We start from the raw sequence: 57671 nt of genomic DNA, 5'->3' as shown, positions 1-57671 counted from the left end.
GCAAGAAACAGCACGCCGGCGCCGGCGCCGGTGTTGAACAACCAGAACAGGATCGAAAGCCGAGCGAATTCCGACGCAGTCCAGGCCTGATAGCGGCCGAATCCGGTATGCCCGTTCAACTGGGCCACGACCGCAGGCGCATCCCCGGGATGGCGTAGCCGCGCGACAAGGTACGTCGGCCCACCGCTCTCGCTGGACGACGGGTCCAGCAGGCGCGCGGTCTGCACCGAGGTCACGATATTGGCGCCGCCCAGGGCCCGCAGGCCGCGGGCCGTACCGACCACGCGCACCAGGTGGCCATTCACGCTGGCGGTATCGCCCACCTGCACGCCCAATTTCTGTAAATCGGCGGGGTCCACGACGACCGACTCCGGATAAGCCAGCCGGGCCCGTACCGCCGGTGTCAAAACGCGAGAAAACATCATCGCCCCGGGCCGGGTGGAAACGCCCGAAACAAAGACCGAGACGCCACCGGTATCGTGTCCGCCGCGCCAGTCGCCATCAAGCAGATAAAACGGTTCGACGGACTTGATCTGCGGATTCATCTCCAGCAATGACGCAATATCCGAGGCAATCGGGCGCCCCTGGTCGACACTCTGGGTGCCCGGGTAGCCGACCCAGATATCGGCGTCCGAATCGGAGACATAAACCGCCGCGCCGCCGAAGATACCGAGCACCAGCGCCGCCTGCAGCAACTGCAGCAGCGTGGCGAAACCCACGGCCAGCATCGCCGGCAGGAAGCGTCGCCATTCGTGGCGCAGGGTCTTGCGTGCCAGTGAGACCATCGCTCAGCCTGCGCTCTTGATCGAACGATTGCTGGCCCCGCCGAGCGCCTTGTAGAGTGCGACGTAGGCCGTATCGTGCGCCGCCCGCGCGTGGATCAGGCGCAGCCGTGCCTGGTTGTAGCTGAATTCGGCCGCAAGATGCTGATCCGGGCTGTCGAGCCCCAGTCGGGCACGGGTCCGGGCCCGGGCGACCGCTGTTTTCTCGCGCTGGACAACCTGCTTTCGGGTCTTAAGCCGGCCCTGCGTGCTATGCAACGCGTCCAGTTTCGTCTCGACATCGGCCACGCCCTGCAGGACCGCTTCGCGATAGGCCAGCGAGGCCGCCTTGAGCAGATGCCCCTTCGCGTTGGCGCGGGCCTTGCGCAGGCCCCAGTCGAACAGCGGGATACTGACCGTCGGGCCGAACGAGCCGATTCCATTGATGCCGCTGGCGTGATAGCTGGCCAGGTCGGTCGACGCGACCAGCGACGCACCGAGGCCGATACTCGGATAGCGATTGGCCTTGGCCAGCCCCAGCTGGCCGGCGGCGCGAATGACCCGGGCCCGGGCCTGGGCGATACCGGGCCGCGTATTCAGCAGATCGGCGGGCACCGAAACGGGCTCGTAGCCGCGTAGCGTCGGCAACGTGGCGTGACGCAACCACGCCGGCCTGGGCTCATCGCGCCCGGTCAGGGTGGCCAATTGCTGCGCCGCGGCCACGGCGGCATGCCGCGCGCTCTGTTGTTGTGTTTGCAGATCGGATTTCTTCAGCAACGGCGCGGTCAGTACCGCAGGCGATGCCAGCCCGAGATGCACGCGCACCCGCGCCAGCCGGATACGTTTTTGCTGTAGATCGATCATCTGCTTGAGGATCGCGCTGTTGTGCTGCGCCGCACTCAGGTTGATCCAGTCGCGCGCGACCTCGGCCACCATCGACACACGCACCTCGCGCAGCTTGTCGGCCGCTTCGTCGAGATGGCCCTGGGCGACGTTGTGCGCGGCCTGGGCACGACCGAAAAACGGCAGCTCCCAGTGGGCATCGAAGCCCATCAGAAAATAGGAGGCGCGGGCATCCGGATCGACCGGGTCGTCGGTGTTGATGCTCAATGCCGGTTTGTACGGCGCATCGCTGCGCAGATACAGAGCACGAGCGGCGCGCACGCGCTCCAGCGCCGAGGCGAGATTCAGGTTGGCCTTCAGGGACTCGTCGACCACCTGATTCAGCGCGGGGTCGTGTAACGCCTGCCACCATTGATGATAATCGGGTTCCGGCGTCCCGGCCTGCCTGGCGGCATGGGCCCAATGCGCCGGCAACGAGACATCCGGCTTGGGCACCGGCGTGGATACGCAGCCGGCCAGCAACAGCGTCGCCGCCAGGCCAGCGCACCAATGACCGGAGCGTGCTATCGACCCCATCATCCAAACATTCCTTAATGTCATGAGCGCCGGCCGTGGCGTTCGTTCGTCGCCGCGGAGGCGCCGGCTGACGCCAGTCGCGGCAAACAGAGTCGCACGCTGAGCCCGCCCAGTGAAGAGCGTTCAAAACGAACGGTCCCGCGGTGCTTCATGACGATGTGGCGAACGATAGCCAGCCCCAGACCGGTCCCGCTGCGCTGATTGTTCGGCGCGCGGAAAAAGCGCTCGCCGAGCCGCGGCAATACTTCGGCATCGACACCGGGTCCGCTGTCGTCGATCTGCACGCACAGCGCGTCCACATCCGGGGTCAGCGTCAGGGTTACCGTGCCTTGCGGCGGCGTGTAGCGCAGTGCGTTGTCGATCAGATTATCCAACGCCTCCTGCAGCGCAACGGCGTCGCCATTGACCCAGGCCGCCTTGTCGGTGGTTTCGAAACCGAAGTCGATCTGGCTTTCGATCGCCTCCGGAACGCGCTGCCCGGCCAGTTCCGGCAGCAGCTTGCGCAGATCGACCGGCGCCATCTGCATCGGGCGCGCCTCGGCCCGGGTCAGCGCCAACAGCTGACCGGAGGTCCGGGCGGTACGCCCGGTCAGTTGTTGTATGTGTTCCAGCGCCTTCAGCGCGCGCGGGTCGTCGGCGTAGCGCATCGCCCGCTCCACCTGAAGCCGCAACCCGGCCAGGGGCGTGCGCAGCTGATGCGCCGCATCCGCGATGAACCGCTCATGCAGCGCCATGATGTCGCGCAAGCGGGCGAACAACGCATCGATCGTGTGCGTGAGCGGCAATAGCTCCACCGGCACATCATCATCCTCGATCGGCGACAGATCGTGTTCGCGACGACTGAGCCGTCGTGTCAGCGGATCGATGACACGCAGACCGAATCGAACCCCGAGCCACACCAGGAGCAGCAAGGCGCTGATCAGGGCCACCTGCAGGGAGATATTGAGCAGCAGGATCTGACGCGCGACCTGGCGGCGCCCGCGGAAGGTCTGCGCCAGGGTGATATCGAGGACCCGATTCTTGTGCCCGGGATCGACGATGGCCAGCGTGGCGGCCCGTAACGCCGTGTGCTTGATATGAGTATCGTACAGCCGTGGCGGCTGACCGGGCTCCGGCACGGGCGCCACCGGCGGCAATATGCGGCTGCCGGCGATCAGGCCCTGCTGCGGGCTGCGAATGGCGAAATAGTTGTGGCCGTCGGGATCGAACTGCAAAAGAAAGCGCGCCTGGGGCGATATCTGGCCATTGAGTGAACGCGTCTGAAGCATCGTCGCCAATATCTGGGCATCATCCGCGAGACTCTCGTCGTGCACCCGGTTGGCATAGGACAAGGCCACGAAGTAGGTGATGACGGCATCAGCCGTCAGAATGATCAGCATCGGAACCAGCAGAAACAGTAACAGACGACGGCGCAGACTCGGGCGCCGCGTAGCCGCGGGTGCCGACGAACTCATCCGGACGCTTCATCGACTGTCAGCATGTAGCCGAGCCCGCGCACCGTACGCACCGATGCCCCCGATTTTTCCAGCTTGCGCCGCAGGCGATGCACGGCGATATCCAACCCGTTATCGGTCAACTCCTCGTTCCAGTCACATATGGCTTCGATCAGCTGTGATCGGCTGATCAGGCGCTCCGGCCGGGCGGCCAGGGCCGACAGCAACCCGAACTCGCGCGCCGTAAGCTCGAGCTCGCGAGCCCCGACCCAGCCCCGCCGGCCCGCGATATCCAGGCGCAATCGCCCCAATTGCACTTCCGGCCGGCCATGCGTGACCTGGCGGCGCAGCAGCGCGCGCACCCGGGCCGCGAATTCGACGTAAGCGAATGGCTTGACCAGATAGTCGTCGGCACCGAGATCGAGGATACGTATCCGTTCCTCCATGTTGTCCCGCGCGGTGACGATGAATACCGCCAGCGGGTTCTGATCCTGGCGCAACTCATGCAGTAATCGATCGCCATTCAGGTAGGGAAGCCCCAGATCCAGAACCAGCAAATCGTGCGTCTTTTCCTGCAGCGCCAGCCGGGCCTCACGCCCGTCCGACAAGTGATCCACCGCATGACCGCTGTCGCGCAAGCCGGCACACAAGCCCTCGGCAATCGCGGGATCATCTTCTACCACGAGGATACGCATCGGCGACGGGCAGCCTTGTTTTCTTGATTGTTCGGGGACATGGGTGGGACTGCGAGCCGCCGACTAAGTTCAATCCATGCGCACCATCAACGAACGATCCGGTTTACGCACCGACCGCCAGCGCGCCTCTCGGCCGATAAGCAATGGCGCCGCGAAGCCCGGCCTCACGCCGGCCGCGCCTCGGCCACTCCGCTCGCCGTTACCGGTTCGCCCTGATGCGAACGCACACGCATCATGACAGCCCCGGCTTTACGATAAACAAACGCCGCGTCTGCGCTGCCGGCAACAGCGCGCGGGATCCAGCCTGGGGGCGTACTCGCCGCCGTCCCTGCGGCGTGGCGAGACCCGCTATACCTGGCGCACGCGCCGTCACGCCACATGTGACGAATCCAGGCCCAGCGGATCGGCGTTATTGCCGGCGGACACCGCGCCGGCGACCGGGCGCGGCTTGATCACCGCATAAACCAGCCCGGTGACCAGCGAACCGGCGGCGATAGCGCCGAGATAGAGGAGCGCGTGGGTCACGGCGTTCGGGATCAGCAACACGAACAACCCGCCGTGCGGCGCCATCAGCTTGCAGCCGAAGTACATGCTCATGCCGCCCGCGACCGCGCCGCCCGTCACGCAGCAGGGAATTACGCGCAGCGGATCGCGGGCCGCGAACGGAATCGCGCCCTCGGTGATGAAGCACAGGCCCAGCACCACCGCGGCCTTGCCGCCCTCGCGCTCGGCGGTATCGAACTTAGGCCGGGCCACCACACTGGCCAGGCCGAGGCCCAGCGGCGGCACCATCCCGCCGGCCATGATGGCGGCCATCGGCAGATAGGTGTGCGTGGACAGCAGACCGACGCCGAACGTATAGGCGGCCTTGTTGATCGGCCCGCCCATGTCGAAACACATCATGCCGCCCAGCAACAGGCCCAGCAGCACGGCGTTGGTGGCGTCCATCGAGTTGAGGAAGTGCGTCAGCGCACCGAGAATGGCGGCCACTGGCGTGCCGATGACGTAGATCATCACCAGCCCGGTCACCAGGCTCGACAACAACGGGATGATGAGAATCGGCTTGAGCGACTGGATGCTCGCCGGCAACGGCACGAACCGCTTGACCGCGAGCGCCGCATAGCCGGCGATGAAGCCGGCGATGATGCCGCCGATGAAGCCGGCGCCGAGATCGGTCGCCAGCCAGCCGCCGATCAGGCCCGGGGTCAGCCCCGGCCGGTCGGCGATCGAATATGCGATATAGCCGGCCAGCACCGGCACCATGAGCTTGAAGGCCGAGCCGGCGCCGATCTGCATGAGCGCGGCCGCGAAGCTGCCTTTCTGGTCCGCGGCATGAATGCCGAACACGAACGACAGGGCAATGCACAGCCCACCGGCCACCACCATCGGCAGCATGAACGACACGCCGGTCAGCAGATGCTTGTAGACCCCGCGTTCCTTGAAACTGGCCTTGGGCTTGCTGGCCGAGGCGCCGTATTCGGTTCCCCCCGCCGACTCGACCGCCGCTTCGGCGAGCGCGGCCTCGATCGTTGCGTTGGCGCGCTTGAGTGCAGCACCCGTGGACGCCCGATAGATCCGCTTGCCGGCGAAGCGCGAATCGTCGACCTCGATGTCGCAAGCCAGCAGCACGATATCGGCGGCCGCGATCTCTTCGTCGGTCAGCGCATCCTGGGCCCCGACCGAGCCCTGGGTTTCGATGCGCACCTCGTGGCCCATCGCGCGCCCGGCCTGGGTCAGCGCCTCCGCCGCCATGAAGGTGTGCGCCACACCCGTCGGGCAGGCGGTTACGCCGACGATGCGCGCGCGCTCGGCAGGTGCCGCCTCGGCATCGGGGGCCGCCACCGCGGCCGGCTCGTCGGCCGGGTCGTAGGGCTGCGCCGCCTCGGGCGCGCGCTCGATCACGCGATCCGGATCGGCCAGCGCATCGGCCATCTCGGCCCGATACAACGCCCGGCCGGCATAACGCACCAGATCAACCGGCCCACTCGCAGCCACGATGATCAGCTCGCCGGCGCCGTCGTCCTCGCTGTCGAAGACCGGCGTGTGGCCCTGGCGCTGCGCCGCGCGGGCCAGTCGCTGGGCCGCCAGCCAGGATGTGGTGCGGCCGCCGGGGCAGGCTGTGATGATGGTTATTTTCATGCTTCACTCCTCAGCAACGGTCTTCGCCCCATCGGCTCGGACACGTCGTCTGGCAACTGCTCTAGTCCACCGGCGCGTCGATCGTGACGGCATCGACCGTCACCGCGCCGCGCAATGTCTCGAAACCCGGCGTATCCGAACGGCCGACCCCGATCCGCGTCACGGCATCGGCCGACAAGGCCACCGCAAACGCGAGTGTGTCGGCATCCGACCAGCCCGAAAGCCGCCCGTGCAGGAGCCCGGCGACCAGCGTGTCGCCGGCCCCGACCGTGCTCTCGACCCCAACCGCGGGCGCGGTGGCCACCAGCACATCGCGGCTCGTGAGCCACACAACCCCGTCGGCACCGCGCGAGATCGCCACTTCGGCCACACCGCGGCCCTGCAATTCACGCCCCGCGGCGATCAAGTCGGCCGTGTCGGCCAGATCGCGGTCCACGCAGGCCGCCAGCTCAGCGGCGTTGGGCTTGATCAGCGCCGGCGCGAGCGCCAGTCCGGCCGTCAGGGCGGCACCACTGGCATCCAGCCATAACGGGACCCCGGCCTCGAGCAGCGGATCGAGCGCGGCATGCAGCATCGCCGGGGTCAGACCCGGCGGCAGACTGCCGGCGATCACCACCGCGTCGAGCGGCCCGGAGGCCTGGGCCGCGATCACTTCGGCCAGGCGCGTGGCGTCGGCCGCCGCGACGGGCGCGCCGGGCGCATTGACGTCGGTGACGCGACCATCGGCCTCGGCGAGCTTGGCGTTGGTACGGGTTTCGCCGGGCACGCGCACGAAGCCATCGGTGACGCCCCAGTCCGCGAATGCGGCCCCGAAAACGCCCGCGTTATCGGCGCCGAGAAAGCCGGTCACGGTCACGTCATGCCCCTGGGCGGCGAGCACCCGCGCGACGTTGTTGCCCTTGCCCGCCGGGCTCGTGCGGCAAGTCCGCGCGCGGTTGACCTCGCCCGGCACGAGCCGCGCCAGGCCGATCGACAGATCCAGCGCCGGGTTTGGCGTGATCGCCAGAACGCGCGCCATTACGATTGGGCCTCGACTGCCTCGCGCACCTCGGCGGCGGTCGCCAGTGCCAGCAGTGCTTCGGCGCGGGTGGACGCCTGGCTCTGCGACAGCCGGCGAATGCGCGCCTTGACCAGCGGGATCTGGCGCGCGTTGACCGACAGCTCGTTCACGCCCAGGCCCACCAGCACACCGACCGCCTGGGCATCGCTGGCCAGTTCGCCGCACACGCCCACCCAGCAACCGTGCGCCTCGGCGGCGGCAACGGTCATCAGAATCAGCCGCAGCACGGCCGGATGCAGGCCATCGGCCTGGCCCGACAACCGCGGGTGACCACGGTCGATGGCCAGGGTGTACTGGGTGAGGTCGTTGGTGCCGATGGAGAAGAAATCCACATGCGGCGCCAGTGTTTCGGCCAACAGCGCGCACGACGGCACCTCCACCATCACGCCGAGCTGTACATCGGTGTCATTGAACTCGGCGAGCACGCGGTCGTAGATGGCCTTGGCCGCATGGAACTCGGCCACATCCTTGACCATCGGGAACATGATGCGCAGCGGCCGGCCTTCCGAGGCGGCGATCAGCGCGCGCATCTGGGTTTCGAGAATCTGCGGCCGGTTGAGCGCCAACCGAATGCCGCGCAGGCCCAGGAACGGGTTGTCCTCCGGCGGCACCGGCCAGTAGTCCAGCGGTTTGTCGCCGCCGACATCCAGCGTGCGCGCCACCAGCGGCCGGTCCGGCCCGAGCGCGTCGAAGGCACGCTTGTATTCGGTGATCTGGGTGTCCAGATCGGGCGCGGCCGGATGCGCCATGAAGATGAACTCGGTGCGCAGCAGCCCCACCCCCTCCGCGCCGCGCTCGACCGCGTCGGTCGCGTGCGAGGTATTGCCGAGATTGGCCGCGACGTCGATGCGGACGCCATCGGTGGTGACCGCCGGCTCGAAGCGGGCGGTGTACGCCTCGGCTTCCAGCTCGGCACGATCGGCGATCGCCCGCTCGGTACGCTGGCGTCGCTCGGGCGAGGGCTGCGGCACCACGCGGCCGCGTTCGCCATCGATGATCAGGTCGATGCCGTCGGCCAGCGACAGCACCCCCTCGCCGGCCCCCACCACCGCCGGAATCCCCAGACTGCGCGCCAGAATAGCGCTGTGCGAGGTGGCCCCGCCCTTGGCCGTGACCAGGCCGCGCACGCGCTCGGTATCGAGCTGGGCCACATCCGACGGGCCGATATCCTCGGCCACCAGAATATACGGATGCTCGGGCGGTTCGGGCATGGCCACGCCGCACAGCCGGCCCAGAACGCGCCGGCCGACATCGCGCAGATCGGCCGCGCGCTCGGCCAGGATACGGTCGGCGAGCGCGGCCTGGGCGCGCGCCGAGGCATCGATGGCCTGCCACCAGCCGGCCTCGGCGGATGCACCCTCGTTGATCGCCTCGACCGCGGCCTCGCGCAATTCCGGATCGCGCAGCATTTCCTCGTGCATGGACAGGATTTCCGCCATGTCGCCGCCATCGGCGGCCTGGATCAACTCGGTGAGCTGACCGTAAGCCTCGCGGATGGCGGTATCCAGGCGCTTGCGCTCGCTGATGGAATCGTCCGACGTATCGGCATAGTCGAATTCGGGCAGCCGCAGCACGAATACCGGCGCGATCGCCATGCCGGGCGAGGCGGCGACGGCATCCAGCGCCGTATCCGCCGCCGGTGCCGGTGCATAGACCTGCGGCTCGGTCTTGTTGCGCGACGGGCGGGCTTCGCTGGTGTCCTCCAGCGGCAGCACATCCTCGCCGAGCCCCGAACGCACGGCGTTGCCGATCGCCTCGAGCGCGGCGGCCGCGCCCTCGCCTTCGGCCGAAAACACCAGCATCTGGCCGCGCCGGGCGCCCAGCCCGATCACCTTGGTCAGGCTGGCGGCCGATACCGCATCGGCGCCGCCCGACTCCAGGCGCACACGGATCGGCAGGCGTTGCTCGCGGGCGATCTGCACCAGATTCTTGGCCGGGCGGGCGTGCAGCCCATGGGCGTTGCGCACGCGCACGCGCAGCACCTCGGCACCGGCGGATTCGCCGGCCAGCCGGCCGATCAACTGGGCGGTATCGAGCTGGGCCAGGCGCGGCGCCTCGCCCGATTCCAGTACGCCGAGCATACGATCGAGCAGCCCGCGCGTGGCTTCATCCGCGGCCTGATCCTCGCCGGCCATGCGCGCAAGCACGAACACGGCCGCGGCGTCGGTCACTTCCGCCGGTGTCGCCACCCCCAGCGCCGGCTGGGTGACCTCGGCATTGCCTTCCACCAGCCACAGCTTGTGTCCCAGCGATACCGGCGGCTGGCCCATGATCTGGCCGATGAATGCAGCCCCGGCGACACCCGCTTCATATAGCCGCGTGGCGGCCACGGCGGCCAGGCCCTCGCGCGAGGCCACCGGCACGCGGGCGGCCACCGTGGCCCGGTCCAGACGGGCCTCGACCGGGGCGCGCGATAGCAGGGCGATGACCTCGTCGGCATTGCCGGCCGCGGCCAGCCCTTCGGCCACGCCGGGCGCATCCAGCACATGCGTGAGTCGGCGCAGGATATCCAGGTGTTCGTCGTTGGCGGCCGCGATGGTGATGATCAGCGATACGCGATTGCCATCGTGCCATTCCAGGCCGTCCGGATACTGCAACAAGCGCAGCCCGGTGGTCTTCACATAGCCGCGCGAGGCCGGCGTACCGTGCGGAATGGCGATGCCGTTGCCGAGATAGGTCGAGCCCTCCCGCTCGCGCTGGAACAGCGACTGGCCGTACGCGGGATCGACCAGGCCGGCGCGGGTGAGCGCGGAGCCGGCCTGGGTGAGCGCATCGCGCCAATCGTCGGCGGACTGGTCGAGCAGGACGGCATCGGGCGTGAGTTCGAGCATGACAACTCCGGGAACGGATCGAACCGCGGTAATACAGCGGGCGGCGGCCCGCCCGTGGTATGCGGCTATCGGCGCATGGCTGAATCGTGTCAGCGCCATTACAGTCGTATGCTGAGATGGCTCGAACGAGGAATCAAGTGAAATACCCGCGCTTCAGACAAAAGTCTGACACGCCAGGAGGGCCACGACCATGACCGCCCGCACCCTTGCCGACATCGCCCGACTCGCCGGCGTGTCCCGGACCACGGCCAGCTACGTGATCAACGGCCAGGCCGAGGCCCGGCGCATCAGCCGCGCCACCGTGGCGCGCGTCCAGGCCGTGGTCGCCGCCCACGATTTCCAGGTCGACGCCCGGGCCGTCGCGCTGCGCCGGGGCGAGACGCGCACCCTCGGGCTGGTGGTGCCGGATCTGGAAAATGCCAGTTACGCGCGCCTGGCCAAACGCATCGAACGCGGCGCGCGCGCTGCCGGCTACCAGGTGATCATCGTCGACTCCGACGACGAGGCGGCCACCGAACGCCGCCTGGTCGAGTCGTTGCGCGCCCGCCGCTGCGACGGGTTGATCGTGGCCTCCTGTCTCGACCGCGACGACCCGTTCTACGATGGCGTGGCCGGCGGCCTGCCGGTGATCGGCCTGGACCGCCCACTCGACGAAACACGCTTTCGCAGCGTGGCGTCGAGCAACACGGAGGCCGCGCGCCGCCTCACCGCCTCGGTTCTGACCCGCGAAACACACACCATCCTGTGGCTGGATGCCGTGCCCGGCCTGTCGATCACCGAGCGCCGGCGCGCCGGGTTCATGGCGGCCGTGGCCGCGCACGAAGGCGACTGCCAGGCCGCCGTGCGTACCGCCGCGGCCTTCGATCGCGCCAGCGGTGCACGGCTGCTCACCGACTGGCTCAGCGAACACCCCATGCCCGATGCGCTGATCACAGCCGCCTATCCGCTACTCGACGGCGCGCTCGACGTGCTGCTGGCCGACGCCGGCGACACGCCGGCCCTGCCACGGGCCGGCACCTTCGGCGATGACCGCGTGCTCGATTTCCTGCCCATGGCGGTCAATTCGCTGCCGCAACAACACGACAAGATCGCGCAGATGACACTCGAACGCATGTGGGCGGCACTCGCCGGCGAGTGCACGCCGGGACGAGACCGTATTCATCGTCTGTTGAAGCAACGACGCCGCAAAGTGCCACCAGGCGAAACAAAAGTTCCAAAATAAGTGAGACTTTAGTCTTACTTGCCGCGTGCGGCGATGGGCATGATCGCCCAACGCCGATATTTTATACGCCGTTTTTGTCCCTTCCCTTCCCTATTTCAAGGAGATTCGATATGGCCGGTGCACCTGGTTCCGTCTCGTCGACATCGCAATCGACGCCCGACGCTGTCGCCCACGCCGACATCGTGCCGATGGTCTGGCTTTCCTGCGGCCTGGCGGCGCTCGCCGGCCTGCTGTTCGGCATGGACATCGGCGTCATTTCCGGCGCCCTGCCCTTCATCAAGAAGGATTTCAACCTGTCCTCTGCCATGGAGGGCTGGATCGTGTCGTCGATGATGGTCGGCGCCGCCATCGGCGCCCTGTCCGCCGGTACGATCTCCAAGACCATGGGCCGCAAGCGCGCGCTGCTGGCCTCTGCGCTGCTGTTCATCATCGGCGCGCTGGTGTGCGTGGTCGCGCCCGGGCCGACGCTGCTGTGGATCGGCCGTATCCTGCTCGGCCTGGCCGTCGGCGTGGCCTCGTTCACCGCCCCGCTGTATCTGTCGGAGGTCACGCCCGAGCGCATTCGCGGCACGACCATCTCCTTCTACCAGTTGATGGTCACGGTCGGTATCCTCGCGGCGTTCGTCTCCAACGCGGCGTTTTCGTATATCGAGAGCTGGCGCTGGATGTTCGGCGTGCTGGTGATCCCGGCCGTGCTGCTGTTCTTCGGCGCGCTGAGCGTACCCAACAGCCCGCGCTGGCTGGCCGCCAAGGACCGCTTCGACGAAGCGCGCGACGTGCTGTCCAGGCTGCGCGGCACGACCGAGGAAGTCGACTACGAAATGGGCGAGATCCAGGACGCGATCGAGCAGGAGCGCGGCGCGCAGGGCTTCCAGATGTTCCGCCGCAACCCGAACTTCCGTCGTTCGGTGTTCCTCGGCGTGGCCCTGCAGCTGGTGCAGCAGTTCACCGGCATGAACGTGATCATGTACTACGCCCCACAGATCTTTCAGACCGCGGGTTTCGAAGGCACTTCGGCCAGCCTGTGGGCAACCGTGGTCACTGGCCTGACCAACGTCCTGGCCACCTTCATCGCCATCGCGCTGATCGACCGTGCCGGGCGCAAGCCGATTCTCTACGCCGGTTTCGCCATGATGGCGATTACCATGGCGCTGCTGAGCACGATCATCCACATCGGCCCGAGCACCACCTTCCTGCAGTACACCGCCATGGCCATGGTGCTGCTGTTCGTGGTCGGCTTTGCCATGTCGGCCGGCCCGCTGATCTGGACGCTGTGCGCCGAAATCCAACCGCTGCAGGGCCGCGACTTCGGCATCGGCGCCTCTACCGGCGCCAACTGGATCGGCAACTTCTGCATCGGCTTCTTCTTCCCGATCATGTTCAACGGCATTGGCGGCACCTGGACCTTCGGCCTGCTGGCCGCGGTCAACGCGCTGTTCATCCTGTTCACGCTGAAGTACGTGCCCGAGACCAAGGGCATCTCGCTGGAGAAGATCGAAACGAACCTGTTGTCGGGCAAGGCGCTCAGCAAGATCGGCGTCTGATCGACGGGGCGAGCGCACGGCGACGCGGCGTATTCGTCGCGTCGCCGCCCGCCTGCTAAAATCGGGTGTATATACCGCTTACCGACCGGCCGCTGGCCGGTCGTTTTGTTTGCGAAACATGAACAGGGTCGGCCGCCACGGTGATCGGCCACAGCACGGGGTTCGACCATGAGCAACGCCTGGGATCGCGCCTACGACAATCGCGCCGCGGTAGCCGACGCCGGCGACTGGCTGCGCCACTGGCAGGCCGACGCCGCGGCCTTTCGCGCGCTGCGCGGCGCCGATCAACCGCTGGAGCGCACCTACGGCGTCGGCGAGCGTGAAGTCTTCGACCTGTTCGGGCCGGCGGGCGAAGCGGCGGGCACGCTGATCTTCGTCCATGGCGGCTACTGGCGGGCGTTGTCGCGCCGCGACAATCACCAGTTCGCCGCCGGCGCACTCGCCCGCGGCTGGCGGGTCGCCTTCATCGAATACCCGCTGTGCCCGGACGTCACGCTGGAGTCGGCAGCGGATGCCGTGATTGCCGGCATTCAGGCGGTTGCCGACGAAGTGAACGGCCCGCTCGTACTGGCCGGGCATTCAGCCGGCGGCCATCTCGTCACCCATGCCGTGACCACCCACAGCGGCCTGCTGGCCTCGGCCCGAAAACGCATCCGCCGCGTCATCTCCATCTCCGGGCTGCACGACCTGCGCCCCATCGCCGCCACCACCGATATCAACGGCACGCTGGGCCTGTCCGAACAGCGCGCGACGGTCGCCTCGCCCGCGCTGCAGTCGCCCGACCTGCCCGGCGATCTGATCTGCGTGGTGGGCGGCGACGAACTGCCCGAACTCAAGCGCCAGACCCACCTGCTCGCCAATATATGGACCGGCCTGGGCGTGGCCACCCAAGCCGTGGAACTGGCCGGTGAGCATCATTTTTCCGTGCTGGAAGCCCTGCGCTCGCCCGCGACGGCGTTGACGCGCTGGAGCACGCTCGAAGACTGAGTCGACCCGCATTCGCCGGCTTGGGCGCGGCCGCCCGGGTTCCCCCGAGGGCCGCTGGCTCACTCGATGAATCGCGATAACGCGAAGGGGGCCAGATCGATCGGCTCACCCTCGTCCCGCAGCACGCCAGCCACGGCCTCACCGATACCGGCCGAGTGCTTGAAACCATGGCCCGAGCAGGCCGAGATCACGAATACGCGATCCATGTCCGGGTGCCAGTCGAGGATGAAACCGCGGTCCGGCGTCGTGGTGTACAAACAGGCTGCCGCACGAATCGCGGGCGCACGGGCGCCAGCGATCCGGCCGTTGACGTGATGATCGAACATCGCCGCCGATTCGTCGGCGCCGACGTTCCGCTCCAGCATATCCGCGCTTGTGTGGGAGGCATACTGCTCGGTCGCGACCTTGATGCTGGCTTCGCCCGGCAGCGGCGGAAAGGAATAGAAATAGTCGGTATCACCCGAGCCATGCATCCAGATCGAGACCGGCCACTCGTCGGGCGCCACGGCGCCTTCGGCCAGCGAAAACCAGTGCAGCACCTGCCGACTCACCGTAAGCAGCCGGTCGAACGGCGCGCCCAGCAACGGGGCCGTCCAGGCCCCGGCACTGACCACTGCCCGCCCGGCCCGGATCACATCGTTTTCGGTTTCGATCGCCACGGCATCACCGCTCTGGCGTATGGCCTGCACTACCATATCGGTGCACACCATCGCGCCATTCTGGCGCGCGAGTTCGAGCTGGGCCGCGATGGCACGCTCCGGCCGCACGTACCCCCCGCCGGGTTCGAAATAAGCCCGCTCGCGACCACCTAACCCGACGTACTGGGGGAAACGCGCGGCGATCTCATCGGCCCCCAGCAGCTCGTGCTCGATGCCATACGCCCGGGCCGCCTCGATCGTGGTTTCCAGAAATCCCGTCTTGCCGTGGTGGGTGTTCGGCATGTCGCTGGGCGCCATGATCAACGTGCCGCAGGGATTGAAGATCGTCTCACCGGTGGCGGCTTCCAATTCGCGCCAGAGCGCATGCGAGCGCAGCACGAACGGGACATAATCCGGGCCTTCACCAATCGCCTGCCGGGTGATACGCGTATCGCCATGGCTCGAGCCCCGGGTATGCGGCGGCATGAAACGATCGATACCGATCGCGCGTACGCCAGCCTTGGCCAACTGGTGCAGCGTGGCACTGCCCATGGCGCCGAGACCGACGACTGCCACATCATATTCCGCCATCGTCTAGATCCTTTGAGTCTGCGCGCGAGTTCGGTGGTCGTTACTGGCGGAAGCGCGCCTCGAGTTTTCGGGACGCCAGCGCGATCGGGTAGCAATAGATCAGGAACAGCAGCATGAGGATGCCGTAGAGCGGAATCGCATAATTTTCGCCCAGCAGTTCCAGCACGCGGCGTACCGCGGTCAGCCCTTCGTCCACGCCCACCAGATTGGTCAGCGCCGTGCCCATGGTGATGATGGCGTAAAGATTCATCCAGGGCGGAATCATGCGGCGCAAGGCCTGCGGCAGGATAATGCGATACATCGCCTGGCGGCGTGTGTAGCCCAGCGATGCCGCGGCTTCCCACTGTGTGCTCGGAATCGATTGCACGCCGCCCCGCACGATTTCCGAGACGTTCGCCGCCGCCGGCAGGGACAGGCCGATGATCGCCTTGGCCACACTGGGAAAGACGAAACTGAAACCGAACAGCTCCAGCCGGTATGGAAACAGATACAGGATCGCGTACAACACCACCAACCAGGGCGAGTTGCGAAAGAACTGGGTGATCAGCCACATCGGGGCCGACACCGCACGCCAGCGCGAGACCTGGCCAAGACCGACGAATGTACCCAGCACCGTACCGATGATCATACAGGCGATACTGATGCCGACGTTGGCTGCAAAACCGCCCTCGATCGGCCACCACTGCTGGTTGTCGGTCAGGAGATAAGGCACGCGGTGCCAGATGGTCGCCCAGTAATCCAGCGTCGTTTGCGTCACTATCACGACCACTGCGATCGCCGTGAGTATCGCGATCACGCCCGCGGTATAAAGAACCGGCGTGTGTTGCGTATTAGCTTGCGTCGCCATAGCCGGGGATTCTCAGTCGCCGTTCCAGCAGACGCATGCCGCCGAGGAAGATGGCAATGATCACGATATAGACGGCCCAGATGAACATCATCACTTCCAGCGTGCGGAAGTTATCGGAATAGATCTGACCGGCGTAGTAGAGCAACTCGGGGGTCGCGATTGCCGAAGCTTCGGCGGTCGTCTTGATCAGATTGATGAGGTTGTTGTTCAGCGCCGGCATGGCGATGCGAAACGCCAGCGGCAGCGTAATCGCCAGATAGCGCTTGCGGCGCGAATATCCAAGGCTTTCAGCGGCTTCATCGAGGGTGTCCGGCACGGCTTCGATACCGGAACGGAATATTTCCACGTTGAAGGCGCCGGCAAACAGACTGAGGGCGAACACCGAGGTGCCGAACGGCCCCAGCAGCGGCCGCATGCCGCCTGTGGCGGGATCGAACACATGCGGCTGCAACCCGGCCAATACGAAAAAGAAGAAGAACAGCTGCACCAGGGGCGGCGTGTTGCGGAAAATCTGCACGTACACCGCCACGGCCTGACGTACGAGCCCGAAGCGCGAACCCTGTAGCCACGCACCGACAACGCCGATGATCATCGACGCCACGATGCACGACACCGACAACAGCAGGGTGTTCTCGAGCCCCTGCAGTAGCCATTGCTGGTACAGGGGATTCTCGAGCCAGGTAAACGACAATCCGAAGATCATGAAAAACCCGTCGAGGACGCGCCGGCACCGAGGCCGGCGCTTGTTCTGGAGCTGTGCACGACGCCTGTCGTGGCCAGAGACGTGATTAGTGGCGGCTGATCAACTGCCCCGGGCTTGCTGCATCGCATTCTTGACGTAGGCGGTATGCGGAATACCCCATTTGGTCTGCAGCGCATAAATATAGCCGGAGCCCTCCATCTCTTTCACGATGCCGTCGACCTCTTTCTTGAGCGAGTCCTCGCCCTTGCGGATGCCGATCCCCCATGGGGTTTCCAGAATAGCCGGCGTAGCGATATGCCAGTTCTTGCCCCAGGCGGGGTCGAGCAGCTTGCCGACCAGCGCCGAATCGTCATAGGCAAAACCGATGCAGCGATGATCCTTGAGCGCCTTGTAGACTTCGGCGGTCGACGGATAATTGACCATCTGAATACCGCGTTTGCTGAGCTCGGTGTTGTAGAACGAGCCCTGGATGCCGCAGACCTTCTTGCCCTTGGCGTCGGCCCAGGAATGGATGTTCGCCTGCTTGCGCGTCATCAGCGCGGTGCCGGAGGCGTAGTAGTCGCGCGAGAAATCGATCACCTTCTGGCGTTTTGGCGTGTCGGACATCGTGGCCAGGGTGAGATCGATCCGGCCCTGGCGCAGATATTCGATGCGATTGGAGGCCGTGACCGGCACCAGTTGCACGTCATCCGGGCTACCCAGCATCTTGAGCGCCAGGTAATGGGCGATGTCGATCTCCAGGCCCACGTTGTGGCCGTTCGCATCCACATAGCCGAACGGCTTGTAATCGGCCTTCACACCCACAATGAGCTTTCCGCGCGATTTGATGTCGCCCAGCGTATCGGCCTGCGCCGCCGTGAACACCCCAACGGCCAGGCTGGCCACCATAGCGGCCTGAACCAGCAAGCGAAACTTGCGTAAACGAGTCTGAATCGGCTTGTGCATCGGATAATCCCCCTTCATGGACTGGACGAAGCGCGACTTCGCGCCATTTGTAAAATTCGTTCTGTGGCTCGTTACAGGACCTGGGAAAGAAAGGCCTGCGTACGTTTTTCCCGTGGGTTGCTCAACAACTCGGCCGGCGGGCCGTGCTCGACAATCACGCCGCCGTCGGTGAAATAAACATGGTTGGCCACTTCCCGGGCAAAGCCCATCTCATGGGTGACCAAAATGCAGGTCATGCCTTCGGCGGCCAGCTCGCGAATGGTCTCCAGCACGCCCTTGACCGTTTCCGGATCCAGTGCGGCGGTCACTTCGTCGAACAGCATGACTTCCGGACGCATTGCCAACGCCCGCGCGATTGCCACACGCTGTTGCTGGCCACCCGATAACTCGCCGGGATAATGTTTCTCGCGCCCATCGAGCCCTACCTTCTTCAGCAAGGCACGAGCCCGCGCCTCGACCTCCGACCGGTCTTCCCCCAGCACCTGAATCGGCGCCATCATGATGTTTTCCAGCGCCGTCTTGTGCGGGAACAGGTTGTACTGCTGGAACACGATGGACACCACTTTGCGCAGCGCGATCTTGTTCTTGTCGCTGCGCAACCGATCGACATCGAAATCGCCGACCCGGATACGGCCCTGGTCGATCGGAATCAACCCGTTGATGCAACGCAAGGCGGTCGACTTGCCCGACCCGGACGGCCCGATGATGCACACCACCTCGCCACGCTCGACGTCGAGCGAAATCCCCTTGAGCACCTCGGTACGCGCGAACGATTTATGTACATCGCGGAAACTGACAATCGGCTGACCTGCGTCAGTCGTCATTATATTCAACCCCCAAAAGGCTATGCGGTCCGGCGCGCCGACCTATGAACATTCTTTCACGCATCGTGCTGGGTGCGACCTCCATACCGCTATCAGCAAAAGGTCGCGGAACCGCTCAATAACAAAAGAGCAGCAAGTTCCGTGCCCAAAGATCGCGAATCGAGCCACCATGAACCGTAGCCGCCGGTCGCCGCTTCAGCGGTCAACGCAGCGGCTCGGTGGGGCAAAAAACGCCCCGTATGAATCCGCGGCAAACGCCACTGTCGTGTTCCGCCCCCCCCCGGGGCACCGGCCAAGCCACTAGCTCGGCGGGAGCTGCCGCTTCCCGTCGTCGCCCGAGTCCAAATCCGGGTGAAAAGCAACCGGAGTGCTACCCCGGCACGGGGCAAATCCTGAGCGTTGAGAAGCGGCGCCCCACCTTCTGCGCATCGAGCTCTTTTTCGCCTGTGTTTGCCGGCAAGGGCGCCACTCGGCCGCGGAGCCAAGCGGCTGTATTGGCATCAAGACTGGCGTGCAATATTGGGGCTACGGCTCGGGCGCGGCACGGGCGTCAGGCCGCCACGTCCTCGGCCGGCGGTTCCTTGGCGCCGGTCATGATCGCGACGGCATCGGACGGCGACATGGTCCTCGGGTCGACCACCGCGACGCGCCGTCCCAGACGGTGGATGTGGACCCGGTCGGCCACCTCGAATACATGCGGCATGTTGTGCGAGATCAGCACAATCGGCAGGCCGCGTTTCTTCACGTCGCGGATCAACTCGAGCACCAGGCCGGACTCCTTCACGCCGAGCGCCGCGGTCGGCTCGTCCATGATGATGACCTTGGCGGCAAAGGCCGCCGCGCGCGCCACGGCCACGCCCTGGCGCTGGCCGCCCGACAGTGTTTCGACCGCCTGGCTGATGTTCTGGATCGTCAGCAAGCCCAGTTCCGACAGTTTTTCCCGCGCGAAGTCTTCCATCGCCGGCCGGTCCAGCATCCGGAACAGCGACCCGAGAATACCCTTCCGGCGTATTTCCCGGCCGAGAAACATGTTATCCGTGATCGACAGTGCCGGCGACAACGCGAGCGTCTGGTACACGGTCTCGATACCGGCATCGCGCGCGTTCATGGGCGAAGCGAACTGCACCGGCGTGCCGTTGAGCCGTATCTCGCCGGCATCGGGCACCACCGCCCCGGATATGGCCTTGATCAAAGTCGATTTGCCCGCGCCATTGTCACCGATCACACCCAGAACCTCGCCCGGGTAGAGATCGAAATCGGCATTATCAAGCGCCGTGACCCGGCCATAGCGTTTGGTCAGTCCCCGGCCGGAGAGGATGGGTTGGGTGTCTGTATTCATGCCGAAATCTTCCTGATCCACTGGTCGGTGGTTACCGCGATGATGATCAGCGCGCCGACGGCCAGCTGGGTCCATTGCGGGTCCGTGCCGAGCAGGCGAAGACCGAGCGAAAACACGCCCACGATCAACGCGCCGAACAAGGTGCCGATAATCGAGCCGCGCCCGCCGAACAGCGACGTGCCGCCAATCACCACCGCCGTGATGGCCTCGATGTTTTCCATCTGCCCGGCCTGCGGCGATATGGCCCCGATGCGTCCGATCAGCGTCCAGCCGGCGAGGCCGCAGATCACACCGGCCACCACATACACCGAGACCAGAACACGGCCGGTGCGGATGCCGGCCAGAAGCGCGGCGTCCTTGTCGTCGCCGACCGCGTAGACATGGCGCCCCCAGGCCGTGTGATTCAGCGCAAACCACAGCGCCAGTGCCAGCGCTACCATCAGCACCACGCCATAGGTGAACACCGCGTTGCCAATCCGGAAGGAGTTGCCCAGCAAATGCAGGATCGGCGCCACCCGGTCGATATCCTGACTGCGTACCGTTTCGTTACCCGAATAGATGTAGGTCGTCGCGCCATAGACCGACCAGGCGCCGAGGGTGACGATAAACGGCGGCAACTTCACGACTGATACCAGCAGGCCGCTCAACAGGCCGCAGATGCCGCCCACACCCAACCCGGCGAGCACGGCGACGAACCCGGGCACGCCGTAATGCATGGCGAACTGGCCCATCACCACCGAGCTCAGCACCATGATGGCGCCCACCGACAGATCGATGCCGGCCGTCAGGATGATCAGCGTCTCGCCGGCGCCCACGATACCGGTGATCGCCACCTGTTGGAGAATCAACGTCAGCGCGAAGGCCGAATAGAACCTCGAGCCGACCGCTATCGAGAAGAAGATAACCGACAGGATCACGACGATGATCGGCACGGCCGCCGGATTGCCATGCAGAAAATGCTGCACCCGGCGCAACGGCCCCTGGTGTTGTTCTCCGGATGCAGGCGCTTCGGTGGCGTTGTTCATGCGAATCTCCACGAAACCAACAAGACAGGCCTGTCATACCGCCGTCCGGTCGGCGACGGCATGAAATCAGTGCCGACAGGATTGGCCGGCAGACCGGGGTCGACCGGCATGGCTGGCAACGCGCCCACCACCACCGATCGACCGGCGGGCCGGTCTACTGGAGCTTGCCCCAGCATGTCTTCATGCCGGATTTCGTGCTGTACGACTTGACGCCCTTGACCGGGTCATCGGTGATCAGATGAACGCCGGTATTGGTGAAGTCGAGCCCGGCACTGGTGCTGGGCTTCTTGCCGCTATCCACATAGGTCTTGACGGCCTTGATGCCTCGCTTGGCCATCCGCAGCGGGAACTGCTGGGCGTCGGCTGCGATCACGCCCTGCTGGACATCCTGGACACCGTTGCAACTGCCATCGATGGCCACGATCGTGACCCGGTTCTGCATCCCGACCGACTTCAATGCCTGGTAGGCGCCCTCGGCCGCCGGCTCGTTGATGGCATAGACCAGGTTGATGTCCGGACTCTTCTGCAGCAGATTCTCCATCGCCTTGCGTCCGCCATCCTGGGCGCCGCCGGTGACCGCATGCCCGACGATGCGCGGATCGTTTTCATCACCCCATTTGTTCGGGTTCTTGATGTCGATACCGAAACCCTTCATGAAACCCTGATCACGCTGGACACCGACCGACGGCTGGCTCGTGGCAAGATCCAGAAAAGCGATATGGGCCTTGGTCTTGCCGAGGTGCTTCTTCGCCCACTCGCCGTCGAGCTTGCCGGCCTCGAAGTTGTCGGTCGCAAACGTGGCGTCGGCCGCACTGGCCGGCTGCAGCGTCGTATCGAGCGCAATCACCATGATCCCGGCCTTGCGCGCTTTTTGTACCGTGGGAACAATCGCACTGGGCGCCGAGGCCGTGATCAAAATGCCGTCGACCCCATCGGCCATGCAGTCTTCGATCGCGCTCACCTGAGACTGATTATCGCCGTCGTACTTGCCCGCGTAGGTCTTGAGGTGGACGCCGAGTTTCTTCGCCTCCTTGAGCGCGCCTTTTCTCATGGTGACAAAATAGGGGTTGCTATCGGTCTTGGTAATCAAACAGGCGCTGACGTCCTTGGCGAAGGCCGGCGCGCTCATCAACGCACCGCCGACAACGAGAGATACCAAAATGCATTTAGACCACGATATTTTCATGCCCATCCTCCAGCAATAGCCCGCCGCAGCGTTATTCCGCCTTGAGCGGCATCTGTTTAATTTTAATTTTCGGAAAATCTACGCATTAAGCCTGCATAAGCCACTGCATTTAATTGTATTTGACGCCCATCCACGAACAATCCGCCATTAGTCTGACCTTCGAAAAACTTATAAAACGGATGATTTTCAGAAAACGTTGCCCGGACAGCTTGCGACTGATGGATCCGCGATATCCAGCTCTCAAGTGGCATCGAAAGGGCGCGGACATACAATAATTCGAGTCATGACGACTCGTCCTGCCGGAATAACCCTTCGAACCGGATAATCGCCCGTTACCGGCAATCGCCTCGCTCATCCCGCGATCCCGGCCGCAACATCCAGGGCTCAGCAGCGGAATCCACGAATCTGGCACGGCACGACCGCGAACTCGCGGCATTCAGTAACGATCGATCAGCTGGCGCATATCGATGCCGCGGGCACGCACGTACAACCGGATATCGGCACGGTAAGCCTCGACGAAACGATCGAGCGAAGAGCCATCGAAGAAATCGGCGACGGCCGGAAAGTGATCGTAACCATTCAGATCGCGGGCGGTTGCCCGTGCCGGACAATCAATTGCGTGTGCGCCGGGCGCGGCATATGCCGTTTTCTTTGAAGACGCGACGTGGAAGCCGTCCGTGACCATGCCCTGCTCCCGGAGGAAAGCGAGCGTGTCAGACAAGTTGTCCACACAGCCATAGAAATCGAAGCGATGACGCCCCAGAAAATGACTCTGGCTGCGATAATGCTTGTTGCGCTGCTTATCCGGCTTGGCCAGCACATAATCAAGAAATTGCTCAAAAGTGATCGTGCGCCGATTGATATCCCGGTTGTGGAACCGGCTGATGCCGCGATAAAAACGAGGGTGCGGCGCGTCGGGTGGGTTGCCCGTGCTTTTTTTGACGACACGATCCAGAAACCCGCTGACGATACGGGCCATGGGGTCCCGAATGACAACGAATGTCTTGTAATGGCGGGCACGATGAATCGTTCTCCGGGTAACCGGAATGTCTCTGATCCCTGTGCGCAACCGGTACCCGCGCGGGGATTCCGCCGACGCGTCGAACCCTGCCCCCAGCGGGTGGTTGGCGGTGAAAAGCGCGCGCATGTAGCTGCTCGCGTTTTTTGGAATTCTCAGGAAAACGAGGCGATGTTCATGGGACACCCAGAAACGCACGTCGCGCCTGGGTCTGCGGTCCAGAGCTGCCAAAAGTTGTGCTTTCACGAACCGGCCATATCGAAATCCGATGCATGCTGCAAATAAAACGACATGACGCCGGCTCCGGAACGCCCCCTGAAGATAACGACCATAACGATAAACTAACGAGAATCCGTGACTTTTTGTTTACCGCCAACAATAATCGGGCCGTGACGGGCCGGGTCTAACGTTCGTCATTTTTCCGTTCGGCCGCTGGCGACTGTTGCCGTTTCGTCGGCGTCCGCGCCAAGCGCCAACCGGCGTCGCGCCAGCCCCGGGCGTCGCCGCGGCGGACCGGATCGGCAGAGCACGCCGCTAGCGCCCGGGCTTTCAATTCATTCCCGGCGTCGCCATACACCGCCATACGCACGACGCCAACGCCGCGGCGATGATCGACCCAATCCGCGGCGCCTCTTTTCAATCAGGAGCAACGCCATGAAAGCTATCGCCACCCGCGGCGCAACCGATATCAACGCCCCCGGCGCCTTCGAGACGATCGATCGCCCCATCGCGGAACCGACCGGCCTGGATCTGCGGGTTCGGATCGATGCCCTGGCCGTGAACCCGGTCGACACCAAGGTCCGTGCCGGCGCGCTGGGCGATCTCGGCGAGCCGGCCATTCTCGGCTGGGACGCCGTCGGCAAGGTCGAGGCCACCGGCGACGAGGCGTCGGGTTTCGAGGTGGGCGACCGGGTCTATTACGCCGGACAGGTCGACCGGCCGGGTTGCGATGCCGAGCAGCAACTCGTCGACAGTCGGCTGGTCGCCCATGCGCCACAGCGCCTGAGCAACGAACAGGCCGCCGCCATGCCACTGACTGCGCTGACCGCCTGGGAAGGGTTGTTCGATAAGCTCGGGCTGCGCGCGGACCCCGGCGCGCACAGCGAACAAACGCTGCTCGTGATCAACGGTGCCGGCGGCGTGGGCTCCAGCGTGATCCAGCTTGCCCGGCAACTCACCGGCATCAGTGTGATCGCAACCGCGTCGCGCGTGGCATCGGCCGACTGGTGCCGCACGCTGGGCGCCCACGAGGTCATCGACCACCACGAACTGGTTCCGGCCCTGCGCGCCGCCGGCCACGACACGGTCGACTACATCTTCAACTGCCATGATATCGGCGTGCACTGGCAGAACATGGTCGAAGCCATCCGCCCGCTGGGCCGGATCGTCGCCATCGCCGAAACCGAGCAGGCAGTCGATATCAATGCGCTGCAATCCAAGGCCGCCAGCTTCTGCTGGGAGTTCATGTTCGCCCGCGCGCTGCACGGGTATCACCCGGAACGTCACGGCGAAATCCTGGCCGAGCTCGCCGGGCTGCTCGACTCGGGCCGCATCCGCAGCACGCTCGGTGCCGTGATCGGGCCATTGAATGTAGACAATCTCACCGAAGCCCATCGACGCCTCGAACAAGGCCATACCGTGGGCAAGCTCGTGCTGACCGCCATGGCATAAGTGTTGCCCTCGCCGGCCCGTGCCGCGCTCGGGCCGGCACTGCGCGCCACGACGGCAGATCAACCGCATGGCCCGGCCCCGGCGCGGGTTGCAAACCGAATCTGCACGGCGCACCCCTCGCCGCAGGCAAGCGGTTATTAACCCGGCACAAAAATAGATGATTTTTCGGGTTAATAGCGCGCGTATGCGACCGCATGCTCGCCGCGGCCATCGGCCGCGAAGCCTTTGAAAACAAAAGACGGACAGGCGCCGGCTTTTATTTTTGAAGGCGTTAAAAACAGCTGATGAAGTCAGCTGTTTTGATGCCGGATTAATAATCCGCCAACGGCAGACGGAACGAGACAATCAACCCCGGCGCATTATCCTCGAGTCTCAGGACGGCATCGTGGAGATCGACCACCGCCGCGGCCATACTCAAACCCAGACCACTGCCGGGTGTGGTACGGCTCGCTTCGAGCCGGTAGAACCGCTGTGTCACCTTATCGATGGCCTCGGAAGGAATACCGGGCCCGTTGTCGGCAATACAGACCACAGCACTGCCCTGGCTCGTTCGCAGCCGGATATCGATATGGGAGCCGGGCGGCGTATGCGTGATCGCGTTTTCGATCAGATTCGCCAGCGCTTGTGTCACCAGTTCGCGGTCGCCGCGGACGGCCACAGCCGGCTCGATTTCGGCGGCAAGGACATGGCCCGTCTCTTCGGCCACCACGGTGTAGGTCTCTGCGAGCGTATCCGCCAGCGCCGACAGGTCAAAACGCGTGAAGCGTGCGCGCCGGCTGCCGGACTCGATCTGCGCAATACGCAGCAACGCGGAAAACGTCTCGAGAATCTGATCGGTTTGCACAATGGCCCGATCGACGGCGCGCTGGTAATCATCCACCGAATGGGCCTGCACGCGGGCCGTATCCAGCCCCTGACGCAACCGGCCGAGCGGCGTGCGCAGGTCATGCGCGATATCGCTGCTCACCTGGCGCATGCTGTGCATCAGGCGTTCGATCTGATCGAGCATCCGGTTGAGATGCCGTGCCAGATGGTCGAATTCGTCGCCGCGCCCACTGTCGGGCACGCGTTGCGACAGATCGCCGTCGCTGATCCGGCTTGCGACCCGATTGATATTCTCGACGCGGCGCAGCGCCGCCCGCCCCATCAGCGCCCCGCCGGCGGCGCCGAGCAGCAACACGACAAGCAACCCCCAGAGCACGGCATACACCAGGCGCGCCCGTAGTGCGGCCAATTGCCGGGCATCCCGAGCCACCACCAGGACGGCCCCATCGGGCAGCCGGGTGCCATGGCGAATGATGGGCACACGCCCGCTGTCCGGCCGGTCGCGGGCGGCGGAAACGTTATGGATCGGGCGATACGCGTCAGACCAGCCGACAGCCGCCGCTGTTGCGGGAAGATCGCCGGCAAGGCGCGCCCCGTGCGCGACCAGAACATAATGATTGTCGCTGTTCCCCGATTCGAGACGATCGTTGATCGCGTTTTTCAGCTCGGCCAGCCCACCGGCGTCGTATTCCCGGGTAAGGCTATGTGTTTCGTGGGCGATGGTCGCGTGTATCTGGCTTTTCATGTAGCCCGCCGTCTGCCAATACACCACGGCAAACAGGATGACGGCGCTGAAGGTGAACAACCCGGCGTAGGCCAGGCCGTTACGGAAAGCCCGGCTGCGAAACAGGTTAGGCAGCGGCATGGATCGAGTAACCGGCGCCCCGCACCGTGTGCAGCAAGGGTGTTTCAAAACCGCGATCGATCTTGGCGCGCAGGCGGCTGATATGCGTTTCGACAACGCTCGTCCTGGGCTCGAAGTGGAAGTCCCACACGTGTTCGAGCAGCATGGTTCGAGTGACCACCTCGCCGGCGTGGCGCATGAGATATTCGAGCAGGCGGAACTCCCGCGGCTGAAGCTCGATGGCCTGGTTGCCCCGCCACACGCGTCTTTTGACGATATCCATGGTCAGATCGGCAACCTGCAGTATCGTTGCCTCGCTCTGCAAAGGTGGGCGCCGAGCCAGCGCCTGTACCCGCGCGGCCAATTCAGCAAAGGCAAAGGGCTTGGTGAGGTAATCGTCGCCGCCGGCCTCCAGCCCCTCGACTCGATCATCGATACCGCCCATCGTGGTCAGAAACAGCACTGGCGTCTTCAAACCCGCATCGCGCATGGTTTTCACGATGGCCAGACCATCCAGCCGGGGCAGCATGCGATCCACAATCAGCAACGCATAGCCGCTTTCTTCCGTCGCGAAAAACAGGCCTTCGGCGCCATCGCGCGCGATATCGACGGTGTGCCCCAGTTCGCGCAAACCGCGCGCTACATAGTCGGCGGTCTCCGGATCATCTTCAATCAGCAGAATCTTGCGCACGCCGTGGCCTACTCGTTTTCCGTCGGACTGAGGGCGGCAGACGGGGCACGCCCGCCTGCCGACCGCTGGCCCTATCCTAATCGTCTGCGCCGTTTCGGTCCTGATCGTGGTCTTCGGTTTCGCCGGCGTGCGAATTCGACGACTGCTCGTGCTCGCTCCGGGCCTCCTGTGCCTCGGTATGCGCACTTTCGCTACTGTTTTCGAGCACCTTGCCGGAAACGGCATCGATGCCGACCTCGCGAATCCCGTGCCTGGTCTGTACATCGAACGAGTAACGCAAGCCCGAACCGCCGCCTTCCTTTTCCAGCTCGGCGCTCTTGATCGTTCCATGCACCTGGTTCAGCGCCTCGGACCGGGCTTGCTGCATGGTTAACTTGGCGCCATCCGGCGTGCCGGTGCCTGCGTAGGCGGCAGTCGAAATGCCGCCGACGACGGCCAGCGCGGTCATTGCAATCGTAAAAGCTTTAAAACGCATCGTTTTCTCCTGAAGAACATAACAATCCTCGGGACTCGTCGTGGGCCCGAAACCCGCCCTGCGGGTGATCTACAGACTCGCAGGCCCGGGCTTGCGGGGCGTTTGCCGCAACTTTACGAAACCGTAAGAACACGCTCGCGCGCCGCGCATCGCGCGGCCCGGCTCTCGAAGCGCCGGCCGCCCGCCACGCGTATCATCGCTCGGGCAAGCGCCCCAAGCTGGACCCCCTGTCATGAAAGCCGTCGTATTCGAATCGTTCCAGGCGCCGCCGCAGATTCAGCAGGTGCCGACCCCGGAGCCCGAGCCGCATGGCGTGGTTGTCCAGGTTGAGGCCTCCGGGCTCTGCCGCAGCGACTGGCACGCCTGGATGGGCCACGACCCCGACATCACGCTGCCCCATGTCCCGGGCCACGAGCTGGCCGGCACGGTCGTGGCCATGGGCAAGGACGTGTCACGCTGGCAGGCCGGCGACCGGATCACCGTCCCTTTCGTGGGCGGCTGCGGGGCCTGCGACGAGTGCCGGGCGGGCCAGCAACAAGTCTGCCATGATCAATTCCAGCCGGGCTTCACCCACTGGGGCTCATACGCCGAATACACCAGCCTCCACCACGCCGATCTCAACCTGGTCGCCCTCCCCGACGACATGGACTTCGCCACGGCAGCCAGCCTCGGATGCCGCTTCGCCACGGCCTTTCGTGCCGTGGTCGATCAGGGCCGCGTATCCGGCGGCCAATGGGTCACCGTGCATGGCTGCGGCGGCGTCGGCCTGTCCGCGCTCATGATCGCCAACGCGCTCGGCGCGAACGTTGTTGCCGTGGATATCGCCGACGACAAGCTGGAGCTCGCCCGATCCCTCGGCGCCGTAGCAACCATCAACGCCAGCGAATGCGTTGACGTGGTCGACGCGATCACCGGGATCACGCAGGGCGGCGCTCATGTCTCGCTCGACGCCCTCGGGCATCCGGCCACTTGCTTCAATTCCATCATGAGCCTTCGCCGCCGCGGCCGGCACGTCCAGATTGGACTGATGCTGGGCGAACACAGTCGACCGCCCGTCCCCATGGACAGAATCGTGGCGCAGGAAATCGAGCTGCTTGGCAGTCATGGCATGCAGGCACATCGTTACAGCGCCATGCTCGACATGGTAGGCCGCGGCAAGCTCGCGCCGGGCCGGATCATCGGTCAGCGGATTGCGCTGGAAGACGCCTGCGACGCGCTGATGAACATGAACGACTTTGCCGGCGTGGGCGCGACGGTCATTACATCATTCTGATCGTCCGGCCCGTATGGGCCAAACCCGGGATGCCCATCGAAAAACGGACGCTCTCGCGAGCAACCTCAATGCATGGCCATGCATAGCCACGAGCTCGGCCCCGGGATGTCGCGCTCAAGCCGACACCCGGAACAGTTTTTCCGTCCGGCCGCGCACCAGGTCGATCGAATCGCCCATGGCGCGCGCATCGTCGACGAATCGATGCATACTTCGATTACGACCCTCGGCCTTGCAGTGATATAGGCACTCATCGGCACAGGCGATCAGCGTATCCAGCCCCATCACCAGACCGGAAGCCGCTGTGGCTACGCCGATACTGACGGTCACCGTTGCGGCCGTCTCGGATTTTTCGTGCGGCAGGCCCACGAGTTGCAACATCGAGCGCATGGCTTCGGCCAAGCCGACCGCATCCTCGCCACTGACGTTCACCAGCACGACCAGAAATTCTTCACCACCGAAGCGGATAATCACATCGGTATCGCGGCGAAAGGTATCGCGCAGAACATTGGCGATTTCGATCAGGCACGCATCGCCGGCCGGGTGACCATAATAGTCGTTATACGCTTTGAAATGGTCGACATCGATCATCATTGCCGAAATCGAGGCGTGAAGCCGGTGACCCAGTGGCAACAGCGTTTCGAGACGTTGCTCGAGCAGGCGGCGGTTGCCAAGCCCGGTCAACGGATCGTTGAGCGTTTGCTGCAACAGGTCCTCGTGATGCTGCTCCAGCGTCGCGACGAGGCGATCGATACTGGCTCGAATCCCTTCGATGTCGCTGCGGCGCTCGCATGGGATTTGCGGCGCATCCGCGAGCGAGCGTTCACTTACCTCAGCCACATGATCAGCCAGCTGGCGCAATGGTCGAGCGATACATTGCACAAGCACCACCAGCGCGGTGATGAACGTGACGCCCAGCAACACGATCGCAATTGCATGTCGATTTTGAACGTCGATATTCCGGATCAGCGCCCACGGCCAACCGCGCGCCGGCCGCAGTAACTGCCAGACGCCGCACTCGGCCAACACGAACAGGCCGAGCAGACCCAGAAAAAGCCGCCGCGGGGAGCGGCCCGTGCCCCATGTATGTTGTCGCTCCATCCCCCGCCCCTTTCTCAGGCCGGCGTCGCGCCCCGTCAGGAATTCCGGATGACGCGGTCCGTTCCGGGATTATCGGCCGATGCGGGCCGAGCTTGAACGCAGGCGCGCCGCATTCGCCGGCAACCGCGCGGCCCCCATCGCACGCACCGCCATCACGCGCGAGCACACCGAAGCCCGGCCCAAGGCGAGCTCACGCATCGGCCACCCAGCAACGACGCGCGCCCGTGCTCCGCCTCGTCCGAAGCGAACGATGAACCACGCTCTTCGCCTTTTGCACGACAGCCGCGACAATCCGCGCAGACGCCGATCCACGTGACCCCGAGCGCTCGCATACTGATGAACAGGGCCGATTGCGCGCCGACCGGGGCGCGACGGTGATCACGGCATTGCAATCGTCCGGCCCGGATGGGCCGACAGCCGGCATGAATGGCAAAAGACCCTCAGCCTTCGGCAACGCTGCATCGCCGCCGAAGCGCCGGCAATCCGCTCAGGAATGATCGCGCGGCCTGGGCGGGAAGAACCCGGTAATGCTGCGGGCAATGACCAGCACGATGAGCAACAGGGCGAGTACCAGCAGATGCGAAGTATCGAAGGTCTTGCCGTACAGCGTAACGAGCATATCGCGCAAAATGAACACGGCCGTTACGTCGATCAACATCGACAGTCGAATGCGCCGCACCTTCACATACTGAACGAATGTACTGAACAGCTCGATGATCACGAATACGTCGAGCACGCTCGATACCAGATCGCGAAAGTCGGCGGCATCGAGCTCGGCTGTCTTCATGGTCGGCAACAGCCGGAACAGCCCCGCCGTCACATCGAAAAAGGCAAACCCCAATGTCACCAGCATGACCAATACCAGGCCGATGACCACCACATCGATGGCGACATCGTAGACACGCATGATCACGTCTTTCACGGCATCCTCGAACGTTGGCCGATTTCGCGCGGCAAGCGTACACCCGCCGCTCGACGCGAACCACAACGATGCCAACCGCCCGCCCAACTCACCCAACGGCAAAACCGGCGGCCACGCCCAGGCAGGCGATGAGCTCAGGCCGGCCTCGGCTTACACGATAGGCCGCTCAAACGTCATCGCACGCCGCCGGATCCGAGCGCGGCGGTAGCCGGTAGACCCGATGCTTCGGGGCCATCGTCCCGCAGAGCGGCGGCGCCTATGGACACGCACGGCCGGCTATGGGTCGTTGCCGCCCCTGATCCGGCCGCGCCGCGATCGCCGTTTCTACCGTCCGGACCTATCGGCTGTGGGCTTGCCGACCGGGCTGCGAACAGCTCGGCAATCGCGAACGCCCACTTTGCCTATGGCCACGCGCTTCGCACCGGCTTGGTGCCCTGCCATTCAGCACGCACCGAACGGAAGCATAAACCAACCCATACCCGGCTATGCATCAGGCGTGCAACATTTTTTTTGCTTTATTTTCATTGGCTAACGCACCAATGGCATGGCGTTTGCTTATTTTACCAACGCGGTACGGGCGTTCTGCTCGTCAAGCCAACCCGACACGACATCTTCTGCATCTGCGAGCGTGAGCTATGACTACAGAATCCGGACCTGGTCTGCGCCGAGCATTGGGGTCCTGGCACCTTTGGGGCATTGGGGTCGGGCTGGTCATTTCCGGCGAATATTTTGGCTGGAACTACGGCTGGGGCGAAGCCGGCACGATCGGCTTTCTGATCGCCACCCTGTTGATCACGGCGCTGTACACCACCTTCGTGTTCAGCTTTGCCGAGCTGAGTACAGCGATTCCACACGCGGGCGGCCCGTTTGCCTTTGCGCACCGGGCCCTGGGGCCGTTCGGCGGCCTGATCGCCGGTTACGCCACGCTGGTTGAATTTGTCTTCGCGCCGCCGGCCATCGCCTATGCCCTGGGCGGCTACGTCCATTTCCTGTTTCCGCAGATTCCGGTAATGACCGTCGCCATTGGCGCATATCTCGTTTTCGTGGGCATCAACCTGTTGGGCGTGAAGCAAGCTGCCATCTTCGAACTGTTCGTGACCATCGTGGCGATCTGCGAGCTCATGATCTTCATGGGCGTGGTGGGTCCGCATTTTTCCGCTGATAACTTCATGAGGGATCCGATGCCGAACGGCATCGGCGGCATTTTCGCGGCCATTCCGTTCGCCATCTGGTTCTACCTCGCCATTGAAGGCGTGGCCATGGCCGCCGAAGAGGCCCGCGAACCGAAACGCACCATTCCGCGCGGCTTCATCGCGGCCATCGCCACTCTGGTTGCGCTCGCGCTCGGGGTCATGTTCATTGCCGGCGGCGTGGGCGACTGGCATCAACTGAGCGACAAGGACTATCCGCTGCCCGAGGCCATGGCGATGGCGGTCGGCAAGGACAGCGGCTGGGTCCATATGCTGGTCGGCATCGGCTTGTTCGGCCTGATCGCCTCGTTCCACGGCATCATCATCGGCTACTCGCGCCAGATGTTCGCCCTGGCACGCGCCGGCTATCTGCCGAAGGCGCTGGCCCGGATTCATCCGAAATACCAGACGCCGCACTGGGCACTGATCACCGGCGGGGCTATCGGCATCATTGCCCTATTTTCAGGCAAGACCAATCAGTTGATCACCATGGCCGCCATCGGCGCGGTGGTCATGTACATCGTGAGCATGATCAGTCTGTTCGTCCTGCGGGTGAAGGCGCCGGAACTGCATCGTCCATACAAAGTGCCGTTCTACCCGATCTTCCCCGCGGTCGCTCTCGGCCTCGGCATCCTGAGCCTGGCTGCCATGGTGTATTACAACCTGGCCATCGCGGCTATATTCCTCGTGCTGTTCGCTGTCGCGCTGGTCTATTACCTGGCGACCCGGCGCCAGCGTCAGGGTCAGGGCCTCGAGGTATCCCCGGAGGTCCCGGCCATGGAAGCGGCCCTGGCTCGTGGAGACGTGGACTGACGCCATGGCTTACAGACATGTGATCGACGGGGTCGCGTATCGCTTCGAGGATCTTCGCTGCCTCATGGCGAAAGCCTCGCCGGCCCGTTCCGGGGATATACTGTCAGGTTTGGCGGCCGAATCGGCTGTCGAGCGGGTGGCCGCACAACTGGCCTTGAGCGAGGTTCCGCTCAAGGCTTTTCTCAATGAGGCGCTGATCCCTTACGAGAAAGACGAAGTCACCCGACTGATCATGGACGAGCATGACACGGCGGCCTTCGCGCCGGTCAGCCACTTGACGGTCGGGGCGTTTCGCAACTGGCTGCTGTCCTACGAAGTCGACGCCCCGGCGCTGCGCGCATTGGCCCCGGGCCTGACCCCGGAAATGGTTGCCGCAGTCTCCAAGATCATGGGGCTGCAGGATCTGATCCTGGTCGCCAACAAGTGCGAGGTGATCACTCGCTTTCGCAATACCATCGGGCTGTCGGGGCGGTTATCCACCCGTCTTCAGCCGAATCATCCGACCGACGATGCGCGCGGCGTGGCGGCAAGCACCCTCGACGGCCTGCTCAACGGCAGTGGTGACGCGGTCATCGGCATCAACCCCGCCAGCGACCACCTGCCCACGATGACGCGGTTGCTGCAATTGATCGACGATATTCGCGAGCGTTACGCCATTCCCACCCAATCCTGCGTGTTGACCCATGTCACGACGCAAATCCAGGCGATCGAGCAGGGCGTGCCGATCGATCTGGTGTTCCAGTCCATCGCCGGCACCGAGGCCGCCAACGCGGGCTTCGGCATCACCCTCGGCATTCTGCAAGAAGCGCTGGAAGCCGGCCGCTCACTCAACCGCGGCACGGTGGGCGACAACCTCATGTACTTCGAGACCGGCCAGGGCAGTGCGTTGTCCGCCGACGCGCACCACGACGTGGATCAGCAGACCTGCGAAGCACGAGCCTATGCCGTGGCTCGCAAGTTTGAGCCGCTGCTGGTAAACACCGTGGTCGGCTTCATCGGGCCAGAGTACCTGTACGACGGCAAGCAGATCACCCGCGCCGGACTGGAAGACCACTTCTGCGGCAAGTTGCTCGGACTGCCCATGGGCTGTGACGTCTGCTACACCAACCACGCCGAGGCGGACCAGGACGACATGGACGGCCTGCTGACCCTGCTCGGCACCGCCGGCTGCACTTACATCATGGGTATTCCAGGTGCCGACGACATCATGCTCAACTACCAGAGCACGACCTTTCAGGACGCGCTTTACCTGCGCCAGTTGCTGAACAAGCCGCCGGCACCCGAGTTCGCGCAATGGCTCGATACCATGGAGATATTCGACCCCGCACAACGACTTCGCCACGTCGCACAGGCCCATCCCATGCTGAGTCATCCGATGACCGCCAGCGAATGAGCAACGGCATGACAAATCAACCGATAACCGCTCGGCGCGACCCCTGGGTTTTTCTAAAGCAGTTCACCGATGCGCGCATCGCTCTGGGGCACGCCGGCGGCAGCCTGCCCACCGATGCAGTACTGGAATTCCGCTTGGCGCATGCGCGCGCACGCGACGCCGTGCACCGTCCACTGCATGCCGAAGCACTTTGTGCCCGAATCGCCGAACTGGGCCTGCCGTTTCACCGGGTCCACAGCCGGGCAACGGACCGCGCCGTTTATCTTCAGCGCCCCGATCTTGGCCGGCAACTGAATGAAAATGACCGCACAGCCCTGCACAGTACCCGGACCTCATCCGTCGGCGCACGTGCCGACGTCGCCTTCGTGGTCGGCGACGGTCTATCCGCGCTGGCCGTCGAACACCACGCCGCCGACCTGCTCGCTGTGGTGGTGCCAACACTCCGGCAACAAGGCCTGAACATCGCTCCGGTTGTGATTGCCGAACAGGCGCGCGTCGCACTGGGCGATCAGGTCGGCGCAGCGCTCAACGCCGAACTCCTCGTCATGCTGATCGGAGAGCGCCCCGGGCTCAGCTCACCCGACAGCTTGGGGATTTACCTGACCTGGGCGCCGAAACACGGCCGCATGGACTCCGAACGCAACTGCATCAGCAACGTTCGCCCGGACGGGCTCAGCATTGCCGCTGCCGCACACAACCTGCTTTATCTGATCACCGCCGCGCGCGACAAACGCCTGACCGGCGTGAGGCTGAAAAACGATGCCAGCCCGCTGTCCGGGAACAGCGGGCCCGCCGCACACCTGCCCGCCCCCTGACGGCAAGACCTGTCGATGGGGCGTGCTGCCGGACAGCCCCCATGGCCAGCCGAGATCGGTTGGCTTTTTGCGACGCTTGCTCTTCGTGTAGCGGCGGAATAGCGCCATCGTCCCCGACGAGCCGGTCGATCTCTCTCGGTTTCCCGGTCGCCGAACCGGTCGCTTCGATTTCCACCACACCACGTCCGAGTGTTTTCCAATCCAGAGAGGGTCCCGAGCAGTGCCGGTGAAGGCCTCAGTCAGACAGCCGGCATTTGCGCATTACCAATGGATTCGAACAGCTAGTCTTGCGCAGTATCCAACGGGCGAACGGCGACATTGTCACGCATCGCGCACATGCGATCGGCGTCAGATCCGGTCTTGCTGCGCCCGCACGGAACAATATCTCATGCCGGCCTCCATTCTCCGGTGCGGTTGGGACTTGAATCCACCTCTTAACTTAGCGCCATTCGTAGCGCCATTCGTGTCTGACCCCTTTATTTCCTCCGGCCCGAACGGCTCGATGAACGGCAGCATTTACGTGCCGGAACGCCAGGCGAGCCATCCCCACGCCATCCAGCCGCGCCAGCATGACCGCGGCAAATATCGTCGTTATCGCCGTCGCGAGCGCCGCCGAGGCGCCGGCTCCGGCCGACACTATGGCCACGAATACCGCTCGCGTGGAAGCTATCGGCTCGACGGCAACACGGGCAGAATACAGCCCAACACCGAGCGCCCACTCGACGCCGGGCGCGTCAGTCCGAACCGACGCCGATTACAGAATCGCTTCGGCGACTGACGCCAGCTATAGAACGCGTTGATCCGGTGCGGCTCGGATCGACAGGCGATGTATGACAACGCGCGGTATATCGTCTTCGAGGTAGCCGGCAATGCTTAGACAGGACCTCCTGCCGGACCACGGCCCATCCCCCTTCAGAGTTTGCGAAAGGTTTTGCAAATCATCGTCTCAGGCGAACAATACCGGCACGGCGAGGGTTTCTGATCTATCAGATAAACGTGGTCTGTCCCCTATTTCCCCGACCGGCATGGCGCATCTCGCACGTCGCAGCGACGATCCGGCCCTGCAGGCCGCCTGCGAGCGCCTCTGGCAGAGCATGGCGTCCCGCCAGATGTACGTCACCGGCGGTATCGGCGCCCAGGCGCACGAAGAAGCCTTCACGGTCGATTACGACCTCCCCAACGACACGGTCTACGCCGAGACCTGTGCCGCGATCGGCCTGATCTTCTTCGCCCGCCAGATGCTGCTCACCGCGCCCGACCGCGAATACGCCGACGCCATGGAGCGCTCCCTGTACAACAACGTGCTGGCCGGCATCGCGCTGGACGGCCAGCACTTCTTCTACGTCAATCCGATCGAGGTGGTGCCCGAGGCGATCGCCGCCGATCCGAAGTACCGCCACGTCAAACCCGTACGACAGCGCTGGTTCACCTGTGCCTGCTGCCCGCCCAACATCGCCCGTCTATTGTCTTCGATCGACGAATACGTCCACACAGTGCAGGACGACACGGTCTATATCCATCTCTACATCGGCGGCGAATACACCCTGCTGCTCGGCGGCACCGAACTGCGTCTGCGCCAGCAATCCGAACTGCCCTGGGATGGCCGCGTCTCGATCGTGATCGACTCGACGACGTCGGCGACCGTGGCCCTGCGAATCCCGGCCTGGGCAGCCGGCTTCGAGATCCGTGTCAACGGCGAAACACAGACAGCAACACCGGACGGCAACGGCTACGTCGCACTGGCTCGCGACTGGCGGGCCGGCGACACCATCGAACTCGCCCTCGACATGCCGGCCCGACGCGTCCATCCGAACCCGGCTGTACGCCACGATGCCGGCCAGGTCGCCCTCCAGCGCGGCCCGCTGGTTTATTGTCTCGAACAGGCCGACAACGGCCCTGGCCTGCATCGACTCCTGCTGCCCTGTAACGCCGACATCGAGACCAAACCTGGCGAAGACATCCTGCGCGGCATGACCCTGCTGACCGCCGATACCCGGCGCGAGAAAACCGCCGCGCCCGACGCTTCCCTTTATCGCTACGACCGACCCGCGCAATGGCACCCGCACCAAGCCGTGTTCGTGCCCTACTTCGCCTGGGCCAACCGCGGCGAAGGCGAAATGCGGGTCTGGGTACGCAGCGACGCGTGATCAGACTCGACAAACCCGCAGACCAGCGCAGGCCGTGCAGGGCTGTCCTGCGGCGGGCCCGGTCGAACGATCAATGAGCTATCGGCCAAAACGCGGGCGTCGCGCGAACACCAATAGGGTCAGGTCTGAACACCAATAGGGTCAGGTCTTGCGTTTTGCGCAAAATGCAAGACCTGACCCCCTGCGATTGTACATGCAGCGATTTGTTATACATCGTCCAGCCGGGCCAACAGGCGAAACACTATGTCGTCGGTTACTTGATCTTCGAGCGGCTTGTCAGGATCCCTTGTGAATTTTATGCCTACGATGTCCTGAGAAATTCCGGGGAATGCGGTGTCATCCAAATAAATTGGAATAACAGCCTCATCGGCCACTCGCGGGGAAAAACACTCTCGTTCAAAGGTCGGCCAAATTTTTTCGCGATGGGCTTTATCTAAAACACAAACGACCAATCTTGATCGCTGTCTAAAAATATCCTCAAAAGTCTTGGTCCATGCCTTGCCCAAATAATTATTTTCGAACAACTCATCAAAGAATACTGAGCAATCCATGACTTCAAGTTGCGAGGATATCTGCTTCGTAAGTTCTCGGTTCTCTCCTGCAAAGGACAGCGAGAAGTCGAATTCATAATCCTTGTCAGTGTGCTTGAATCCGCACTCTTGGCGCAGGGCTTCCCAATCCAGATGCTTCAAGTAATAGAACAGCGCGGGATCTTCGATTGCAAAGTTCTTTGTGTCAGAGTTGTAGTAAAAATAGCGTCCGCAAATTGGCTTGGAATCCAACAGGACGGAAAGCCGCTTCTCCTTAACGTTGTTTATGCTCCCTTTTACTTCTGGTGCGGAGTTTGCAAGCATTTGCAAATCTACAATAGAACTTTCTTGACGGGACACCTCCCGCAGCAACTTAAAGTACGGATCGTTTGATGACCGGAATCGCTTGCCTCGGCAAAACTCCGTGACAGCCTCGTTGTATGTGTGGTGCAGCCTATCGCGGACTCTTTCTCTGATAACCGACACATCGAAATGAACCGTCTTCTTTTCGTTGGCTGATTCGGTGACGTCTTCCAACAAGCAGATCATTTGGCAAAGGAGCTGCGTAACCCAGTAGTCACCACGCGATTCTCCGAAGATCTCCTGCTTCCCCTCGATCTCTATGTGTAGCTTCTCTTCGCCTCTTTCAATTAGCTGGAGAGTTCCTGCCTCATCGGAGGGTTGGATTCGGTGTATTCCGATCCTCTTTGCGACGTCCGGGACAAAGTGAATCAGTTCACTACCAACCCTATTGATGCCTATAAGCACAACCTTCGGATGAGTTGCCGGGTCATTCTCTTCTGCTGCAATCTTTACTATGTTTCCGAGCTGTTCTTGGATGTCATTCGCCAGCCGATGAAAATCATCGATGACAAACGCACCAGGACCGCCTTGCTGCGCCAACTGAATGATCTTTGCAACATCAGCCGCCTTTCTCGCGGATAGATATGCAAAATTTCGGGCCGGAAGCAAACGCTCGATTATCTTTCGGACGGTTGTTGTCTTCCCTGTGCCCGATTGGCCCTCGACCACCATGGGCTTACCCGGATTCCTAAGATCGACGAGCAATTCGTTGAAGTTCGGCGGTCGGACAAACGTGTATTCCGGAACACCCTCTGTTCGGTAGATCTCTTCGACCGGGAAGGTCATGCTTGATTCTCCATAGATGTATAACGCCAAGTGGGCGAAATATATCTAATACTATATATACCGCCATCCATATCTATATATCTCCAACGATTCGCTCCAGCAGATTGAGGCCGGCGGCCACGCCGTAAGCCACAACCCAGGCGCGCTCGGCCGGTTGCCAGCGGCCACCGGCTCGTCTTACTTGCTCGCGGAGTTCGCGCTCCTCGTATTCGATTTTCAGGAGGACGGGCTCGTCGGCCGCCCGCTGCATTAGATGCTGTTCGCGGCTATTCGCCGGCCGCCACGGCACCGTTTCCTCGATCAGTTCGACGGTTTTGTGGCGTTGCCCGGTATCGCTGTCGTAGCGGTATCGCACACAAACCAGCCGCTCGCCGTACTTCTGGACCCATTGCTTGGTTCCGTTCTGGCCGGGCTTGAGATGCAGTCGAGTTTCCATCGGCGCCCCCTCGCCTTGGCATGGATCGACGTTATCGCGATTTAGTTGGCTCGTGAAGCCAAATGCGGATTCGGCGGGTTGACCGCGGGCTATCCCATTGTGAAAGCTTGGTTTTGTAAGCCAGACGAGGCGCACCAAGCGGCGGCGCAGCCGCCCTGGTCGCGCTCGCGAGCTCCACCGCTTTATCGGTAAAGCTTGGTAATCGCTCGAACCAAGAGGGCTGCGGAGGGAGGCGGAAGCGGGACAGCGCTTGGAAAAGCCAACTGTAGCGGCCTGTTGAACGTGTTTTTGTAGCGGTCGCTGACGCTGACGCAGTAAAACAGCTGGCGCCTATAAGCCGTGTCGGCTTCGAATCCGGGCAATTGCCTCGTCGCCGGGTACAGCCGCTACTGAACCTGAGTCCAGCTCGGTGTCACGCCGCTCGGCTTCGTCGAGCCACAACCTCTCGAGCTCCGCTGCCGAAAGATTGCCCAAGCTCTTGACAAGCGAATGCACGAGCCGTGCACGCGCCTCGGGGCCGAGACGGAGCATTTCCCGTTCGATGGATTCAGTCGTGTTCAACGGTGTCATGCCATAAATTATATGCCGATATGTCGTACACGGCCCAACGCCGCGCAACAGGCGGACGTAAGACCGGTCGCCCGTTCACCATAACCTCAGGCTACCGCCCCCACCAGTTCGTCTTGCCCAGATCCACGACTTCATCCCCGCGCCCGCTCATCACCGCCCGCAGCATGTAGAGCGAAAAGCCGCGTGCCTGCTTGGCCTCGATCTTCGGCGGCATGGACAGTTCCTGCTTGGCGGTACGCACGTCGACCACCACCGGGCCGTCGTGCTCGAAGGCCTGCTTGAGCGCTTCGTCGAGATCAGCGGAGGCGGTGACCTGGATGCCGCGGATGCCGAGCGATTCGGCGAGCTTGGCGAAGTCCACCCGCGGAATATCGGTGGTGGAATCGACATAACCGGCCGCTTTCATCTCCATGGCGACGAAGCCGAGCGTTTCGTTGTTGTAGACGATGACTTTCACCGGCAGTTTTTCGGCCGCGAGCGTGATCAGATCGCCCATGAGCATGGTGACGCCGCCGTCGCCGGCCAGGGCCACGACCTGGCGTTCCGGGTAGGCGACCTGCCAGCCGAGGGCGGCGGGTACGGCGACGGCCATGGAGCCGTGCATGAAGCTGCCGGTGAGTCGGCGTTCGCGGGTCATGCGGATATAGCGGGCAGCCCAGGCGGTGGGTGTGCCGACGTCGGCGGTGAATACGGCATCGTCGTGCGCGAGTGCGGAGACACGGGCGGTGAGGTATTGCGGGTGTAGCGGTGCGTCGCGCTCGCGCGGGGTGGCCAGGTCGTCGAGATTCTCGCGGGCTTTCTTGTAGTGCGACTGGCAGGCGTCGAGGAATTTGGTGCTGCTGTTTTCCTCGAGCTTGGGGATGAGCGCGGCGAGCGTGGAGCCGATATCGCCGACCAGGCCCATGGTAAGCGGCGAGCGCCGGCCGAGGTGCACGCCGCGGATATCGATCTGCACGATATTGCCGTGTTCGGGAAAGAACTCGCGATACGGGAAGTTCGTGCCCAGCATGATGAGCAGATCGCATTCGCGCATGGCGTGGTAGCCGGAGGAGAACCCGATCAGCCCGGTCATGCCGACGTCATAGGGGTTATCGTATTCCAGCGATTGCTTGCCGCGCAGCGCATGCACGATCGGCGCCTTGAGGCGTTCGGCCAGCGCCAGCACCTCGTCGTGATAACCCTCGCAGCCATAGCCGCCGAGGATGGTGATCTTGGTCGCGTCGTTGATATGCCCGGCCAGCACGTCCAGCGCCTCGACCGGGGGCACCACGGTCGGGCGCACGGGCGGCTGCCAGCGCAGGGAATGCGGGGGCGCCTCGGACAAGGCCACGTCGCCCGGCAGCACGATCACCGATACGGAGCGATTCACGATCGCGCTGTTCATCGCCGCTTCCAGCACCTGCGGTATCTGGGCCGGGTTGGAGACCAGTTCGCAGTAGTCGCTGCATTCGCGGAAAAGATTCTGCGGGTGGGTCTCCTGGAAGTAACCGAGCCCGATTTCGGAGGACGGGATCTGGGCGGCGATGGCGAGCATCGGCACATGGGCGCGCTGGGCTTCGAACAGGCCGTTGATGAGATGCAGGTTGCCCGGCCCGCAGGAGCCGGCGCACACCGCCAGCCCGCCGTGGGCATCGCCCTCGCCGGCGGCGGCGAGGGCCGCGACTTCCTCGTGGCGTACACCGATCCAGCGGATCGCCTCGCGCTGGCGCAGCGCTTCGGTGAAGCCGTTGAGCGAATCGCCCGGCAAGCCCCAGACATTCTGTACGCCAGCCTGGATGAGCAGGTCGGCAAGCACATCGGCGATTGTGTTCCTGGCCATCAATAAATCCCGTTGGGCGCTGCGCACAAAAGCCGCAGCCTGAATGATTGGCTTCATCCTACACCGATCACCCGGGTCGAATGATAGCCTCGAAAATAATTTGACTGAATATTCAGTCAGGATAATAATCGAGTCTGTAAGTGAGCCGCTCTCGGCTCGAGCAACCGCAGATTCGACGAGTCATGGCCCGCAAGAACGACAGCGACGAAACCCGCACCCGCATCGTGGCGGCCGCCGTGCGCTGCGTGGCGCGGCGCGGTGTGCGCGGGCTGCGCATGGCGGATGTGGGCCGCGAGGCGGGCGTGTCGTCCGGCCTGCTCTATTATCATTTCGCCGATCGCGACGGCCTGCTGGCGGCCACGCTGGCTCATGTGAACGACACCGCCGCGGCCGGGCGTAACCAGGCGAGCGTGAGTGGGCGCGATGCGCTCATCGACAATCTCGTCGACGAAATCGCGGACGAGCCGGACGTACGCGACCACGCCGCCGCCTGGCACGAGATCAACGCCTCGGCCGTGTTCGACGACACCCTGGCCGCGCCCCTGCGCGCCACCACGGCCGACTGGCAACAGCGCATCGCCGACGAACTGGAGCAAACCGCGCCCGAGGGCGCGCCATGCGATCGCGAAGCCGCCGAAGCCCAGGCCGTGATCGCCACCGCGCTGGTGGATGGCTTGTCCCAGCGTTGGCTGACCGGCCGTCTTGCCACCGAGGAGGCGCGCGGCCTGCTGCGCCGTGCCCTGATTCAGCAATTCGGCGGCCCGCCCGCCGGGAGCAATCCATGCAACTGATCGAAAACAACAACCCGCCCGCCTCACTGGCCCGGGCGGAACCGTCGCATCGCGCGCCGCTGCGCGTGGCGCTCATTCAGCACGCCTGGCAGCCCGACCGCGAGGCGCTGATCCAGCATCTGGACGAAGCCATCGGCCGCGCGGCCGAGGCCGGCGCGAAGGCGGTTTTCCTGCCCGAAATCACGCTGCTGCGCTACCCGGCCGATCAACGCGCGACCGGCACCGCCGCCGACGGCGCGGAGGACCTGGAGACCGGGCCGACGATGGCTTTCGCCCGCGCGGCGGCCAGGCGCTACGGCATCGCCGTGCATGCCTCGCTCTACCAGCGCGACGACGGCGCCGATGGACTGGGGCTGAACACGGCGATTCTGGTCTCGCCCGAGGGCGAGCTGATTGGCGCCACCCACAAGCTGCATATTCCGCTCACCGAAGGCTATTTCGAGAACACCTACTTCCGCGAAGGCCCGGCGGACAATCCGTACCCGGTGTATCGCCACGCGGCACTCGGCGATGCGGCCATCGGCCTGCCGACCTGCTGGGATGAGTGGTTCCCGGAAGTCGCGCGGGCGTACTCGCTTGGCGGCGCCGAGATTCTGGCCTACCCCTCGGCGATCGGTTCGGAGCCGGATTTCCCGGATTTCGACACCCAGCCGCTGTGGCGCCACGTGATCGTGGGCAACGGCATCGCCTCCGGCACGTTCATGATCGCGCCCAACCGCATCGGGAATGAAGGCCGCATCACCTTCTACGGCAGCTCGTTCATCTCCGATCCGTACGGCCGGGTGCTGGCGGCCGCACCGCGCGATGCCGAGGCGATTCTGGTCGCCGATCTGGATCTGGACCAACGCCGCGACTGGCTGACGTTATTCCCGTTTCTGGCCACGCGGCGGCCGGATACTTATGGCGCGCTCACGGCGCCGGTCGACCCTGACCGGCCGCTGGGCGGCGCCGACCAGAGCCATCTCAAATGAGCGATGTGATGACCGGCTGGCGCATGCCGGCCGAAACCGTGGCCCAGGAACGGGTGTGGATGGGCTTCCCGCCGGCCGGGCCCACGGCGGGCGAAAGCGCCGAGGCGCTGGACGAGGCCCGTCGCGCCTGGTGCACAGTGGCCCACGCCATCGCCGAATTCCAGCCCGTCACCCTGCTGGTGGACCCGGCCGATGAAACAGTCGCACCGCGTTATGTATCGGCCGCGATCGAACGTGTCACGATGCCGCTGGACGATGCCTGGCTGCGCGACATCGGGCCGAGCTTCGTGCTCGACGACGACGGCGCGCTGGGTGCGGTGAACTGGCGCTTCAATGGCTGGGGCGAACGCGATTGGGCGCACTGGGGCAAGGACGACCGGGTGGCGGCGGCCATCGCCGAACTCGCCGGCGCGCGTCGCATCGACTCGCGGCTGGTCAACGAAGGCGGCGGCATCGCCGTGGATGGGGCCGGCACGGTACTGCTCACCGATAGCGTCCAGCGCGATCCGCGCCGCAACCCGGGCATCTCGCGGGCCCGGGTGGAAGCTGAAATGGCGCGCACGCTGGGGGCCGACAACCCGATCTGGCTGCCGCGCGGCCTGCATCGCGATGCCGAACAGTTCGGCACCTTCGGGCATGTGGATATCGTCGCAGCGCTCGTCTCGCCGGACTGCGTGGTCGTGCACGACCAGCGCGACGCCTCGCATCCGGATCATGCCATTTGCCGCCAGGCGATGGACGTACTCGCCTGGGCCACGACGGCCGACGGCAAGGGCTGGCGAATCGCCCGCCTGCCGGCGCCGGAAACGCTGTGCGATGCGCATGGTTTCGTCGATTACAGCTACATCAATCATCTGCCGATCAACGGCGCCGTGATCGTGCCCACCTTCAACGACCCGGCGGATGCCGAGGCGGCCGCGATTCTGGCCGAGCTCTACCCGGGCCGGCGTGTCGTGGGCGTGGACGCCCGCGCGATATTCGCCCGCGGCGGCGGCGTGCATTGCATCACGCAGCAACAGCCGCGGCGCGAGCCGATGTAGACCGGGGCCGGTGATGGCGCGTGCGGCACGCCATGCGTCCACCGATAGCGCCCGACGACCCGACAATCGGCGCGCCCATTGGCCACCGGGCTGCGTTCTGTCGGATGACGCCTGCGGCTAATCCGACCGACTGGAGCACGGGCGATTCCGAGTTGGCCGTCGTCGTTCGGGGCCTTGCTCTGTCCAGGATAGCGACACGGTCTCGTATGAAACGACCGCAGGCTCTAATCTAGGGCATCGATTGATTATCCCTCATCCTTCTCATGTCCGACCAAAGAAACGTCGAGACCCGGCTGTCTGCCCGGGCGGTCTACCAGGCCGTGCGCTACGACGGCGAGCAGGAAATGGCGCGGCCACTGGGCTCGCTGTGGTGGTCTGGCGTGGCCGCCGGGATCGCCCTGGCGAGCTCGGTCGTGGCCAAGGGCCTGCTGCATATGGAACTGCCGGACACGCCCTGGCGCGCACCCATCGCCGATATCGGCTATTGCGTGGGCTTCGTGCTGGTGGTGCTCGGCCGCATGCAGCTGTTCACGGAAAACACGATCACGGTGGTGCTACCGCTGATGGCCAGGCCGTCCTGGCGCGCCTTGTACTGCACGTCACGGCTATGGAGCGTGGTCTTCGTTGCCAACATGGCGGGGACATTCATCGCGGCCGTGTTCGTGAATATGGCCGGCGTCGATGCGCCGAACCAGTTGCATGCCTTCAACGAGGTCGCCGCCCAGGGGGTGCTGGGCAACGACTGGATTGGCAATATGCTACGCGCGATTCCGGCCGGCTTTTTCGTAGCCGCCATGGTGTGGATGCTGCCCAACGCCCGCGGCTTCGAGATCTGGGTGATCATGCTGCCGACCTATGTCATCGCGCTCGGCGGCTTCGCCCACGTGGTGGTCGGCTCGATGGAGGTGTGGCTGCTGATCCTGGCCGGCCATCTGAGCGTGGTCGACGGGCTGTGGGGCTTTGTCGCCCCGGCACTGCTGGGCAACGTTCTGGGCGGCACCGTGCTGTTCTCGCTGCTCGCCTATGGTCAGGTCCGGCGCGAGATCTAGGGCCTGCGAACAGGATGGGCAGCGGAGGCATCCCTCCGCTGCCCCGATACCGAGCCGGACCACCCGCCGCATGGGCATGGGACCGCGACGACGGCGGACCCGCCCGACAACCGAAACCGAAACCGACGATCAGGATTTGGTCGTTACAGCCCGTTGCATGTGCTTGGCCATGGACAGATGATGCGGGATCACCGGCAGGCCACCGGCCGCCAGTTTGCTGATCGCGGCATTGTTGTCGCTGCGCTTTTCGTTTTTGAATAACGCCACGGCCTGCTCGTGCCCTTTCACGTTAAAGCAGGCATAAGCCTTGTTGAACTGGCGGCCCGAAAGCTGGCCGAGTTGCTGGTATTTGTGCTGCAACTTCGGCGGCAGGCCGTCCGGCAGCCTCAGATGCTCCGACTCGGCCGCGCGGGCAAGCCTGTGCTCGAGCGTGGTGTGATCCGACACCATCTTTTTGGCGAACGAGAGAACATCCGGGTTCTCGCTCTTGCGCTGCGCGAGCTTGCCGAGCTTGATCTCAAGCTTGTTGGTCGCCGCTGCCTTGGTGACGAACTGCTGCGCGGTCAGACTCGATGGCGCGGCTCCGGCCACCAGCGGCACAGCCGTCAACGCGACCGTGGCGGATGCGACCGCAAACTTGTGGTAACGACGAATACCCATTGGGGTCTCGACTGTTCAGTGACACCGTCAACCTGGCAAGGCCCGCCAGCCCCGCGGCGGCCACGAACCGCCAACCGGCGGGGCGGGCATGATCAGGCAAGATCGCTTGCGGCCACGAAACGGCGACAGAGATTCTCGATAGCGGCCTGGTCGGCGGCATCGAACCGTTGCCTGCGCGGGCTGTCGATATCCAGCACGCCCCACAACCCGTCGCCGACCACAACCGGCACCACAAGCTCGGAACGCGAAGCGACGTCGCAGGCAATGTGTCCGGGAAAGGCGTGCACGTCATCAACGCGCTGCGTCACGCGGGTCCGGGCGGCGCGGCCACACACGCCGCGGTCGAAAGGAATCGGGTTGCACGCCGGCAGGCCCTGGAACGGCCCGAGCACAAGCATGCGCTCGCTACGCTGGAGGTAGAAGCCGACCCAGTTCAGGTCGGCGAACTGCTGACGGATGAACGCCACCGTCTGGGCCGCGTTGGTCAGCCAGTCGCGGGTATCCAGCAGGCTGGCGAGTTGACGTTCAAGCAGATCCGCGCTCATCGAGGACACTCCGAAATAATTCGCGCACGAGCATTGATGATAAGCGCGCTCGCCACAAGTGTTCGCGCCGCAAAACATGCGCCGCATCACGAGAACGGGCACCGTGGGCGGTTTTACCCGGTATTCTCCATGACCCATGACCGCCCCGGCGGCCGTATGGACCGGCTCACGCTGAGTCTGTCGGTTGGCTTCGTCGCTGTGTTTCTCGTTGCTTCGCTATTCGATCTTTCCGGCGTATCGGCCGCGATCAGCGCCGGCTTCACCTGGACCGCAAAGACGCTCGGCGCCTACTTCGAATGGCTGCTTCTGGCGACTTTCTTCATCGCGCTGGGCATCGCCGCCAGCCCCGCCGGGCGTGCGCGCATCGGCCGTGTGGAAGAACCCGAGTTCACCACCTTCCAGTGGCTGTCCATCATCATGTGCACACTGCTGGCGGGCGGTGGCGTGTTCTTCGCCGCCGGCGAGCCGGTTTATCACTTTCTCAACACGCCACCCGCGTTCGACACCGACGCCGGCACCGCCGCGGCCGTGCCGACTGCGCTGGCGCAGGCGTTCATGCACTGGGGCTTTCTGGCCTGGGCCATCCTCGGCGCACTCACCGCGGTGGTCCTGGCCCGTGCTCACTACGACCAGGGCCAGCCGCTGCGCCCGCGGGCCCTGCTGTCGGGCGTGTTCGGCCCGCGGGTAATCGCCGGCCCGCTGGGCAGCGTGGTGGACGCGGTCTGCGTGATCTCGGTCGTGGCCGGCACGGTCGGCCCGATCGGCTTTCTGGCCACCCAGGTCGGCTATGGCCTGCATGTGCTGATCGGCACGCCATCCGGCCTCGCGACGCAGCTGACGATCGTGGCCGTGCTGGGTCTGGTGTATGTCACCTCGGCCGTAACCGGGCTGGCGCGCGGCATCCAGTGGTTGAGCCGCTTCAACGTCATTCTCGCGCTGATCATCGCCGCGGTGATCATCGTGTTCGGCGCTACCAGCTTTCTGATCAACGCCTGGACGGAGGCGATGGGCACCTACATCAGCGCCTTTTTCACCATGGCGACCCAGACACCGCTGACCGCGCCCGCCGGCTGGCTGAAGTGGTGGACCATCTTCTTCGCCTGGTTCATCGGCTACGGCCCGCTTATGGCGATTTTCGTGGCGCGTATCTCGCGCGGGCGGACGCTGCGCCAGATGATCGTGTCGGTCGCCGTGCTCGCGCCGATCGCCACCACGATCTGGTTCACCCTGCTCGGCGGCTCGGGCATCCACGGACAAATGACCGGTGCGTTCGATCTCACCCAGCCGCTGTCAGCGTTCAAGTTCGATGTGGCAACGCTCACCGTGGCGCAGTCGGTGCCCGGCGGGCTCGTGATGGCGCTGGCGATTCTGTTGCTCACCTCGATCTTCGTCGCTACCACCGGCGATTCGATGAGCTACGCAATCGCCGTAGTGCATACCGGGGACGAGAACCCGCCGGCCGGTCTGCGGGCGTTCTGGGGCATTCTCATGGCGGCGATGGCGGCCGTGCTGCTGGCCATGGGCCATGGCCAGATCAGTGCGCTGCAGCAGTTCATCGTGATCACCGCCATCCCGGTCTCGCTGGTATTGCTGCCTTCGCTGTGGACCGGCCCGCGGGCCGCGATGGCGATGGCGCGTGACCAGGGCGTGCTGGCATAGCCCGCCCTGCACCCGGCCACGGCCCCGGCGATCTATGGCGTTCGGCGCCCTGCGATCGCCGGCGGTTCCGTGCGGGCGGGCACCCCGCATCCCCTGGCGGGCCGGCCTCGTGGCGCGGGCGGGCTTGCCGGGCACGACGCCATTGCCCGCGCACCGGAAGCGGCACGGACTTAATCCTGCCTGTTGTTTGCGCTCATTCGCGTGCATTGGCGGACACAATGCCCCAGCTGTTTCGACCCACGGCCCATGCTGGGGGCCGGCAAGCCGCTGCGGCCAGGCCGGGTATCATCCCCGGCAACGCAAGCAACATCCGACTCGCCCCGTGACCGATCCCACCGCGACATTGCTGCCCGACGAATACGCCCGATGGCACGTGGTGGGCGCGGGCCGTATCGGCACGTTGGCGGCGTTTTATCTCCAATCCGCCGGGGCGAAGGTCACGGTCGTTCGGCCGGGCGAGGCGCACCGGCGCCGGGTGCGGCTGGCCTTCGCCGACGCCACGACCCGGGATATTGCACTCGACGTGCGGCCGCCCGCCGACTGCGGCCCCGTTTCGCGTCTGCTGATCGCGTCGAAGACGCCCTATGCCGCTGCCGCGCTGGCACGCGTGAACCTTGTCGAGAACGCCGAGGTCATCCGCCTGCAGAACGGGATCGGCAGCCTGGACGGCCGGCTCGCGCCCGGGCAACGCTTGATCGAGGGCGTCACCGCCAGCGCGGTCATGGCCGCCGACGAGGCCACGCTGCGCGTGGTTGCCGAAAATACGACGACGTTTGGCGGCGGCAACCGGCCGCCCTGGTTCGGCCCACTCGCCGCACACTGGCCGCGGCTGTACTGGGCCGACGACATCCGGCCCGTGCAATGGCGAAAACTGGTGGTCAACGCCGCGCTCAATCCGCTCACCGCGATTCATGACGTACCCAACGGCGCCTTGCTCGAACGCACCGATCTGCAGGCCGATATGCGGGCGCTGATCGACGAGGCCGACGCCCTGCTGGCCCGGCTGGACCCGCGCTGGCCGGGCGACTCCCATGCCGCCGTCGCGGCCGTGGTCCGCGCCACCGCCGCCAACACCTCGTCGATGCGAGCGGATGTCCAGGCGGGCGCAAGCACCGAAATCGATGCCATCAATGGCTGGCTGCTGCATCAGGCGGCGGCACTGGATATGGACCTGCCGACACATCGGCGTATCGTGGGGCGCGTGCGCGCACTCGAACCAGGCTAGCGCCCTGCAACGCTGGTTCACGGCATGGGTTTCGAGCGGGTTTTCGTACCCGGCAACGTGCGTCATACCGGCGGGCGGCCTACCCCTGCCCCGCGGCATGACGCAATCCGCGAACGGCCGTCGTGGCGCGCGTTACGCCCGGAGCCCATGCCAATAGGCTTCCTGGCGCCCAGGCTTTGAATACAGCAAAACACCCGGAACAACGCCCCATGCGCTCTCTGGACTCGCTTTTCGCCGCCCTGGCCCGATCGCGCTTTCGGTCGCGTTTCGAACTGGGGCCGCGCGAGCAGGCCGATCTCGACCGGCACGGCCTCGATGTCATCCGCGCCCATGCCGCCCGCTTCGTCGACGAACGGCTGGCGCCGGCCGAGCCGGCCAACGACGGCAAACAGACGCCCATGCGCAACCACCCGGTCTTCGTCGCCCAGCATGCGACCGCCACATGCTGCCGGCATTGTCTGGCGAAATGGCACGGGATTGCGCCGCATCGGCTCCTGAGCGACGCCGAGCGGCGCTACATCTGCGACGTGATCATGGCCTGGCTGGCCCGCCGGCACGATCCCGCGCGGGCCCAGGCGCCGCGCCAGGCCGAGCTATTCTAGGGCCTGGGATCGGCCCTGTTAATCCGGCATCAACACAGCTGAATTCATCAGCTGTTTTCAACGTCTGCAAAAATAAAAGCCGGCGCCTTTCCGTCTTTTATTTTCAAAGTCTTAGCGGCCGATGGCCGCGGCGAGCATGCGGCCGCATACGCGCGCTATCAACCCGAAAAATCATCTGTTTTTGTGCCGGGTCAATAGCCCACCGGCGGCACCGGACGGCGCAGGGCAAGGTAATCCGGGCGCGTCTCGGTTTCCACTTCCAACGATACATTGGCCAGCACGACCCGGCCTGTATGTGGCGGGCAGGCCGCACGCACCCGGCCCGCGGTATCCGCATGACAGCTTTCGCCGGTAAACAGAAACGTCTCGCCCCGGCCAACCTGATTGACGTAGACATGCGGGCGCCGATTTTCCAGCGCCCGGGCCTGCACGCACAGCCGGTGATCGGGGCCGAAGGGCCGCATGTTGGCGGACACGCTCACCAACAGCTCGGCACCGCCGACCGCAAGCGCCCGGCCGATCTCGGGGAACTCGATATCGAAACAAATCATCAGGCCGACGCGCGCGCCGGCCAGGTCGACGATTTGCAGCGCATTGCCCGGCGTGAAGGCTTCGGCCTCGTCGCCGAACAACTGAATCTTGCGATAACAACCGGCGATCCGCCCGTCGCGATCGATCGCCAGCGCACTATTGGCAATGCCGCCATCCGCGCATCGCTCGGCCAGGCCCATTACGATCGCCGTGGCGTGTCGTTTCGCGGCCGCGCGCAACCGCCCGACCCGCGTCCCCTCCAGCGTTTCGGCCAATGCCTCGGCCTGCATGGTGGTATAGCCGCAGAGAAACAACTCCGGCCACACCATCAAGTCCGCTTGCTCGTACTCGGCCAGCACGGCTTCGACGGTCGCCAGGTTGGTATCGGGCTCACCGACCACCGGGCGCAACTGGGCCAGGGCGACATCAAGACGGGGCGTACCTTGCATCAGCGACACATCCATGTTCGGGGCGCGCATGCCCGCAGCGATTCACGAGGATCGCCCGGGGCCGCGCAGCCGGAATAACCTGTCCGACAATACGCGCATCTCTGTGCTCTGTGCATCCCGAATCGGCCGCAACGCGGCCGCGGAACACCAGACAACGATCCGCACCGCAGCCCGCGTCATCACCGAGTGACAACACCCGACGGCGGGAACACGGCCGACGCGCCATCCGGCGCTACAGGGCTTGACTGACACGGCTCGGGGCCGCCATGCGGCATTGCTCGACTTGCCTGGCCGATTGCGGGCGCCAACACCGCGCCTAGAACGTCGGCGGAGTCGCCGCACTGACGACCACGCACGGCTCGGCAAACGGATTGCGCATCCGATGGGGGCGCCGGCTGTCGAAGTAATAGGCGTCCCCGGGCTCGAGCACGGTGATCTGGTCGTCGACCGTCAGTTCGAGCCGGCCCATGACCACCACACCGCCCTCTTCAGAACTGCGCCTTTCATCGTAGCCGTGACCGTAAAGCGATTCGCCAGTATCCGCCCCGGGGGCATAGCGTTCGTGCAGTATCATCATGGCGAAGCCGGCAAGATTTCGCCCCACCTGGCGATAGGACAGCCGCTGACCGTCCGCCAGCTCGACCAGCTCATCGGCACGATAGATCACCGGCGCACAAGCCGGCAGCGGGTCGGAAAAGAATGCGCTCAACGTCGTTTCGAGCGCATCGAGCACGGACTTGAGCAAGCTGATCGACGGACTGTGCCGCCCCCGTTCGATGAGCGATATGGATACATGGCTGATGCCGCTGCGACGCGCCACCTCCCGGATCGACAAACCGCGACTCCGGCGAAGCTGTTTCAGTCGTTCGCCGGCAGCCAGCTGGGCCGCAATATCCGCCAATACCTGCTCCAATCATTTCCCCCAGCCGCAGAAGATATCGCCGCATGTTGCATAAATGAACCCCGTGCAACGTTGCATGACGCAAAAGAACTGCATTGCACAGCGCCGGGCAATACCACGTGTATCTTTTGGCGGACACAGGGCTTTCGTGATCGCCGTGCGCTTGCGCCTATCGGGGCGATGGGCCTCGGCCCTCACCCGGCATGGCTTGCAGCCGATAACACATGCCCGCCGCAATGCCACGGTCGCAAAAACGTTGCAATGTGTGCGTGCAGCGGATGACCGAGCGAGCACAGCCGACGCGCGCGGACGGCGGCCAGGCCGGCCAGCGTTGGTGTCGGCGCCAGGCGCCCCCGTTCGGCCTCGCGCTGCGAGGCCGTCGAACCTGGCTTGTTGTCTGTCGCAGGTTCGAATGGGCTTCGTTTAAGCATAAAAAAAACCCGCACATCTGGCGGGTTTTCTATGCCTGGTGCGCCCGGCAGGATGACTCGACGCTGGCGCGTCTCGCCCTTCGGGCCCGTGTCGCTACGCGACCCGGTTCGAGCGCGCTCGCGCGCACTCGTCGAACCTGGCTTGTTATCTGTCGCAGGTTCGAATGGGCTTCGTTTAAGCATAAAAAAACCCGCACATCTGGCGGGTTTTCTATGTCTGGTGCGCCCGGCAGGATGACTCGACGCTGCCGCGTCTCGCCCTTCGGGCCCGTGTCGCTACGCGACCCGGTTCGAGCGCGCTCGCGCGCACTCGTCGAACCTGGCTTGTTATCTGTCGCAGGTTCGAATGGGCTTCGTTTAAGCATAAAAAAACCCGCACATCTGGCGGGTTCTCTATGTCTGGTGCGCCCGGCAGGATTCGAACCTGCGACCTTCGGCTTCGGAGGCCGACACTCTATCCAGCTGAGCTACGGGCGCTTGCGAGTTGGGGAGGATACGCGGTACGCCGGCCATCGTCCATCGCCGCGCGACACGAATTCATGGCCGGCGGGTTTATTCCGGGGCGTCGCGGCTGCGGTAGCGGGCCCCGTGCGTCAACTGTCGGCCGACGCGCCGAGCATCGCCCGCAGGGCCGCGACCTGGTCACGGCCCTGCTCGGCGTTGGTCGCCTTGCTGCGCGTGCCGGTCGCGCTCGGCCATTCGAGTTCGTCGGCCGGTAGCTCGTCGCAGAACCGGCTGGGCACGCTGTCGGTTTCCTCGCCGCCGCGCCGGCGCTTGCGGGCGTAGGTCAGTGCCAGGGTCTTGCGCGCCCGGGTGATGCCGACATAGAGCAGGCGGCGTTCTTCCTCGATCTTGTCGTCCTCGAGGCAGGCGTGATGCGGCAGCATGCCTTCTTCCAGGCCCGCGAGGAACACATGATCGAATTCCAGGCCCTTGGCGGCGTGCAACGTGAGCAGATGTACCTGGTTTTCGACGTCCTTTTCCGACTGGTTGGCGAAATCCATCAGCGACAGGCGCCGGACCACGTCCTCGAGCGTCGCCGGCTTGCCGTCATCGGGATCGCTCATGCGGGCCAGCCAGCCAATGAATTCATCCAGATTCTCGATACGCTTGCGCGCCGCCTTGGTATTGGCGGAGGTGTCGCGCAGCCAGTTGCGATAATCGATGTCGATGATGAGCTGGCTGACCAGCTCTTTCGGCGTCATACCCTCGCTGTCCTGGGTCAGGTTGCGCAGCCAATCGACGAAATCGGCCAGGCGGCGGCCGGAGCGTTCACCCACGCCGCCGGCCAGGCCGATACCCCGGGCGGCATCGAACAGGCTGATATGGCGCGAGCCGGCATAGCGGCCCAGCGCTTCCAGCGTGGCCGGGCCGATCTCGCGGCGCGGCAGGTTGACGATGCGCAGGAAGGCGGCGTCGTCGTCCGGATTGACCATCAGTTTGAGATAGGTGACCAGGTCACGGATCTCGCTGCGCTCGAAGAAAGAGCGCCCACCGGAGACGCGATACGGGATATCGCGCTCACGCAGGGCTTTTTCGAAGGCGCGCGACTGGAAGTTGCCGCGGTACAGCACGGCGTAGTCGCCGTAGGCGGTGCCCATACGCAGCTTGTGCGAGGAAATCTCGCTGGCCACGCGCTCGGCCTCGCCGGCTTCGTCGGCGGCGGCCAGCACGCGCACGCGATCGCCCGGCCCCATCGCGCTCCATAACGTCTTTTCATAGGCGCGCTGGTTCGAGGCGCCGATCAGGCGGTTGGCCGCCGACAGCACGTTGCCCACCGAACGGTAATTCTGTTCGAGCTTGATCACCTTCAGATGCGGGAAATCGCGCGACAGATCGGCGATATTGCCGGGGCGCGCACCGCGCCAGGCATAGATCGACTGGTCGTCGTCGCCGACCACGGTGAAGGCCGCGCGCGCCCCGGCCAGCAGCCGCATCATTTCGTACTGGGCGGCGTTGGTGTCCTGGTACTCGTCGACCAGCAGATAGCGGAACCGGTTCTGCCAGCGCTCGCGCGCTTCGTGATCGGTCGCCAGCAGATGCACGGGCAACGCCAGCAGGTCGTCGAAATCGACAGCGTTATAGGCTTTCAGCCGACGCTGGTATTCGCTGTAGGCGCGAGCCAGCGGCACGTCGCTGCCCGAGGCCTGGGCCTGGGCGGTTTCGGGGTCGACCAGCGCGGATTTCCAATTGCTGATGGCGGCCTTGGTCGCCTTGCGCTGGTCGCCGTCGCGGCCGACCAGATCGGCCAGCACCTTGTCGGCATCCTCGGAATCGAAGATGGAAAAGCGCGGCTTGTAGCCCAGCGCGGCATGCTCTTCGCGGATCATCTGCAGGCCGAGGCTGTGGAAGGTGCTCACGGTGAGCCCGCGGGCATCGTCGGCCGAGATGAGCTTGGCGGCGCGCTGTTTCATCTCGCGCGCGGCCTTGTTGGTGAAGGTCACCGCGACCACGCGCCGGGCGTCGTAGCCGCGCGCGATCAGATGCGCGATCTTGCGCGTAATGACACCCGTCTTGCCCGAACCGGCGCCGGCCAGAACGAGCAGCGGACCGTCGAGATACCGCATCGCGGCATCCTGTTGGGGGTTGAGCTTGGGTAGCGCCATGATCGCGCGATTCTACCAGTCGATACCGCGCCGGCGTGTGCCACGTGGCATTCATCCGGCGCCGGTCCGGCCCGGATGGGCCGGCCGGCGTCAATCCCGATCCAGCTGGCGATAGCCGATCGCTTCGGCGATATCGGGGGCCTGTATCTGCTCATGACCCGCCAGATCGGCGATCGTGCGCGCCACGCGCAGAATCCGATGATAGCCCCGGGCCGACAAGCCCAGCCGGTCGATGGCCTGGTCGATCAAGCGGGCGGCCTCGGCGCTTGGCGCGCAGTGCGCATCGACCTGGCGCGGGGTCAGGGCGGCGTTGGGTGCACCACTGCGTGCCTGCGCGCGCTGTCTTGCACCATGAACGCGCGCCTGCACCATCGCGGAGCACTCGACCTCCGGCGCTTCGGCCGTCAGCACTTTTTTGGTGATCGGCGCCACATTAAGATGCATGTCGATGCGATCGAGCAGCGGGCCGGAAATTCGGGCGCGATAGCGCTCGATCCGCTCGGGCGTGCAGTGACAACGGCCCGATGCGTCGCCCTGATAGCCGCAGGGGCAGGGATTCATCGCGGCGACCAGCTGGAACGCGGCGGGAAACTCCGATTGCCGCGCCGCGCGGGAGATCACGATATGGCCGGATTCCAGCGGCTCGCGCAGGACTTCCAGCACCCGCCGATCGAACTCGGGCAACTCGTCGAGAAACAACACGCCGCGGTGGGCGAGCGTGATCTCGCCCGGGCGCGGCGTGGAACCGCCGCCGACCAGGGCCACGCCCGAAGCGGTGTGATGCGGCGCGCGGAACGGGCGCCGCCCCCATAGCGCGGGGTCGAACCCCCCGCCCGATATCGAGGCGATCGCAGCCACTTCCAGCGCCTGCTCGCGCTCCAGCGGCGGCAGCAACCCCACCAGGCGCGAGGCCAGCATGGTCTTGCCCGCGCCCGGCGGGCCGATCATCAACAGGGAATGGCCGCCGGCCGCGGCGATTTCCAGCGCGCGCTTGGCCTGGGCCTGGCCACGCACGTCGGCCAGGTCGGGCACAGCCTGCTGTTCGCCATCCCCCGGCTCGGCCACCGGCCTCGCCCAAAGCGTCTCGCCGCCAGCCAGGGTGGTGGCGACATCGGCCAGATGCGTGGCGGTACGGGCGGCGTCATCGCCGGCCAGTGCCGCCTCGCCGCCATTGTCCGCCGGCAGGACCAGCCGGCGCTGCACCCCGGCGGCCGCCAGCGTGGCCGGCAGAGCACCACGTACGCCGCGCAAGGCCCCCGAGAGCGACAGTTCACCCAGAAACTCGTGCCCGTTCAACGCGTCGGACGGAATCTGGCCGGACGCCGCGAGAATGCCCAGCGCGATCGCCAGATCGAAACGCCCGCCCTCTTTGGGTAGATCGGCCGGCGCCAGATTGACCGTGATTCGCCGCGTGGGAAACTGGTAGCCACTGTTGCTGATCGCGGCACGCACGCGATCCTTGCTCTCCTTTACCTCGGTTTCCGGCAGACCGACGATGGCCAGCGCCGGCAGGCCCCCGGCCAGATCCACCTCGACCGCCACCGGCGGCGCGTGCAGGCCGGTCTGGGCCCGGCTGTGGACAGTCGCCAGCGCCATGGGTCAGATCGCCCGGCGCCGCCCGTGATTCCAGCGCGCGCGGCGCGCCCTAACTGTCGCCGTCATGCGATTCCAGTTGCGCCACGCGTTGTTCCAGCTCCCCCAGACGCTTGCGGGCCTGCACGAGCATTTCGCGCGTGGCCTCGAACTCCTCGCGCGCAACCAGATCCAGCTCGGCGAGCTGGCTCTGCAGCACGGCCCGGAAATTGGCCTTCAATTCCTCGCGCAGCGGTGCGACCTGGGGCGGTAACGCATTGGCCAGACGGGCGGCCATATCTTCGATCGAACGCATATCCGATTCCGTGGAGATGAATACGCGCAAGGATGCATCGGTGCGCGCACGGGCGCAAAGCACTCGCCGGATTTCAGGCCGGGATTCGGGCGCGATGACGCTCCGGCGCGCCTGCGCGGTGAAGCTTGGCACGGTGAGTGCTAGACATATCCGGCAATCGTCCGGGGCCCGGGTCATACGTCGATAAAAGCCTGCCGGATTGTGTGTTCATGCGCGACAGGAGCCAGTTATGAAATTGATCACCGCCATCATCAAACCATTCAAGCTCGACGAGGTCCGTGAAGCGCTGTCCGAAGTGGGCGTACAGGGCATCACGGTCACCGAGGTCAAGGGCTTCGGCCGTCAGAAGGGGCATACGGAGCTGTACCGCGGCGCCGAGTACGTCGTCGATTTCCTGCCCAAGGTAAAGATCGAGGTGGCAATCGAGGAGCCGAATCTGGATGCCGCCGTCGAGG

At 64.6% G+C, this 57671-nt stretch carries 50 protein-coding genes and 1 tRNA gene (2 of these 51 cut by a window edge); 18 read left to right on the top strand and 33 right to left on the bottom strand.

Annotated elements, in window-relative coordinates; genetic code table 11:
- The 7 genes from ACS8Y6_RS01540 to ptsP form a co-directional block, all read right to left on the bottom strand.
- On the bottom strand, positions 1–785 hold the 5' portion of the coding sequence (locus ACS8Y6_RS01540) for an ABC transporter permease (protein ID WP_440850759.1). Its footprint begins 349 nt before the window's first position; only the first 785 of its 1134 coding nucleotides appear in the window; its start codon is at positions 783–785; its stop codon lies off the left edge, out of view.
- A 3-nt stretch (positions 786–788) separates the two neighbouring features.
- Complete coding sequence (locus tag ACS8Y6_RS01535) at positions 789–2183, bottom strand: efflux transporter outer membrane subunit (RefSeq protein ID WP_440854858.1); 1395 nt, start codon at positions 2181–2183, stop codon at positions 789–791.
- A gap of 17 nt (positions 2184–2200) precedes the next feature.
- Positions 2201–3559 (bottom strand): sensor histidine kinase, encoded by a 1359-nt coding sequence (locus ACS8Y6_RS01530; protein ID WP_440854857.1) that lies wholly within the window; start codon positions 3557–3559, stop codon positions 2201–2203.
- 71 nt (positions 3560–3630) lie between these two features.
- Positions 3631–4308 carry a response regulator gene (locus ACS8Y6_RS01525; protein ID WP_440850762.1) on the bottom strand — a complete coding sequence of 226 codons (678 nt, stop codon included), beginning with the start codon at positions 4306–4308 and terminating at the stop codon, positions 3631–3633.
- Positions 4309–4677: 369 nt separating this feature from the next.
- A complete protein-coding gene (locus ACS8Y6_RS01520) occupies positions 4678–6447 on the bottom strand; it encodes a fructose-specific PTS transporter subunit EIIC (RefSeq protein WP_440850763.1) in 1770 nt (589 codons plus the stop codon).
- 61 nt (positions 6448–6508) lie between these two features.
- On the bottom strand, positions 6509–7465 hold the full coding sequence (locus ACS8Y6_RS01515) for a 1-phosphofructokinase family hexose kinase (protein ID WP_440850764.1): 957 nt from the start codon (positions 7463–7465) through the stop codon (positions 6509–6511).
- The gene (gene ptsP, locus ACS8Y6_RS01510; RefSeq protein ID WP_440850765.1) at positions 7465–10338 is read right to left on the bottom strand and encodes a phosphoenolpyruvate--protein phosphotransferase; all 2874 of its coding nucleotides are present in this window, start codon (positions 10336–10338) and stop codon (positions 7465–7467) included. Before ptsP ends, ACS8Y6_RS01515 begins: the two co-directional genes overlap by 1 nt.
- A gap of 190 nt (positions 10339–10528) precedes the next feature.
- Between ptsP and cra the strand changes: the two genes are divergently transcribed.
- The 3 genes from cra (at position 10529) to ACS8Y6_RS01495 (ending at position 14091) form a co-directional block, all read left to right on the top strand.
- Positions 10529–11560, top strand: a complete 1032-nt coding sequence (cra, locus tag ACS8Y6_RS01505; RefSeq protein WP_440850766.1) for a catabolite repressor/activator — start codon at positions 10529–10531, stop codon at positions 11558–11560.
- A 188-nt stretch (positions 11561–11748) separates the two neighbouring features.
- Positions 11749–13104 (top strand): sugar porter family MFS transporter, encoded by a 1356-nt coding sequence (locus ACS8Y6_RS01500; protein WP_440850779.1) that lies wholly within the window; start codon positions 11749–11751, stop codon positions 13102–13104.
- Between the two features lie 168 nt (positions 13105–13272).
- Positions 13273–14091, top strand: coding sequence for an alpha/beta hydrolase (locus ACS8Y6_RS01495; RefSeq protein ID WP_440854856.1), 819 nt, complete (start codon positions 13273–13275; stop codon positions 14089–14091).
- Positions 14092–14150: 59 nt separating this feature from the next.
- Here the strand turns inward: ACS8Y6_RS01495 and solA are convergent, their stop codons facing one another.
- The 9 genes from solA to ACS8Y6_RS01450 form a co-directional block, all read right to left on the bottom strand.
- Positions 14151–15320, bottom strand: a complete 1170-nt coding sequence (gene solA, locus ACS8Y6_RS01490) for an N-methyl-L-tryptophan oxidase (protein ID WP_440854855.1) — start codon at positions 15318–15320, stop codon at positions 14151–14153.
- Positions 15321–15360: 40 nt separating this feature from the next.
- Complete coding sequence (locus tag ACS8Y6_RS01485; protein ID WP_440850769.1) at positions 15361–16167, bottom strand: amino acid ABC transporter permease; 807 nt, start codon at positions 16165–16167, stop codon at positions 15361–15363.
- Positions 16151–16870, bottom strand: coding sequence for an amino acid ABC transporter permease (locus tag ACS8Y6_RS01480; protein WP_440850770.1), 720 nt, complete (start codon positions 16868–16870; stop codon positions 16151–16153). Before ACS8Y6_RS01480 ends, ACS8Y6_RS01485 begins: the two co-directional genes overlap by 17 nt.
- A gap of 99 nt (positions 16871–16969) precedes the next feature.
- Positions 16970–17815, bottom strand: coding sequence for a transporter substrate-binding domain-containing protein (locus ACS8Y6_RS01475; RefSeq protein WP_440850771.1), 846 nt, complete (start codon positions 17813–17815; stop codon positions 16970–16972).
- 71 nt (positions 17816–17886) lie between these two features.
- Entirely contained in the window at positions 17887–18639 is a 753-nt protein-coding gene (locus ACS8Y6_RS01470) for an amino acid ABC transporter ATP-binding protein (protein ID WP_440850772.1), read from the bottom strand.
- A 550-nt stretch (positions 18640–19189) separates the two neighbouring features.
- Positions 19190–19978 (bottom strand): ATP-binding cassette domain-containing protein, encoded by a 789-nt coding sequence (locus tag ACS8Y6_RS01465; protein ID WP_440850773.1) that lies wholly within the window; start codon positions 19976–19978, stop codon positions 19190–19192.
- On the bottom strand, positions 19975–21003 hold the full coding sequence (locus tag ACS8Y6_RS01460; protein WP_440850774.1) for an ABC transporter permease: 1029 nt from the start codon (positions 21001–21003) through the stop codon (positions 19975–19977). Before ACS8Y6_RS01460 ends, ACS8Y6_RS01465 begins: the two co-directional genes overlap by 4 nt.
- Before the next feature lie 154 nt (positions 21004–21157).
- A complete protein-coding gene (locus ACS8Y6_RS01455; RefSeq protein ID WP_440850775.1) occupies positions 21158–22195 on the bottom strand; it encodes a sugar ABC transporter substrate-binding protein in 1038 nt (345 codons plus the stop codon).
- 430 nt (positions 22196–22625) lie between these two features.
- Positions 22626–23453, bottom strand: a complete 828-nt coding sequence (locus ACS8Y6_RS01450) for a sulfotransferase family 2 domain-containing protein (protein ID WP_440854854.1) — start codon at positions 23451–23453, stop codon at positions 22626–22628.
- 408 nt (positions 23454–23861) lie between these two features.
- On the opposite strand from ACS8Y6_RS01450, the gene ACS8Y6_RS01445 reads away from it, so the two are divergent.
- Positions 23862–24878 (top strand): zinc-binding alcohol dehydrogenase family protein, encoded by a 1017-nt coding sequence (locus ACS8Y6_RS01445; RefSeq protein WP_440854853.1) that lies wholly within the window; start codon positions 23862–23864, stop codon positions 24876–24878.
- Between the two features lie 310 nt (positions 24879–25188).
- On the opposite strand, the gene ACS8Y6_RS01440 is transcribed toward ACS8Y6_RS01445, so the two are convergent.
- The 3 genes from ACS8Y6_RS01440 to ACS8Y6_RS01430 all read right to left on the bottom strand — a co-directional run bounded on the left by ACS8Y6_RS01440 (position 25189) and on the right by ACS8Y6_RS01430 (position 27686).
- Positions 25189–26568 carry a sensor histidine kinase gene (locus ACS8Y6_RS01440; protein WP_440851377.1) on the bottom strand — a complete coding sequence of 460 codons (1380 nt, stop codon included), beginning with the start codon at positions 26566–26568 and terminating at the stop codon, positions 25189–25191.
- Positions 26555–27238 carry a winged helix-turn-helix domain-containing protein gene (locus ACS8Y6_RS01435; protein WP_440854852.1) on the bottom strand — a complete coding sequence of 228 codons (684 nt, stop codon included), beginning with the start codon at positions 27236–27238 and terminating at the stop codon, positions 26555–26557. The genes ACS8Y6_RS01440 and ACS8Y6_RS01435 overlap by 14 nt, the downstream gene beginning before the upstream one ends.
- A gap of 76 nt (positions 27239–27314) precedes the next feature.
- Positions 27315–27686, bottom strand: a complete 372-nt coding sequence (locus ACS8Y6_RS01430; protein WP_440851375.1) for a PepSY domain-containing protein — start codon at positions 27684–27686, stop codon at positions 27315–27317.
- 259 nt (positions 27687–27945) lie between these two features.
- On the opposite strand from ACS8Y6_RS01430, the gene ACS8Y6_RS01425 reads away from it, so the two are divergent.
- Positions 27946–28986, top strand: a complete 1041-nt coding sequence (locus ACS8Y6_RS01425) for a zinc-dependent alcohol dehydrogenase family protein (protein WP_440851374.1) — start codon at positions 27946–27948, stop codon at positions 28984–28986.
- Positions 28987–29100: 114 nt separating this feature from the next.
- On the opposite strand, the gene ACS8Y6_RS01420 is transcribed toward ACS8Y6_RS01425, so the two are convergent.
- Both ACS8Y6_RS01420 and ACS8Y6_RS01415 read right to left on the bottom strand, forming a co-directional pair.
- Positions 29101–30009, bottom strand: coding sequence for a diguanylate cyclase (locus ACS8Y6_RS01420; RefSeq protein ID WP_440851373.1), 909 nt, complete (start codon positions 30007–30009; stop codon positions 29101–29103).
- A gap of 562 nt (positions 30010–30571) precedes the next feature.
- The gene (locus tag ACS8Y6_RS01415) at positions 30572–31006 is read right to left on the bottom strand and encodes a phosphate-starvation-inducible PsiE family protein (protein ID WP_440851372.1); all 435 of its coding nucleotides are present in this window, start codon (positions 31004–31006) and stop codon (positions 30572–30574) included.
- A gap of 635 nt (positions 31007–31641) precedes the next feature.
- On the opposite strand from ACS8Y6_RS01415, the gene eat reads away from it, so the two are divergent.
- The 5 genes from eat (at position 31642) to ACS8Y6_RS01390 (ending at position 37364) form a co-directional block, all read left to right on the top strand.
- Positions 31642–33009 (top strand): ethanolamine permease, encoded by a 1368-nt coding sequence (eat, locus tag ACS8Y6_RS01410; RefSeq protein WP_440851371.1) that lies wholly within the window; start codon positions 31642–31644, stop codon positions 33007–33009.
- Positions 33010–33013: 4 nt separating this feature from the next.
- Positions 33014–34402: an ethanolamine ammonia-lyase subunit EutB gene (locus ACS8Y6_RS01405; protein ID WP_440851370.1), complete on the top strand. Its 1389-nt coding sequence runs from the start codon at positions 33014–33016 to the stop codon at positions 34400–34402.
- Complete coding sequence (eutC, locus tag ACS8Y6_RS01400) at positions 34399–35217, top strand: ethanolamine ammonia-lyase subunit EutC (protein WP_440851369.1); 819 nt, start codon at positions 34399–34401, stop codon at positions 35215–35217. The genes ACS8Y6_RS01405 and eutC overlap by 4 nt, the downstream gene beginning before the upstream one ends.
- A gap of 463 nt (positions 35218–35680) precedes the next feature.
- Entirely contained in the window at positions 35681–35995 is a 315-nt protein-coding gene (locus ACS8Y6_RS01395; protein ID WP_440854851.1) for a hypothetical protein, read from the top strand.
- 247 nt (positions 35996–36242) lie between these two features.
- Positions 36243–37364: a glycoside hydrolase family 127 protein gene (locus ACS8Y6_RS01390; protein ID WP_440854850.1), complete on the top strand. Its 1122-nt coding sequence runs from the start codon at positions 36243–36245 to the stop codon at positions 37362–37364.
- Between the two features lie 206 nt (positions 37365–37570).
- Here the strand turns inward: ACS8Y6_RS01390 and ACS8Y6_RS01385 are convergent, their stop codons facing one another.
- The 4 genes from ACS8Y6_RS01385 to poxB form a co-directional block, all read right to left on the bottom strand.
- On the bottom strand, positions 37571–39043 hold the full coding sequence (locus ACS8Y6_RS01385; RefSeq protein WP_440854849.1) for a TIR domain-containing protein: 1473 nt from the start codon (positions 39041–39043) through the stop codon (positions 37571–37573).
- A gap of 73 nt (positions 39044–39116) precedes the next feature.
- Positions 39117–39479 (bottom strand): hypothetical protein, encoded by a 363-nt coding sequence (locus tag ACS8Y6_RS01380; protein WP_440854848.1) that lies wholly within the window; start codon positions 39477–39479, stop codon positions 39117–39119.
- 330 nt (positions 39480–39809) lie between these two features.
- Positions 39810–40010 carry an addiction module protein gene (locus ACS8Y6_RS01375; protein ID WP_440854937.1) on the bottom strand — a complete coding sequence of 67 codons (201 nt, stop codon included), beginning with the start codon at positions 40008–40010 and terminating at the stop codon, positions 39810–39812.
- A gap of 130 nt (positions 40011–40140) precedes the next feature.
- Positions 40141–41868 (bottom strand): ubiquinone-dependent pyruvate dehydrogenase, encoded by a 1728-nt coding sequence (gene poxB / locus ACS8Y6_RS01370; protein ID WP_440854847.1) that lies wholly within the window; start codon positions 41866–41868, stop codon positions 40141–40143.
- A gap of 140 nt (positions 41869–42008) precedes the next feature.
- Between poxB and ACS8Y6_RS01365 the strand changes: the two genes are divergently transcribed.
- The 4 genes from ACS8Y6_RS01365 (at position 42009) to ACS8Y6_RS01350 (ending at position 45719) form a co-directional block, all read left to right on the top strand.
- Positions 42009–42659, top strand: coding sequence for a TetR/AcrR family transcriptional regulator (locus tag ACS8Y6_RS01365; protein WP_440851363.1), 651 nt, complete (start codon positions 42009–42011; stop codon positions 42657–42659).
- The gene (locus ACS8Y6_RS01360; protein ID WP_440854846.1) at positions 42650–43630 is read left to right on the top strand and encodes a nitrilase-related carbon-nitrogen hydrolase; all 981 of its coding nucleotides are present in this window, start codon (positions 42650–42652) and stop codon (positions 43628–43630) included. The genes ACS8Y6_RS01365 and ACS8Y6_RS01360 overlap by 10 nt, the downstream gene beginning before the upstream one ends.
- Positions 43627–44670, top strand: a complete 1044-nt coding sequence (locus ACS8Y6_RS01355; RefSeq protein WP_440854845.1) for an agmatine deiminase family protein — start codon at positions 43627–43629, stop codon at positions 44668–44670. Before ACS8Y6_RS01360 ends, ACS8Y6_RS01355 begins: the two co-directional genes overlap by 4 nt.
- A 263-nt stretch (positions 44671–44933) precedes the next feature.
- Positions 44934–45719 (top strand): formate/nitrite transporter family protein, encoded by a 786-nt coding sequence (locus ACS8Y6_RS01350; RefSeq protein ID WP_440851360.1) that lies wholly within the window; start codon positions 44934–44936, stop codon positions 45717–45719.
- A 129-nt stretch (positions 45720–45848) separates the two neighbouring features.
- Here the strand turns inward: ACS8Y6_RS01350 and ACS8Y6_RS01345 are convergent, their stop codons facing one another.
- Both ACS8Y6_RS01345 and ACS8Y6_RS01340 read right to left on the bottom strand, forming a co-directional pair.
- Entirely contained in the window at positions 45849–46379 is a 531-nt protein-coding gene (locus ACS8Y6_RS01345; RefSeq protein ID WP_440854844.1) for a DUF4142 domain-containing protein, read from the bottom strand.
- 92 nt (positions 46380–46471) lie between these two features.
- Positions 46472–46924, bottom strand: a complete 453-nt coding sequence (locus ACS8Y6_RS01340) for a GAF domain-containing protein (RefSeq protein ID WP_440854843.1) — start codon at positions 46922–46924, stop codon at positions 46472–46474.
- 129 nt (positions 46925–47053) lie between these two features.
- Here ACS8Y6_RS01340 and ACS8Y6_RS01335 point away from each other — a divergent pair, with 129 nt between their 5' ends.
- From ACS8Y6_RS01335 to ACS8Y6_RS01325, 3 genes are all read left to right on the top strand, one after another.
- Positions 47054–48583: a BCCT family transporter gene (locus tag ACS8Y6_RS01335; RefSeq protein WP_440854842.1), complete on the top strand. Its 1530-nt coding sequence runs from the start codon at positions 47054–47056 to the stop codon at positions 48581–48583.
- A gap of 322 nt (positions 48584–48905) precedes the next feature.
- The gene (locus tag ACS8Y6_RS01330) at positions 48906–49808 is read left to right on the top strand and encodes a ketopantoate reductase family protein (RefSeq protein ID WP_440851356.1); all 903 of its coding nucleotides are present in this window, start codon (positions 48906–48908) and stop codon (positions 49806–49808) included.
- A gap of 209 nt (positions 49809–50017) precedes the next feature.
- A complete protein-coding gene (locus tag ACS8Y6_RS01325; RefSeq protein WP_440851355.1) occupies positions 50018–50410 on the top strand; it encodes a DUF4186 domain-containing protein in 393 nt (130 codons plus the stop codon).
- Positions 50411–50601: 191 nt separating this feature from the next.
- On the opposite strand, the gene ACS8Y6_RS01320 is transcribed toward ACS8Y6_RS01325, so the two are convergent.
- From ACS8Y6_RS01320 to ACS8Y6_RS01295, 6 genes are all read right to left on the bottom strand, one after another.
- Entirely contained in the window at positions 50602–51390 is a 789-nt protein-coding gene (locus ACS8Y6_RS01320) for a carbon-nitrogen hydrolase family protein (RefSeq protein WP_440854841.1), read from the bottom strand.
- 316 nt (positions 51391–51706) lie between these two features.
- Complete coding sequence (locus ACS8Y6_RS01315; RefSeq protein ID WP_440851353.1) at positions 51707–52303, bottom strand: cupin domain-containing protein; 597 nt, start codon at positions 52301–52303, stop codon at positions 51707–51709.
- 819 nt (positions 52304–53122) lie between these two features.
- Positions 53123–53199, bottom strand: a tRNA-Arg gene (locus ACS8Y6_RS01310).
- A gap of 116 nt (positions 53200–53315) precedes the next feature.
- Positions 53316–55328, bottom strand: a complete 2013-nt coding sequence (locus tag ACS8Y6_RS01305; protein ID WP_440854840.1) for a UvrD-helicase domain-containing protein — start codon at positions 55326–55328, stop codon at positions 53316–53318.
- A gap of 90 nt (positions 55329–55418) precedes the next feature.
- Positions 55419–56924 carry a YifB family Mg chelatase-like AAA ATPase gene (locus ACS8Y6_RS01300; RefSeq protein WP_440848575.1) on the bottom strand — a complete coding sequence of 502 codons (1506 nt, stop codon included), beginning with the start codon at positions 56922–56924 and terminating at the stop codon, positions 55419–55421.
- A gap of 49 nt (positions 56925–56973) precedes the next feature.
- The gene (locus ACS8Y6_RS01295) at positions 56974–57216 is read right to left on the bottom strand and encodes an accessory factor UbiK family protein (RefSeq protein ID WP_440848576.1); all 243 of its coding nucleotides are present in this window, start codon (positions 57214–57216) and stop codon (positions 56974–56976) included.
- Between the two features lie 229 nt (positions 57217–57445).
- Here ACS8Y6_RS01295 and glnK point away from each other — a divergent pair, with 229 nt between their 5' ends.
- Positions 57446–57671, top strand: partial view of a P-II family nitrogen regulator gene (gene glnK / locus ACS8Y6_RS01290; RefSeq protein ID WP_440848577.1) — the 5' portion only. 113 nt of this gene lie beyond the right edge of the window; 226 of the gene's 339 nt are visible here — the first part of the coding sequence; the start codon lies at positions 57446–57448; the stop codon falls past the right edge of the window.

The organism is Salinisphaera sp. RV14, assembly GCF_052044135.1.
Taxonomy (GTDB): Bacteria; Pseudomonadota; Gammaproteobacteria; order Nevskiales; family Salinisphaeraceae; genus Salinisphaera.
This window is presented reverse-complemented; position numbering and strand designations above follow the sequence as displayed.

Bases quoted from the DNA above. Each gene is read 5' to 3' on its own strand.
- ACS8Y6_RS01535 (WP_440854858.1), bottom strand. From the start codon at position 2,183: ATGATGGGGTCGATAGCACGCTCCGGTCATTGGTGCGCTGGCCTGGCG.
- ACS8Y6_RS01530 (WP_440854857.1), bottom strand. From the start codon at position 3,559: ATGCTGATCATTCTGACGGCTGATGCCGTCATCACCTACTTCGTGGCC.
- ACS8Y6_RS01525 (WP_440850762.1), bottom strand. From the start codon at position 4,308: ATGCGTATCCTCGTGGTAGAAGATGATCCCGCGATTGCCGAGGGCTTG.
- ACS8Y6_RS01520 (WP_440850763.1), bottom strand. From the start codon at position 6,447: ATGAAAATAACCATCATCACAGCCTGCCCCGGCGGCCGCACCACATCC.
- ACS8Y6_RS01515 (WP_440850764.1), bottom strand. From the start codon at position 7,465: ATGGCGCGCGTTCTGGCGATCACGCCAAACCCGGCGCTGGATCTGTCG.
- ptsP (WP_440850765.1), bottom strand. From the start codon at position 10,338: ATGCTCGAACTCACGCCCGATGCCGTCCTGCTCGACCAGTCCGCCGAC.
- cra (WP_440850766.1), top strand. From the start codon at position 10,529: ATGACCGCCCGCACCCTTGCCGACATCGCCCGACTCGCCGGCGTGTCC.
- ACS8Y6_RS01500 (WP_440850779.1), top strand. From the start codon at position 11,749: ATGGTCTGGCTTTCCTGCGGCCTGGCGGCGCTCGCCGGCCTGCTGTTC.
- ACS8Y6_RS01495 (WP_440854856.1), top strand. From the start codon at position 13,273: ATGAGCAACGCCTGGGATCGCGCCTACGACAATCGCGCCGCGGTAGCC.
- solA (WP_440854855.1), bottom strand. From the start codon at position 15,320: ATGGCGGAATATGATGTGGCAGTCGTCGGTCTCGGCGCCATGGGCAGT.
- ACS8Y6_RS01485 (WP_440850769.1), bottom strand. From the start codon at position 16,167: ATGGCGACGCAAGCTAATACGCAACACACGCCGGTTCTTTATACCGCG.
- ACS8Y6_RS01480 (WP_440850770.1), bottom strand. From the start codon at position 16,870: ATGATCTTCGGATTGTCGTTTACCTGGCTCGAGAATCCCCTGTACCAG.
- ACS8Y6_RS01475 (WP_440850771.1), bottom strand. From the start codon at position 17,815: ATGCACAAGCCGATTCAGACTCGTTTACGCAAGTTTCGCTTGCTGGTT.
- ACS8Y6_RS01470 (WP_440850772.1), bottom strand. From the start codon at position 18,639: ATGACGACTGACGCAGGTCAGCCGATTGTCAGTTTCCGCGATGTACAT.
- ACS8Y6_RS01465 (WP_440850773.1), bottom strand. From the start codon at position 19,978: ATGAATACAGACACCCAACCCATCCTCTCCGGCCGGGGACTGACCAAA.
- ACS8Y6_RS01460 (WP_440850774.1), bottom strand. From the start codon at position 21,003: ATGAACAACGCCACCGAAGCGCCTGCATCCGGAGAACAACACCAGGGG.
- ACS8Y6_RS01455 (WP_440850775.1), bottom strand. From the start codon at position 22,195: ATGGGCATGAAAATATCGTGGTCTAAATGCATTTTGGTATCTCTCGTT.
- ACS8Y6_RS01445 (WP_440854853.1), top strand. From the start codon at position 23,862: ATGAAAGCTATCGCCACCCGCGGCGCAACCGATATCAACGCCCCCGGC.
- ACS8Y6_RS01440 (WP_440851377.1), bottom strand. From the start codon at position 26,568: ATGCCGCTGCCTAACCTGTTTCGCAGCCGGGCTTTCCGTAACGGCCTG.
- ACS8Y6_RS01430 (WP_440851375.1), bottom strand. From the start codon at position 27,686: ATGACCGCGCTGGCCGTCGTCGGCGGCATTTCGACTGCCGCCTACGCA.
- ACS8Y6_RS01425 (WP_440851374.1), top strand. From the start codon at position 27,946: ATGAAAGCCGTCGTATTCGAATCGTTCCAGGCGCCGCCGCAGATTCAG.
- eat (WP_440851371.1), top strand. From the start codon at position 31,642: ATGACTACAGAATCCGGACCTGGTCTGCGCCGAGCATTGGGGTCCTGG.
- ACS8Y6_RS01405 (WP_440851370.1), top strand. From the start codon at position 33,014: ATGGCTTACAGACATGTGATCGACGGGGTCGCGTATCGCTTCGAGGAT.
- eutC (WP_440851369.1), top strand. From the start codon at position 34,399: ATGAGCAACGGCATGACAAATCAACCGATAACCGCTCGGCGCGACCCC.
- ACS8Y6_RS01390 (WP_440854850.1), top strand. From the start codon at position 36,243: ATGGCGCATCTCGCACGTCGCAGCGACGATCCGGCCCTGCAGGCCGCC.
- ACS8Y6_RS01385 (WP_440854849.1), bottom strand. From the start codon at position 39,043: ATGACCTTCCCGGTCGAAGAGATCTACCGAACAGAGGGTGTTCCGGAA.
- ACS8Y6_RS01380 (WP_440854848.1), bottom strand. From the start codon at position 39,479: ATGGAAACTCGACTGCATCTCAAGCCCGGCCAGAACGGAACCAAGCAA.
- ACS8Y6_RS01375 (WP_440854937.1), bottom strand. From the start codon at position 40,010: ATGCTCCGTCTCGGCCCCGAGGCGCGTGCACGGCTCGTGCATTCGCTT.
- poxB (WP_440854847.1), bottom strand. From the start codon at position 41,868: ATGGCCAGGAACACAATCGCCGATGTGCTTGCCGACCTGCTCATCCAG.
- ACS8Y6_RS01360 (WP_440854846.1), top strand. From the start codon at position 42,650: ATGCAACTGATCGAAAACAACAACCCGCCCGCCTCACTGGCCCGGGCG.
- ACS8Y6_RS01355 (WP_440854845.1), top strand. From the start codon at position 43,627: ATGAGCGATGTGATGACCGGCTGGCGCATGCCGGCCGAAACCGTGGCC.
- ACS8Y6_RS01350 (WP_440851360.1), top strand. From the start codon at position 44,934: ATGTCCGACCAAAGAAACGTCGAGACCCGGCTGTCTGCCCGGGCGGTC.
- ACS8Y6_RS01345 (WP_440854844.1), bottom strand. From the start codon at position 46,379: ATGGGTATTCGTCGTTACCACAAGTTTGCGGTCGCATCCGCCACGGTC.
- ACS8Y6_RS01340 (WP_440854843.1), bottom strand. From the start codon at position 46,924: ATGAGCGCGGATCTGCTTGAACGTCAACTCGCCAGCCTGCTGGATACC.
- ACS8Y6_RS01335 (WP_440854842.1), top strand. From the start codon at position 47,054: ATGACCCATGACCGCCCCGGCGGCCGTATGGACCGGCTCACGCTGAGT.
- ACS8Y6_RS01325 (WP_440851355.1), top strand. From the start codon at position 50,018: ATGCGCTCTCTGGACTCGCTTTTCGCCGCCCTGGCCCGATCGCGCTTT.
- ACS8Y6_RS01320 (WP_440854841.1), bottom strand. From the start codon at position 51,390: ATGCAAGGTACGCCCCGTCTTGATGTCGCCCTGGCCCAGTTGCGCCCG.
- ACS8Y6_RS01305 (WP_440854840.1), bottom strand. From the start codon at position 55,328: ATGGCGCTACCCAAGCTCAACCCCCAACAGGATGCCGCGATGCGGTAT.
- ACS8Y6_RS01300 (WP_440848575.1), bottom strand. From the start codon at position 56,924: ATGGCGCTGGCGACTGTCCACAGCCGGGCCCAGACCGGCCTGCACGCG.
- ACS8Y6_RS01295 (WP_440848576.1), bottom strand. From the start codon at position 57,216: ATGCGTTCGATCGAAGATATGGCCGCCCGTCTGGCCAATGCGTTACCG.